The sequence below is a fragment of the Prauserella sp. PE36 genome, from assembly GCF_003311655.1.
In the GTDB taxonomy this organism is placed as follows: Bacteria; Actinomycetota; Actinomycetes; order Mycobacteriales; family Pseudonocardiaceae; genus Prauserella_A; species Prauserella_A endophytica.
This window is the reverse complement of the sequence record NZ_QEQT01000100.1, coordinates 109,970-165,525: the sequence shown is the minus strand read 5'-3', so window position 1 is coordinate 165,525 and position 55,556 is coordinate 109,970. Positions and strand designations below refer to the sequence as shown.

The window sequence follows — 55,556 nt, the reverse complement described above, 5'->3', positions numbered from 1 at the left end:
TCGTTCGAAGCCGAAGCGCTCGGCGAGCCTGGCGGCGGCGGGGTGGTCGCCGTGCGCCCACACGCGCAGCTTCTCCGGTACCTCGGCGGCGAGTTCGCGCACGAGCGCGGCACCGTGGCCCCTGCCGCGGTGCGCGGGGTGGACCACCAGCTCGGCGACGAGCCTGCCGAAGGCGTCGCCCGCCGTGTTCAGGTGCACCACGCCCACGAGCTCGTCGCCGTCATGGGCCACCAGGTAGCGGCCTCCGGTGAAGTCGCCTGGCAGCGGCCCTTCCGGCTCGATCTCGGGGCGTCCGTCCGATTCCCGCGCCGCAAGCAACAGCGCGCGCACCGCAGAGGTACGCGCGCTGTCGAGTTCGTTCACCCAGGCCACGTTCTGCATGGGTCCACGCTACTTCAGCGGTTGGAGAACTCCGTCACCTCGAAGGACTCCGGCACCACCGGGATGCCGCCCTTCACCGGGCCGGTGCCCTTGGCGGGCCGCTCGAACTTGTAGCCGACGTTGCGGACGGTGCCGATCATCTGCTCGTGCTCGGGGCCGAGCTTCGCGCGAAGCCGCCGGACGTGCACGTCGACAGTGCGGGTGCCGCCGAAGAAGTCGTAACCCCACACCTCCTGCAGCAGCTGGGCGCGGGTGAACACCCGGCCCGCGTGCTGGGCGAGGTACTTGAGCAGCTCGAACTCCTTGTAGGTGAGCTCCAGCGTGCGCTTGCGCAGACGCGCGGTGTATGTCGCCTCGTCGATCACGAGATCGCCGACCCGCAGCTCGGCGTCGACCTGCGTGGTGGCGCCGTCCTTGGTGGTGGCCAGCCGCAGCCGGGCGTCCACCTCGGCCGGGCCCGCCGTCGGCAGGAGGATGTCGTCGGTGCGCCACTCCGCGCTCAGCGCGACGAGGCCGCCCTCCCCGACCACAGCGATCACCGGGGTCACGGCGTCCTCGTCACCGGCGCCCTTGAGCAAGCGGCACAGGCTCTTCGCCGACGCCAGGTCGCTGCGCGCGTCGAGCAGGATCACGTCGCGGTGTCCGGCGTCCAGGAGCGCGGTGACCTCGGGAGCGCGGACGCGTACGGTGTGCGGGAGAAGATCGAGAGCGGGCAGCACCGAGGTGGCATCGGATTCCGCAGTGAGTACAAGAAGATCCAGGCTCATCGCCACCGCCTCATAATGTTTGATCGCCTCGAGAACCACTCGGGCAGGTCTTCGATGAGAATAGCGGGTGATAACTACGGTGTCGCTACTCGTGAAATCGGCATCACACGAGGTCGCAGGCCCGAAACGCCCGTGTAACACGGTGCGAAACCCAGGTGTAACAACAGATCGGAACAGATTGTGAGCAGTGCTGTGACCGAGCGAGCCCAGCCGTCCCGGAAACGCGGAGGCCGGAGGGCGAAACGGCTCGTCGTGGTGCTCGTCGTACTGGCGGGACTGCTCGTGGCCGCCGACTTCGGCGTCGCCGCGTTCGCCGAGCACACCGTGTCGCAGAAGGCCCGCGAGCAGCTGGGCCTCACCGAGGACCCCTCGGTGACCATCCACGGGTTCCCGTTCACCACGCAGGCGATTTCCGGCGAGTACGACCACATCACGGTCTCGGCGCAGGGCGTGCCGGCTGGCGACGTGCTGCGTGACCTCGCGATCCGGGCCGAGTTGCGCAACGTGACGGCACCGCTGTCGGACCTGACCTCCGGCAACACCGACAACATCAACATCGGTGACCTCGAGGGACAGATCACGCTCAAGGCCAGCGACATCGCGCAGGTCTCACCGCTGAACAACATCCAGGACCTGCGGATCGACCCGTCCACCGAGTCCTACGTCCGCAACGGCGAGGGCAACGACGACTCCCAGAGCGGCTCAGGCGGCTCCGGCGACGACGGCGCCACCGAATCCCAGCAGGAGGACGAGGACGACTCCACCGCAGGCGTGCGGCTCTCCGGCAAGGTCCAGATCGCGGGCGAGGAGGTGGAGATCTTCGCGTTCGCCATGATCGAGCTCGACGGCACCACGATCCGGATCACGCCACACCGGCTCCAGTTCGGGAATGACCGGGAGACCACCGTCGTTCCGCAGGAGGTGCAGCAGGCGCTGCTGCCGAACTTCGAGGCGGACATCAACGCGGGTGACCTGCCGTTCACGGTGACGCCGACGGCGATCAGAGTCGATCCGGGCTCGCTCACCATCAGCGGCGAGGCGAGGAACGTGACGTTCGCGGGGGTGTCCTCGGGACAGTGAGGACTGGGACGTGACGGGCTCGACGGGGCTGTGGGTACTGGCCGGCACACTCGTGGCCGGGCTGGTCGTCGGTGTGCTGCTCCACCGCCGCAACGGGCGCATCCGCACCACCACTCCCGAGGCGCCCAGTGGCCTGCCGGAGCCGGTCGTGGAGGCGCTCGTCCCGGGGACGGCCGTGACGCTGGTGCAGATCTCCACCACGTTCTGCGCCCCGTGCAGGCACACGCGAGCCGTTCTGTCCCACTTGGCGGAACGCACCGAGGGGCTCACGCACGTCGACCTGGACGTCACCGACCGGCCGCACGTCGCGCGGGACCTCGGCGTGCTGCGGACGCCCACCACGCTGGCGCTGACGTCGTCGGGCCGGGAGTTGCTGCGGGTCAGCGGCGTGCCGAAGGCGCAGGAGCTGCTGACGGCGCTCGAGCCGCACCTCGTCCCACGGGTTGAACGCGGTTCCCACTCACAGGGAGGGTAGGTACTGTGAGCGCCGTGGACAGGCTGCCTACCCACCTCCTGACGCAACGCCGCACGGTCGATCTGTGCCGCGTCCGCAGCAGCCTGTGTTCGTCGAGCGGTTCGGTCCGGTTCGACGATCCAGCTGTGCACAGGAGGTGACATGTCCGCAGGCCCCGCAGTAGACCCCCGAGGCCCCCGGTTCGCCGCCGTCGTGACGACGGTCGTACTTGCCGTCGTCCTGGTCACGGGCTGGTGGCCGCTGCTCGCGGCCCAGACCGTGGTGTTCGCCATCGGCGCGTTCGCCGGGCTGCGGCTCGCGCCGTACTCGGTGCTCTACCGCGTGCTGGTGGCGCCGCGGCTGAAGCCGACGAGCGAGCGGGAGGACGCGGCCCCGCTGCGGTTCGCTCAGGCCGTCGGCTTCTTGTTCGCGCTGGTGGGCACCATCGGGTACGCCAGCGGGGTGACCGCGCTCGGCATCGTCGCGACGGCCTTCGCGCTGTTCGCCGCGTTCCTCAACGCGGCGTTCGACTTCTGCCTCGGCTGCGAGATGTACCTGCTCGTCCGGCGGTTCACCCCCCGTACCGAACAAACGTCCTGAGTAATCCTTCGCCAACCACGAGTACAAGAAAGTGAGTGCCGCTCCCATGAGCCGTGAAGACGTCCTGGTCACTACCCAGTGGGCAGAGGAGAATCTGGACACGCCCGGCGTCGTGTTCGCCGAGGTCGACGAGGACACCACCGCCTACGACGGCGGGCACATCCGCGGCGCCGTGAAGATCGACTGGAAGAACGACCTGCAGGACCCGGTCCGGCGCGACTTCGTCGACAAGGCCAGCTTCGAGGCCCTGCTGTCGGCGAAGGGCATCGGCAACGACGACCTGGTGATCCTCTACGGCGGCAACAACAACTGGTTCGCCGCGTACGCGTACTGGTACTTCAAGCTCTACGGCCACGACAAGGTCAAGCTGCTCGACGGCGGCCGCAAGAAGTGGGAGCTCGACGGCCGCGAGCTGACCACCGAGGAGACCAAGCGCGAGCGCACGAGCTACACCGCCAAGGAGCAGGACGCCAAGCTGCGGGCCTTCCGCGACGAGGTGGTCGACGCCATCAACACCAAGAACCTGGTGGACGTGCGCTCCCCGGACGAGTTCTCCGGCAAGCTTCTCGCGCCCGCCCACCTGCCGCAGGAGTCCGCGCAGCGTGCCGGGCACATCCCGAGCGCGGTGAACGTCCCGTGGTCCAAGGCGGCCAACGAGGACGGCACCTTCAAGTCGGCCGAGGAGCTCGCCGAGCTGTACAAGGAGGCCGGCCTCGACACCTCGAAGCCGACCATCGCGTACTGCCGCATCGGTGAGCGGTCCAGCCACACGTGGTTCGCGCTGCACGAGCTCATCGGGCTCGAGGACGTGAAGAACTACGACGGATCGTGGACGGAGTACGGCTCGCTGGTCGGCGTGCCGATCGAGACGGGAGCGAAGTGATGACGGACGGATGCGGCGCGCCTCAGCAGACCGCTGTCGCGGCTGACGAGGACACGAACGGCCAGGTGGTCGTGGCGGGCAAGGTGACGGGCGGCGACGGTCCGCTCGGCGGCGCCTACGTGCGGCTGCTCAACGCCGACGGCGAGTTCGCGGGCGAGGTGCAGGCGTCGCCGGAGGGTGACTTCCGGTTCTACGCCGCGCCGGGCAGCTGGACCGTGCGTGCCCTGCACCGCACCGGCAACGGCGAGGCCTCCGTGAGCGCGGAAGGCCCCGGCGTCCACCAGGTAGCCATCGCCGTCGCCTGACCCCACTGTTCCCCAAGGCCACCTTTGTTGCGCTCAACGCAACAAAGGTGGCCTTGGGTGCTTTTAGGGGCCTTCCGGTGACAGTGCTCACCGAGGGTGCCCTGCGCTCCTGCTGACGGGCGCGCGCGGGTTATCCTTCGGCTCGTGGAGATTCTGTTTACGACGCTGCTCGTGCTGGCCATCGTCGCGTCGACCTGGTTCGGCGGGTACGTCGTCTACCGGCTGTACTCGGACCACCGCGAAGCCTGATGTCCAGCGGCGACGACGCCATCAGGATCGCGGCCGAGCGCGCTGAGTCGACGGCCAAACGCAACATCCCCCAGCTCGACGACCTGCCGATTCCCGGCGACACGGCCAACCTGCGCGAGGGGCCGAACCTCAACGACGCCTGCCTCGCGTTGCTGCCGCTCGTCGGCGTGTGGCGGGGCGAAGGCGAGATCAACTACCCGACGATCGACGGCCCGTTCCGCTTCGCGCAGCAGCTCACCCTCGCCCACGACGGTCGCCCGTTCCTGTACCACGAGGCCCGCTCGTGGCTGCTGGACGAGGACGGCAACGTGATCCGCCCCGCGGCCCGCGAGACCGGCTGGTGGCGTCCCCAGGAGGACGACACCATCGAGCTGCTGCTGGCCCACTCCAGCGGCATCACGGAACTCTTCTACGGCAAGCCCAAGAGCCAGTCCGCCTGGCAGCTGGCCACCGACGCCGTCGTGCGCACGTCGACGGCAAAGGAGGTCACCGCGGCGCAGCGCCTCTACGGCATCGTGGCCGGCGGCGATCTCGGCTACGTCGAGGAGCGCGCCATGGTCGGCCAGCCGATGACGCCCCACGCCTCGGCCCTGCTGCACCGCGTCGTCGGCTGACCCCTACTGCCCCCGCTTGCAGTGAAGGCCACCATGCCTGCGCCCACCCGTCTCCCCCCATCACCCAAACGGAGACGCTGCGCGCCGCTGTGTTGATTCAACGCAGTGAGGGTGGCCTTCACTGCAGACGGGTCAGGCGTACTGGGCCTCGTAGGTCCTCGCCAGTTCGGCGTGCACCTCCGTGGAGTCGGGCAGCGCCTCGCCGTCCAGGGTGTGCACGCGCGTGAGCTTCCGGACCGACGACGCGAGGAAGACCCCGTCGGCCGAGGCCAGCTCCGCCACCCGCAGCGGCTCCACCTTCGTCGTCCAGCCAGCCCGCTCCGCCGCACGGAAGACGTCACCCTGCGTCGTGCCCGGCAGGATGCCGATCGTGGGCGGCGGCGTGTAGAGGGTGCGGCCACGCGCAACGATCACCGTGGACGTCGGCCCCTCCAGCACCGAGCCGTCGGTCGCCGTGAAGATCACGTCGGCGGCGCCGCGCCTGGCCGCCTCGCGCACGGCGGCCATGTTGATCGCGTACGACAGCGACTTGGCGCCGAGCAGCAGCCACGGGGCGCGCTCGGCGACGTCGGTGCCGATCCCGCGGTCGAGCGTGATCGCGGCGATGCCCTCGGCCCGCGCCCTCTTGACCTTCTCGTCGATCTCCATGCCCAGCGCGAACGCCGTCGGCGTCGACGAGGGGCCACCCTCGATGCCGCGTGTGAGCACCAGCTTGAGCGCGATCTCCGAGGACCCTGACCAGTTGTCGATAACCAGCTGGACGACGCGCTCCCACGCCGCGCGGTCCGGTTCGGGCAGATCCATCATCGCCGCGGACCGCGCGAGCCTGTCGAGGTGCGGACCCAGCTCGCGGGGTTTGCCGTCGGTGACGAGGATCGTCTCGAAGATGCCGTCGCCCCTCAACACGCCGAGGTCGTCGACGCGGAGGTGGGCCTGGTCGGGGTCGGCGAGAGTGCCGTCGAGGAAAGCGAGCACGCGCATGTCCTCACCGTACTCACCTACGATCGGTCGTATGGCCTACCAGTCACCGCTGCTCTCCCGGCCCGGCGCGGTCGGGGCACCCGAAGGTCACCCCGATGCCGGGGTGCCCTGGCACTGGGGGGATCCGTTCGCCGAGCAACGCACCGCCGTCCGTGGCGTGGCCGTCGTCGACCGGTCCCATCGAGAGGTCATCACGGTGGCGGGCGAGGAGCGGCTGTCATGGCTGCACCTCGTGATCTCGCAGCACGTCTCCGGGCTGCCCGCCGACACCGGCACCGAGGCGCTCGTGCTGGACAGTCAGGGCCGCGTCGACGCCCACATGGTGCTCGGCTACACCGGCGACACCGTGTACCTCGACACCGACCCCGGCGCGCAGGCCACGAGCGCGCTGCCGAAGGGGGGCAAGCAGACCCTGCTGGGCTACCTCGAGGCGATGAAGTTCTGGTCCAAGGTGGACATCCAGGACGCGACCGGCGACCTGGCCGTGCTCACCCTGCTGGGGCCCGACATCCCCAGCGTCCTCGACGTCGAACTCGGCCGGCAGCCCTACGCCGTTGCGCCGCTGCCGGGTGGCGGGCTCGCGCGGCGGATGCCGTGGCCGGGCAGGCACGCCGTGGACCTGCTGGTGCCGCGGGCCGAGCTGGCGACGTGGTGGGAGCGGCTGACCGACGCGGGCGCCCGGCCAGCGGGCAGCTGGGCCTTCGAAGCCCTGCGCGTGGAGTCGCTGCGCCCGCGCCTCGGCGTCGACACCGACGAGCGCACCATCCCGCACGAGGTGAACTGGATCGGCTCGGCGGCCCACGTCGCGAAGGGCTGCTACCGGGGCCAGGAGACGGTGTCCAAGGTGCACAACGTCGGCAGGCCGCCGAGGAACCTGGTGCTCCTGCACCTCGACGGATCACCGGAGATCTATCCCGAAACGGGTGATCCCGTGCTGCTCGGCGAACGCCAGGTCGGCCGCCTCGGCACCGTCGCGCAGCACCACGAGCTCGGCCCGATCGCGCTCGCGCTGGTCAAGCGGTCGACCTCGGCAGAAGCGGAACTCATGGCAGGCGCGGAGGACCGTGCCGTGCAGGCCGCCATCGACCCCGACTCGGTCCCCGCGGAGAGTGCGGCGCCGGGGCGGGAGGCGGTACAACAGTTCCGGGGATGAGATGATCATGTCTCTCTCCCTGGTGTGCCCGACCGATCTAGAGCAGGATGGCCCCCGTGATCGAAGTCCGGCCCGGCGGGCGACGTCGCATCGACCGTGTCCTAGCCGCCGACTACGTCCGTGACCTGGACGCGCTCCAGCTGACCACGCTGCGCGAACGACGGGACGAGGCCGCCCAGGAGGAGACGGACCTCTCCTACCTGCGCAGGCTGCTGCACGCCAGGATCGACATCGTGAAGGCCGAGCAGCAGCGCCGCTTGTCCGGCGGGGACGCCAGCATCGTCGACCAGCTGGCCACGATCCTCGCCGACAACGCCCTCGGTCCCGCGACGGGCTCGGGCAGGCACCAGTCGCTCGAACCGTCCAGGGCGGGCGAGTACCGGAGGCGGGCCGAGGCGCTGGTCGGCAACGCGGATCTCTCGGACGTCTCCTCCCTCTCGGAGGAGCAGCTCACCCAGACACTGGACAGCTTCCGCGAGCAGGAACAGTCCGTGTCGCAGCGGCGGCGCGAGGTGCAGGCCGTCGTCGACGCCTTCAACGCCGAGATCGCCCGCCGCTACGCCTCCGGCACGGCCTCGGTCGACGAACTGCTCGCGAGTGAGCGGCGGAGGGACGAGTCCGAGGGTGAGTGACCCGGCCCTTGTCGAGCTCGTCCGCTCCGGGTTCGTCGAGAGCGTGCACCACGGCGCGCTGGTGATCGTCCGGCCGGACGGGTCGGTGCGCACCGCGCTCGGTGACGTGGAGCGGCCGTTCTACCCCCGCTCGGCCAACAAGCCGCTGCAGGCCGTGGGCATGCTGGAGTGCGGGCTGGAGGCCGGCGCCGAGGAGCTCGCGCTGATCTGTGCCTCGCACAACGGCGAGCCGGGGCACGTCGAGCTGGCGCTGGCGATGCTCGCCGCCGCCGGGCTCTCCGAGGACGACCTGCGCTGCCCCGCCGACTACCCGCTGTACGAGCCCGCGCGGATCGAGGCGATCCGCGCGTGGCCGGGCAGGCGGCGCGCGGCGATGAACTGCTCGGGCAAGCACGCCGGGATGCTGGCCACGTGTGTGCGCAGGGGCTGGCCGACCAGCGGTTACCACGAGCCGGGGCACGAGCTGCAGCAGGCGATCGCCGACACGGTGGTGAAGCTGACGGGCGAGCCGATCGCGGCGACCGGGGTCGACGGCTGCGGTGCGCCTCTCCTCGCGTTCTCGCTGGCCGGACTCGCGCGGGCCTTCTCCCAGCTGGTGACCGCCGAGCACGGGCCGCGCCGGCGGGTGGCCGACGCGATGCGGGCGAGGCCGTGGCTCGTTGCTGGTACCGGGCGCGACGACACGTTGCTGATGCGCGCCGTGCCGGGGCTGCTGGCGAAGGTGGGCGCCGAGGGCGTGCACGCCATCGCGCTGCCCGACGGCACGGCGGTGGCGCTCAAGCTCGCCGACGGCGCCACGAGGGGCCGCGCTCCGCTGCTGGTCGCGGCTCTGCGTGCGCTCGGGGCGGTGCCGGAGAACCCGGCCGCGACCTCGGTCCTCGACGGCCTCGGGAAGGGCGCGGGCGTGGTGCTCGGCGGCGGCCGCGAGGTCGGTGAGCTGCGCGTGACCGACGAGGCGCTGAAGGCCCTCGCTAGTGCCCCCCGCCGGAAGTTCGCCAGCGGAAACCTGGATCCACCGACTTAAGCAACAGACCTCCGGCGGAGGGCACTAGTTGAACCGCTCCCGCGCGGCCAGGTCGCCCCAGTAGTCCCGCAGCGTCTGGAACAGCTCGGCGATCTCCTCGACGGCACCGCCGCGCAGCGCCTCCAGGATCGAGTGCACCTCCTCGGCGGAGGTGTCCGACTCGAGGATCGGGTCCTCGATCAGCTGGACGAGCCCGCCGTAGTCGAGCTCGACCGCCGAGGCGGGGTGGAAGTTCGAGAGCCAGCGCCCGGTCTCGGCCAGGATCCGGGTGGGGCCCGAGTCGCCGAGCGTGTCCTGCACCAGCTCCTCCGCCTCGGCCACCCTGCGCAGCGCGTCGGTCATGGCCGTGCGCCAGGACAGCTCGCGCCTGGGGTCGTGCTGGCCGTCGCCGAGCACGAGCCTGCGCTCGTCGGGCTCGATGAGCGAGAACCACGGCAGCGGCACCGTCCAGGTCGTCGACAGCACGTGCATGGTGCCGGTGCGCACGTCGCGCAGCGCGGCGTTGGCCCTGGACCTCACCGCCTCGGCCGACTCGCCGGCGGCGTCGAGCACCGTCGAGCGCAGCGCCGGGTGCGCCTCGCCGAGGAAGCCGATCAGCGCGGCGGCCGAACGCACCCGCACCTCCAGCGGGCACACGAGCGGGCCGGGACCCACCACGGCGCTGCCGGCGGCGGGCACGTCGGCGGGGTCGAGCACGAGCACGTCGGTTTTCCCGCTGGGCGCGGGAGCGCCCCCTGGGAGCTCGGCGGGGAGCAGGCGAGGCGGTATTGAAATCTGTGACTTCAGCCACAGCAGGTGCTCCCGCTCGCCGGCGGTGGCACGGGTCAGCTTGGCCGCCTCGGCGGCACGCACCAGCTGGTCGTCAGGGGGTTCACCGAAGGCCGACAGCGGTTCGTACACCCGGAGATAGGCCACGAACGGACGGAGCACCCCGAAATCCTGGCACGCCCTCGCACGCACGCGAGCACCGGCTGGTCCGTTCTGGTGGCGGGGAGCAATACTGTCACCGTTCGCACACCGTGCCACGTCGCATGAGACCCCGTCGACACGGTACGGTGTCTTCAGGAAATAGTTGTCGAGACGACGCGGGGCCGCCGATTCCCCCGGCCGCCCCGCCCCTGTGCAAGGGGGTCGAGCCATGGGGCGCGGCCGAGCTAAGGCCAAGCAGACGAAGGTGGCCCGGGAGCTCAAGTACAGCGTTCCCACCACGGATTTCGATGCTTTGCAGCGCGAGCTGTCGGGCAGTTCCTCTGACGAGGACAACCACCGCGGTGAGGACGAGGAGCGGTACGAGGACCCGTACGACGGGTACGACGACTACCGTCGTTGAAGCACTGCGTGACGCGAGGGTGGGAGCCGGTCCGCCGGTACCCACCCTCGCGTTCCGCGTGCTCACCTTTTCGCTGGCGAGCAGACGTGAGGAGCAACGGTGCCTGACATTCAGCGCGTCGGAGTGGTCGGAGCGGGCCTGATGGGCTCGGGCATCGCGGAGGTGCACGCGCGAGCCGGCGTCGACGTGGCGGTGACCGAGGTGAGCAAGCCCGCGCTCGACGCGGGCAGGGCGCGCATCGAGAAGTCGCTGCAGCGTGGTGTCCGCAGCGGCAAGCTCGCGGCGGAGGAAGCCGACGCCGCACTCGCGCGGATCACGTTCACCACCGACCTCGACGCGTTCGCCGACCGCGATCTCGTCGTGGAGGCCGTGCTCGAGCAGGAGCAGGCCAAGGTCGAGGTGTTCCGCTCGCTGGACAAGGTCGTCGAGCGCGAGGACGCCATCCTCGCGTCCAACACGTCCTCCATCCCGATCATGAAGCTGGGCATGGCCACGGACCGGCCGCAGCAGGTGATCGGCATCCACTTCTTCAACCCGGTGCCGGTGCTGCCGCTCGTGGAGCTGGTGCCGTCCCTGCTCACGGGTGACAAGACCGCGGAGCGGGCCGACGCGCACGTCGCGGGCGCGCTCGGCAAGACGGTGATCCGCTCGCAGGACCGCGCGGGCTTCATCGTCAACGCGCTGCTCGTGCCGTATCTGCTCTCGGCGATCCGGATGTTCGAGTCGGGCTTCGCGTCCGCCGAGGACATCGACCACGGCATGGAGAAGGGCACCGCACACCCGATGGGTCCGCTGCGGCTGGCCGACCTCATCGGGCTGGACACCATCAAGGCCATCGCGGACTCGATGTACGCCGAGTTCAAGGAGCCGCTGTACTCGTCGCCGCCGTTGCTGCTGCGCATGGTGGACGCCGGCCTCCTGGGCAAGAAGACCGGCCGGGGCTTCTACAGCTACGAGTGAGGCGGCCGCCGTCGAGCAGATCGTGGGCGGTCAACGCGTTCCCGGCACGACGCCTAGAGTGCGGGCGTGGAAACTCAGCTTCGGGTCGGCCTCGTCGGCGCAGGACCGTGGGCGCGGACCGTGCACGCGCCCGGCATCTCCGATCATCCCGGCACGTCGCTGAGCGCGGTGTGGACGCGGCGGCCGGAGGTGGCCGAGGCCCTCGCCGAGGAGCACGGCACCTACGCGTGCGCGAGCTTCGAGGAGCTGCTCGGCGAGGTGGACGCCGTCGCGTTCGCCGTGCCGCCCGCCGTGCAGGCCGAGTACGCCGTGCCCGCCGCGAAGGCGGGTAAGCACCTGATCCTGGAGAAGCCGCTCGCGCACGACGTCTCCGCGGCCGAGCGGATCGCGGACGCCGTGTCCGAGGTGGGCGTGGTGGCGCTGCTGATGCTGACCATGCGCTACACGCTGCAGACCCGCGAGTGGCTGGCGGGCCTCGCCGAGGCCGGCGGCTGGAAGGGCGGCAACGCCCGGTGGCTGTCCGGCGCGCTGCTCGGCGAGAAGTACGGCGGCTCACCGTGGCGGCAGGCCGAGGGCGCGCTCGGCGACATCGGACCGCACGCGTTCGACCTCATGGACGCCGCGCTTGGCGAGATCACCGGGGTGCTCGCGGCGCACCGGACCGACGCCGACCTGTGGCACGTGCTGCTGGAGCACGAGGGGAGCGCGACGAGCACGGTCGCGCTGTCGACGCGGCTGCCGATGCGGCCGACCGTCACCGAGTTCGCGGTGTACGGCGACGCGGGGTTCCGCTCGATGCGCCGCAAGCCGGGCCAGGAGGGCGAGTCGTTCACGGCCCTGCTCGACGACTTCGCCGCCCTGATCGCCAGCGGGGTCCGCGAGCACGACTGCGACGTCCACCGCGGCCTGCACCTACAGCGCGTGCTGGCCGAATGCCTCCGAGTCGCCTCCTGAACATGACTGCCCCCAAGGCCACCTTTGTTGCGTTGAACGCAACAAAGGTGGCCTTGGGGGCGGTTGGGGTCAGGCGTCGACCTTCTCCTTGGGGGTTTTCTCTTGCCCGCGCTTGGTCAGCTTCCGGATGAGGGGCCACGCGAGGATCAGGGCGATCACCACGTAGACCGTCACCGCCATCGGGGAGTTGACCAGCCCCGACAGGTTGCCGTCGCTGATCTGCAGGGCTCGCCGCATCTGCAGCTCCGCCGCCGGGCCGAGGATCACACCGATGATCGCCGGGAGCACCGGCAGCCCGAACCGCCGCATCGCGAAGCCCAGCACTCCGATCGCGAAGAGCAGCAGCAGGTCGAGCACCTCGCTGCCCACCGAGTACGCACCCACGCTGGCGAAGAACAGGATGCCCGCGTACAGGTACGGCCTGGGGATGCGCAGCAGCTTCGCCCACACCGGCGCCATCGGCAGGTTGATCACCAGCAGCAGCACCAGGCCGACGAACAGGCTCGCGATGAGACCCCACACCAGCGCCGACTCCCGCTCGAACAGCAGCGGGCCCGGCTGGATGCCGTACTGCTGGAACGCTGCGAGCATCACCGCGGCCACCGCGGTGGTGGGCAGGCCAAGGGTCAGCATCGTCACGAGCGTGCCCGCCGCGGACGCGCTGGCCGTCGACTCCGGCCCCGCGACGCCCTCGATGGCGCCCTTGCCCCACTCGTCCTTGTGCCGCGAGAACCGCTTCTCGGTCACGTAGGAGAGGAACGTCGGGATCTCGGCGCCACCGGCCGGGATCGCCCCGAACGGGAACCCGATGAACGGACCGCGCAGCCACGGCTTCCACGTGCGCCGCACGTCGCCCCTGCCGAGCCACGGCCTGCCGACCGGAATGGGCTGCGCGAGCTTGTGCCGCAGGTGCGCGGCGACCCACAGCGACTCGCCGACCGCGAACAGGCCGACCGCCACGATCACCACGTCCACGCCGTCGGCGAGGTGCAGCGAGCCGAACGTCAGCCGGGCCTGGCCGGTGAGCTGGTCGAGGCCGATGAGCCCGATCGTGAGCCCGACCAGCAGCGACGCGAACCCGCGCAGCCGCGACTTGCCGAGCACCGACGTCACCGCGACGAACGCGAGCACCATGATCGCGAAGTAGTCGGGGGCGCCGATGTCGACGGCCAGCGACGCGACCGCGGGTGCCAGGAGCACCAGCAGGATCGTGCCGACGATGCCGCCGATGAAGTGCCCGATCGCCGCGGCGGCCAGCGCCTGTGGGCCGCGGCCGCGTTTGGCCATCGGGTGGCCTTCCATCGCGGTGACCACCGCCGCCGTCTCACCGGGCGTGTTCAGCAGGATCGACGTCGTCGAGCCGCCGAACATGCCGCCGTAGTAGATGCCGGCGAACATGATCAGCGCCGCCGTCGGGTCGAGCCCGTAGGTCACCGGCAGCAGCAGGGCCACCGCCATGGCGGGGCCGATGCCCGGCAGCACGCCGATCGCGGTGCCGAGCACCACGCCGATGGCGGCGACGAGGAGGTTCGACGGGGTCAGCGCCGTGCCGAAGCCGTCGAGCAGCGAGGAAACGGCGTCCATCAGAACACCCCCATCAGCGGGCCGCCAGGCAGCGCAACCCCGAGCAGCTCGTTGAAGGCCACCCACGTCACCACCGACAGCACGGCGGCGATCAGCGGGTCGCGCACGAAGTTCCGGCTGCCCAGCGCGTAGGCCGCGCCCCAGAACATGACCGCCGACGACACCGGGAACCCGGCCACGTCGATCAGGGCCGCGTTGGCGAGGAACGCGCCCGCCAGCATCAGCACCGTGCGCCAGTCGGCGGCGGTGGACAGGTCGATGTCCTCGCCGCCCTCGGCCTCGCCCTTTCCGCCGCGCAGCACCTCGCGCGCAAGCAACAGCGAGATCAACACCAGTAGCGAGCCGACGGCCACCGGCACCGCCTGCGGCCCCAGCGGGCCGCGCGTGGTGAAGTCGGTGGGCAGGGTCAGCCCTTCGGTGAGCACCAGCACGCCCAGCAGCAGCAGGAACGCGCACATGCCCAGCTCGGAGTGCTCACGCCACCAGCTCTTGTGCTCCGGTGTGCCGGTGGACTCCTCCACCGTGGACGTCTCGACGCTCATGCCAGCCCCAGCTCCTTCAGCACCGACTCGACGCGCTCGGTCTCCGAGGCCAGGAAGTCACCGAACTCCTCGCCCGTCTGGAAGGCGTCGTCCCACGCGTTGAGCCGCAGGGCCTCCTTCCACTGCTGCGTGCCGTGCAGCTTCGTGAACATCGTGATGAGCTTGTCGCGATCGGACTCCGACAGCCCCGGTGGCGCGACGATGCCTCGCCAGTTGGTGAAGTTCACGTCCACACCGGACTCGATGAGCGTCGGCGCGTCGATGCCGTCGACCCGCTCTGGGCCGGTGACCGCGAGCGCGCGCAGTTCTCCCGCCTCGATCTGGTCGCGGGCCTCGCCGATGCCGGTGACGCCGAAGGCGACCTTGCCGCCGAGCACCGAGGCCATCAGCTCGCCACCGCCGTCGAACGACACGTACCTGACGTCCTTCGGCGCCAGCCCGATGGCCTTCGCGGTGAGCATCGGCGCCAGGTGGTCGGGCCCGCCGGGCGACGAGCCGCCGCCCACGGGCAGCGCGGCAGGGTCGGCCTTCCACGCGTCGAGCAGCTGACGGATGTTCTGGTAGGGCGAGTCCTCGCCGACCACGATGATGTCGGCTTCCTCGGTCAGTTTCGCGATCGGCGTCGTGTCCGCGAGCGACGACGGCGACGAGTTCGTGTAGACCGAGCCGACCACGCCGAGGCCCATCGACATCGCGAGCTTGCCGTTGCCACGTTCGCCGACGAGCCTGCCGAGCCCGACCGTGCCGCCGGCACCGGGCAGGTTGAACACCTCGGTCGTGCCGTTGAGGCCGTTGTCCTCGATCGCCTTGACCGCGGTTCGCGCGGTGATGTCGTAGCCGCCGCCCGGCGTGTTCGGCACCATGACGCGAAGGCCGCGGATCTGCGACCCGGCCTCGTCACCGCCGGAGCTCACGAGCGGAGGCACGAGCAGGACCAGCAGCGCCGCACCGAGCACCGCCAGCCATGTCTTCGGATTCCTCATTCCCACCTCACTGTGATCGCAGGACATGGTGCAACGGCGGGCAGGTGAAGTCTCGGTTACGGGCTTATCGGTACTTGTGTTCGTTCTGCTCACGAAGGGGGGCCGTGCGAGGTGTCATAGTTGGTCCGATGGGCGCTAAGGGATCACTGGCGCGGCAGCTGCTCGGCTGGCTGCTGGCGATCGTGTTCGCCCTGCTCGGCTGCGTGCTCGTGTTCTCGGTGATCCAGTCCAACAGCAACTTCGCCGACATCGAGGGCCGCAGGCTGCTGTCCGTCGCGGAGAACGTCGCCGCGACGCCCGGCGTGCGCGTGAGCCTCGCCGACCCGGTGAACCGCGACCCGCTGCCGATCTTCGCCGAGAGCGCTCGCAGCCTGTCCGGCGCCGACTACGTGAGCATCGCCGATCCGGCGCGCCGCGTGCTGGCCTCGCAGGACCCCGACCAGCTGCGCACCACACTCCCGCTCGGCGACAGCACGGTGGCTCGGGGTCGCGCGTGGGTCGGCGTCGTCGGCGACTCGCTCGTCGCGCACGTGCCCGTGATCGGCGACGACGGCTCGATGGTGGGCATCGTCGCCGCGGGCAAGGCCACCCCCGGCTTCTTCGAGGGCATCGCCAACCGGCCGAGCGACGCGCTCGTGCTGCTCGGCATCGCGACCGTGCTCGGCATCGCCGGGTCGCTGTTCCTCGCCTGGCGGGTCAAGAGGCAGACGCTGGGGCTGGAGCCGCGCGAGATCACCGGACTCGTCGAGCACCGGGAGGCACTGCTGCACGGCATCAAGGAGGGAGTGATCGGCCTCGACCAGCAGAACCGGATCACGCTGGTCAACGACCACGCGCGGGAACTGCTGGCGCTCCCGGACGACTGCGTGGGCATGCGGATCGACGACCTCGACGCCGGCGACCGCCTGCGGGACGTGCTCACCGGCCGGGCCAGCGGTACGGAGGCGATCGTGCTGCGGGCCGGCAGGGCGCTGGTGATGAACCGGCTGCCGGTTTCCCGGGACGGCCGCGAGCTGGGTGCCGTGGCGACCCTGCGCGACCGCACCGAGCTGATCGAGCTGCGGGAGGAGCTGGCCGCCAGCTCTCGCGCTGGCGACACGCTGCGGGCGCAGGCCCACGAGTTCACCAACCGGCTGCACACCATCGCCGGGCTGATCGAGCTTGGCGAGTACGACGAGGCCCGCAACTACGTGAACCTGGTCAGCCGCGCCCACGACGAGTGGCACGACCAGGTCAGCGCGCGGATCGGTGACGCCGCGGTGGCCGCGCTGCTGATCGCGAAGGCGAGCCTCGCGGCGGAGCAGGGTGTGGGCATGCGGCTCACCGACGACAGCAGGCTCGGCGAGGTCGACGAGCAGCTCTCCGCCGACCTGGTGACCGTGGTCGGCAACCTCGTCGACAACGCGCTCGACGCGCTGCGCGGGGCGGACGGGGACGACTGGGTCGAGGTGGGCATCACGTCCGACGCCACAGCGGTGTCGGTGGTGGTCCGCGACTCCGGCCCCGGTGTCGCGCCCGAGATCGCCACCGAGGTCTTCACGCACGGCTTCACCACCAAGGCCGCCGAGCACGGCGGCCCGCGCGGGCTCGGGCTCGCGTTGACGCGGCAGACGTGCAGGCGGCGGGGTGGTTCGGTGGAGGTGCACAACGCGGGCGGCGCCGTGTTCACCGCGGTCTTGCCGTTCGAGGGCTGGCGCGCGAAGGTGTCCCGATGATCCGAGTGCTCGTGGTCGACGACGACTTCATGGTCGCGAAGGTCCACAGTGGCTACGTCGAGCGCACGCCGGGCTTCACCGTCGTCGGTGCCGTCCACACGGGGGCCGACGCGCTGCGCGCGGTGCGCGACCTCGCCCCCGACCTCGTACTGCTCGACATCTACCTGCCCGACCTCGACGGCCTCACGGTGCTGCGCGAGCTGCGCGCGGACCCCTCCACTGTGGACACCGACGTCATCGTGATCACGGCGGCCCGCGACGTCGACACCATCAGGGGCGCGATGCGCGGTGGCGCGCTGCACTACCTCATCAAACCGTTCTCCTACGCGGCGCTGCGAGACCAGCTGGACCACGTCGGTTCGCTGCATGCCAAGCTCGCCCGGCTCTCCGCGCGCCCGACCGCGGGGCAGCAGGACGTCGACGACGTGTTCGGCACCCGCGCGCGCAGCACGAGCGCGCTCCCGAAGGGGCTCACCACCCAGACCGCGCAGCTGGTGCGGCAGGCGCTCGTCGACCACCCCGACGGGCTGTCGGCGAGCGAATGCGCGAAGGCGACGGAACTGTCGCGGCCGAGCGCCCGCCGTTATCTCGAGCATTTCGTGGAGACGGGTCGCGCGGAGGTGCGGCTCCGCTATGGCGGAACGGGCAGGCCGGAGCGCCAGTACCACTGGCGTAGTTGAACAGGCAATCACCAAATTGTGCGTCCGCTTTCCCCGTGCGATTTCGCGCCCGTGATGTAAAGGTGATCTTGGGAGTCGCGAGAAGTCGGGGGAGGCAGATCGCGTGGAATTTCTGCTGCGCAGTTTCGGAGTACTGGTCCCCATAGCGGTACTGACACTGCCGTTCGCTCTGCTCGCCTGGCGGCAGCTGGCAATACGGCGAAGCCGAGGACAGTCCGGCGGACAGGCCATGTTCACCGCCGGGCTCGACGTGGCGATCACGCTGCTCGGCGCGCTCGTGATCGCGCTCGTTTTCCTGCCGATTCCCGGCCCGGGAGGGGTGAACCTCATACCGGGAACGGACCTGGAGATCGCGCTCACGGACAACGACTCGTTCTGGCAGGTCACCGCCAACGTCGCGATGATGTTCCCGCTCGGGATCCTGCTGCCGCTGCGCTGGCGGTGGTGGCGCTCGGTGCGCAGGGTGACGCTGGCGGCGCTGCTCGCCTCGATCGGGATCGAGGCACTCCAGTACCTGATCGACGCGGGCAGGGTCACGTCCACCGACGACGTGCTGCTCAACACCGTCGGCGCCACGGTGGGCGCGAGCCTCGTCAGCCGCACGCCCGCCCCCGCGGTCAGCGTTCCACGTGGATACCCATCCCCGGCCCCAGCGGCAGATCGGCGAAGTAGAACACCGACAGAATGGTTGCCCACGCAGTCCAAAATGGAACCACGAACGGCAGCATCTTCGCGATCACCGTTCCCAGTCCAGCGTTCGGGTCATATCTCCGAACGAACGTCAGCAGCACGATCATGTACGGGTTGAGCGGTGTGATCACCTGTGTCGCCGAGTCGCCGACCCGGAACGCGGCCTGGCTGAACCCGGGTTCGAAGCCCAGCAACAGGAACATCGGCACGAACACCGCGGCCATCAGGGTCCACAGGCTGGAGCCGGAGATGATGAACAGGTTCAGCACCGAGGCGAGCACGATGAAGCCGAGGAACGCCGCGTACCCGGTGAGCCCGATGCTCTCCAGGAAGTTCGCGCCGGTGACCGCGAGCCACGCGCCGATGTTGGTCCACGAGAACAGGGCGATGAACTGGCCGAGCACGAACGCGAGCACGATGAACCCGGAGAGATCCTTGAGCGCCTTGCCCATGAGCAGCGGCACGTCGGCGGAGCGGCGGATGGCTCCGGCCGAGATGCCGTAGGCGAGGCCGGGCACGAAGAACGCGACGAACACGAGCGTGGTCACCGAGTCGAGCAGCGGCGACTCCGGCAGGAACCCGCCGTTCTCGTTGCGCAGGGGCGAGGACGGCAGCAGCACGAGCACCAGCACGGCCGCCGTGGTGACGAGCAGGGCGAGCCCCGCCGTCAGCAGCGCCCTGCGCTCGCGCGGTTCGAGGTCGGCGGTGAGCGTGGTGTCGGCGGCGGGCTCCACCTCGTCGCGGGGGAAGCGGCTCCGTTCCAGCGCGGGCTCCACCACCTTGGCGATGATCAGTCCGGCGAGCAGACTCAGCGTGACGGCGGCGACGACGTTGAAGAAGTAGTTCGAGATCGGGGTGACCGTGGTGCCCGAGTCCGGCAGCGTGGCGGCCACCGAGTTGCTGATGCCGGCGAACAGCGCGTCGAGGCTGGTCACGAACATCGACGTCGAGTAGCCGGCGCCCGCTGCCGCGAACCCGCCGATGAGCCCGGCGACCGGATGCCTGCCCGCCGCCTTGAACACCATCGCCGCGAGCGGCGGGATGATGATGAACGCCGAGTCGGCCATGATGCTGCCCGAGACGCCGACGAACCCGAGCGCGTAGGGCAGCAGCCAGCGCGGCGCCCGCCGGAAGGCGAGCCGGATCAGCGCCGACAGCAGCCCGGTCCGCTCGGCGAGGCCGACGCCGAGCATGATCGTCACCACCGTCTGCAGCGGCGGGAACTCGATGAAGTTCGTCGCCAGCCCGGTGAACAGGAACTGCAGGCCGGCGCCCGTGAACGCGCCCTGGATCGGCGTGGCCTCGTCCTCGCCCGGGATGCTGACGGTGACCCCGGCCGCGGCCATGATCGTGGAGACCACGCCGACCAGCAGGGTCAGCAGGACGAACAGGATGAACGGCTCCGGCAGCCGGTTGCCGACGCGTTCGATCCAGTTCAGGATCCGGTCGAGCCGGTGCTGCCGCGCGGGTGCCTCGGTTTCGGACATCGCCCACCTTCCGTCGCTCCTCGAGTGGAAGGCAGGGTAGTTCGTGAATGTTTCACACAGGTCGCGTCTGCTGATCTTCTGACCGCACGGTGGCCGCAGTGAAGGCCACCTTCACTGCGTTGAACCAACACAGCGGCGCGCAGCGTCTCCGTTTGGGTGGTGGGGGGGAGACGGGTGGGCGCAGGCATGGTGGCCTTCACTGCATGGGGCACGCCTTACTGCGGCCGGGGATCGGCGTCGGCGAAGAAGTTCGGGACGTCCAGGGGTCCGCCCGCTGCGGCGAACTCCTCGTGCACGGCGGTGCGCAGGTGCTCGTCGGCGAGGTAGTCGACGGCGGTCAGCGCGAGCCCGAGTGCGCCGTCGGCCACCGCGCGCTCACCCGCCTCGGAACCGGCGGCCTCGGCGAACTGCACCGTGTGCAGCGCGACGATCGGCTCCGAGATCGCGATCATCGGGTGGATCGCGGGCATCCGGTACGACAGATTGCCGAGGTCGGTGGAGCCGGTGAGGAAGTCGGGGACGACGCCGGGCGGCAACGGCGTGCGTCCGCACTGCTGCTGGTTCACGGCCCACCGCCGCGAGAGCGCCTGGTTGAACCGGATCGGCAGGTACGGCGGCTGCGGGTCCCAGCGCAGCTCCACCCCGCAGCCGGTGATCTTCGCGGCACCGTGTGCGATCGCGGCCAGCCGGCCGGCCAGGTCCCGCAGCGTCTCCGGCCGCATCGAGCGCAGGTAGAACAGCACCGCGGCCCGGTCGGGAACGACGTTGGGCCTGCTGCCGCCGTCGGTGAACACCCCGTGCACGCGGTCGCCGGGCGGCAGATGCTGGCGCAGCGCGGCGACGCCCTGGTACGCGCTCACCGCGGCATCCAGCGCGTTGCGGCCCATGAACGGCTGCGCGGACGCGTGCGCGCTCACCCCGTGGAACACCATCTCCAGCTGCCGGCGGCCGAGGAACGGGTGCATCGCGATGTCGTGGCTGAACGGGTGCAGCATCACGACGGCGTCCACGTCGTCGAACACCCCGGCCCGCGCGAGCGTCTCCTTGCCGCCGCCGCCCTCCTCGGCAGGCGTGCCGACGAGCGAGACCCTGCCACCGGTCTCGGGCAGCGCGGCCGCCGCGCCGAGGAATCCGCCGGCGCCTGCCGCGCAGATGATGTTGTGCCCGCACGCGTGACCGATGCCGGGCAGCGCGTCGTACTCGGCGAGCACCGCGACGTGCGGACCGGACTCCCCGGCGGTGGCGGCGAGCGCCGTGTCGAGCCCGCCGACGCCGAGCCGCACGTCGTGACCGTGCCGCTCCAGCAGTGTGGCGACCGCGCGGGCGGACCGGTGCTCGGTGAACGCGGTCTCCGGGTTGGCGTGCAGGTCCCGGCTGAGCGCGACGAGCTCGGGCGTCCGCACGGCGACGGCCGCGGTCACGGCGTCGCGGGCACCCGGGGGTGCGCCGTCGTGGTCGGAGGTGAGCGGTTCGGCCCTGCGCACGGCCTCGGCGGTCTGCTCGATCAGCGCACGCAGGTAGCCGTCGTCGGGGTGGTGGGGTTCGGTCACGCGCGCACCCTACTCGTCGTACCGGCCGCCCCTGCCGCGCTTGACGTCACCACGACGTTTCTTCGCGGCGATCCTGCGTTCCTGCGAGCCCCGCGTCGGCTTGGTCGGGCGGCGCTTGCGCGGCGGCGGCGCCGACGCCTCCCGCAACACGGCCGCGAGGCGTGCTCGCGCGGCCTCGCGGTTGCGCAACTGCTCGCGGTGCTCGCTCGCCACGATCGTCAGCACGCCGTCGACGAGCCTGCGGTCGAGCCGGGCGAGCAGCCGGGTGCGCAGATCATCCGGCACGGCGGGCGAGCGGGCGACGTCGAAGGACAGCTCGACCCGCGACGACGTGGTGTTCACTCCCTGCCCACCTGGGCCGGAGGAGCGAGAGAACCGTTCGGCCAGCTCGGCGTCCGGGATCACCAGACGCCGGGTGACGGGAAGGTCAGAACCGGGGGTGGTCACCGGTCAGCACGGCGCGAGGCCCGTCGGCGTCGTCGGAGGGCCGCACGTCGCCGAGCACCCACGCGGGCACGTGCCGCGCGGTGAGCACCGCCAGCGCGCGGTCGACGTCCTCGGGCGACACGACGGCCACCATGCCGACGCCCATGTTGAAGGTTCGCTCCAGCTCGGCGCGCTCGATGCGGCCGCGCTGGCCGATCAGCGCGAACACCGGCGCCGGCGTCCACGTGCCCCGATCGAGCTGCGCGGTCAGCCCGCGCGGCATCACGCGCTCCAGGTTCGCCGCGAGCCCGCCGCCGGTGACGTGCGCGAACGTCCGCACGTCGGCCTCCGCGGCCAGTGCGAGGCAGTCCTTCGCGTAGATCCGGGTCGGCTCCAGCAGCTCCTCTCCGAGCGTGCGGCCGAACTCCTCGACGTGCCCGCCGAGCGGCATCCGCGCGATGTCGAGCAGCACGTGTCGCGCGAGCGAGTAGCCGTTGGAGTGCAGGCCCGTGGAACCCATGGCGATCACGACGTCACCCGGACGGACCAGGTCGGGGCCGAGGACGTCGGCTGCCTCGACCACGCCGATGCCGGTCGCGGAGATGTCGTAGTCGTGCTCGCCCATCATGCCCGGGTGCTCGGCGGTCTCCCCGCCGAGCAGCGCGCAGCCCGCCTGCACGCAGCCCTCGGCGATGCCGGAGACGATCGAGGCGACCTTCTCGGGCACGACCTTGCCGACCGCGATATAGTCCTGCAGGAACAGCGGCTCCGCACCGGTCACCACCAGGTCGTCGACGACCATCGCCACGAGGTCGATGCCGACGGTGTCGTGCTTGTCCAGCGCCTGCGCGACCGCGATCTTGGTGCCGACGCCGTCGGTGGACGACGCGAGCAGCGGCTCCTTCCAGCGGCCCGGCTTCAACGAGAACAGGCCGGCGAACCCACCGACACCGCCCACCACCTCGGGCCTCGTGGCGCGGGCAGCGTGCGGCTTGAGCAACTCGACGGCGTGGTCACCGGCGTCGATGTCGACCCCGGCGGCGGCGTACGTAGCGCTCGTGGACTCGCTCACGGAAGCGGACTCCATCCCTGATCCTGAAAGCTCGAAACGACTAGGGCAGCGCCCTAGGGACGCCGAACGGCATCCTCGGCACCGTACCCCGCCGGACTGACGGTCAGGGAGGAAGCGGTGGTTCCAGGAGCAGCACCGTTTCCGGAGAGGCCCTCCAGGAGGTGCTTGCCGATGAGCGCGTCGTCGGGCAGCTCGATGGGGTACTCGCCGTCGAAGCACGCGGCGCACAGTCGCGACCTGGGCTGTTCCGACGCGGCGACGAGCCCGTCGAGCGACACGTAGCCGAGCGAGTCGGCGCCGATGGAGCGCCGGATGCCGTCGAGGTCGGCTCCGTTGGCGACGAGCTCGGCCCTCGACGCGAAGTCGATGCCGTAGAAGCACGGCCAGCGCACCGGCGGCGAGGCGATGCGCACGTGGACCTCCAGCGCGCCGGACTCTCGCAGCATCCGCACCAGCGCGCGCTGGGTGTTTCCGCGCACGATGGAGTCGTCCACGACCACGAGCCGCTTGCCGCGGATCACCTCGCGCAGGGGGTTCAGCTTGAGGCGGATGCCGAGCTGGCGGATCGTCTGCGACGGCTGGATGAAGGTGCGGCCGACGTAGCCGTTCTTCACCAGGCCCGAGCCGTACGGGATGCCGGAGGCCTGCGCGTAGCCGATCGCGGCGGGCGTGCCGGACTCGGGGACCGGGATCACCAGGTCGGCGTCCGCGGGGTGCTCCTCCGCGAGCCGCCTGCCGATCTCCACGCGGGTGGCGTGCACGCTGCGGCCCGCGATCGTGGTGTCGGGCCTTGCCAGGTAGACGTACTCGAAGACGCAGCCCTTCGGCTCCGGGTTGGCGAAGCGCGAGGACCGCAGTCCGCCGGCGTCGATGGCGATCAGCTCGCCCGGCTCGACCTCCCGGACGAACGACGCGCCGACGATGTCGAGCGCCGCGGTCTCGCTCGCGACCACCCAGCCGCGCTCGAGCCTGCCGAGCACGAGTGGGCGCACCCCGTGCGGGTCGCGCGCCGCGTAGAGCGTGTTCTCGTCGGCGAACGTGAGGCAGAAGGCGCCGCGCAGCGTGGGCAGCAGTTCTATCGCGGCCGCCTCGATGCCCTTGTCGGCGGCCGCCTCGGCGAGCAGGCCGCTCACCAGGTCGGAGTCGGTGGTGGCGCCGTTCTTGCCGACGACGCCGAGCTCACGGGCGCGCTCGAGCAGCTCGTGGGTGTTGACGAGGTTGCCGTTGTGCCCGAGCGCGAGCCCGGAACCGGTCGGCGTGGTGCGGAACGTTGGCTGGGCGTTCTCCCAGCTACCGCCGCCGGTGGTGGAGTAGCGGCAGTGTCCGACGGCGATGTGCCCCTGCAGCGAGGAGAGCACCTGCTCGTCGAAGACCTGGCTCACCAGGCCGAGGTCCTTGAACACGACTATCTGGTTGCCGTCCGAGACGGAGATCCCGGCGGCCTCCTGCCCGCGGTGCTGCAGTGCGTACAGGCCGTAGTAGGTCAGCTTCGCGACGTCCTCACCTGGCGCCCAGACACCGAACACGCCGCATTCCTCGCGCGGTTCGGTTTCGAGCTGATCGCCGGTGGCTTCCCCAGTGGACGACTGGTCGGTGTGCACCGAAAGGCTCCCTGCGTACGAGAACGGGCCGCCTCCAGTGTAGGTCGCCGGAGGCGGCCCGACTCGGTGATGTAGCGCTCAACGAGCGAGCGTCACGCGGTGGCCACGAGCCACTTCGCGCGACCTTCGCGGCCGCTGGGCACCCAGCAGCCACGGGTCTCGGGCTTGGCTCGCGGCGCGAAGTCGTCGTCCGCGAGGCACAGCAGGTCGGCGACCACGGTGTGCATGGCGCCCGACCGCTTCCATAGAACGGTCTCGGGGGCGAGGATGTTCTGCTCGTCACCGGGCATGCGCATGGCGAGGACGTCGTCCTCGGCGTCGAGCCGGACGATGTCGATCACTGTGCCGTGCGCGCGGACGCCGACGACGGTGATGATCTCGCCGCGCTCATCACGCGGGTGCACGAACCGGTAGCCCCGCTCGATCAGCTCGCCGAGGACGTCCTCGACCGTCGTCTCACGCGACCATGTCATCGAACTCGCCGTCCTTGGCTCCCGCGAGGAACGCCTCGATCTCGGCGCGCGTGTAGATCAGCGCAGGGCCGTGGGGGTCCCGGGAGTTGCGCATCGCGACCTGCCCGTTGCCCAGCGGCGCCACCTCGACGCAGTTGCCCATGGCACCGCTGTACTTGCTCTTTCGCCAAGCCGCCTCGGTCAGCAGCTCCGAAGAGATCCCGTTCCGGATCGCCTCCGCCATGATCCTCACCTTCCCGACTTACACCTGGAGGATGCATCTGCACGTGCATTCACTTGTGCACCGACCGTAGCACGCGCCGATGCAGGTGTGAATGCACGTGCATCGGCAAGTTCGCCGATTGAACGATGCCCCGCTTTCGGGTGAATTCGGAGGGAGGGAACTACGCCGCTGCGTGTGCCTTGAGCAGCATCTGCCGTGACCGATCGGGTGTCTCGGCGTCGACCGCGAGCCGGTCCAGTGACCGGCCGATGAGCTCGATCTCGTCAGGGCGGTCCAGATAGAGGCCGCCCGCGATGTGCTCGATGTAGGCGATGTTCGGCAGCTCCGGCTCGGAGAACCGCAGGAGCGTGAACGCACCCTCGGCCGCATAACCACTGCGCTCGTACGGCACGACCTGGAGCGTGATGTGCGGCATCTTGGTCAGTTCGAGGAGCTGGTCGAGCTGTCTGCGCAGCACGTCGCGGCCGCCGATGGGCCGGTGCAGCACCGACTCGTCGATGACCGCCCACAGCCGCGGAGCGTTCGGCCGGAACAGCAGCCGCTGGCGGCGCATGCGCAACGCGAGTCTGCCCTCGGCGGCGGCGTTCGCCGTCTCGGGGAGGCCGTGGGTGACGATCGCCCGCGCGTAGTCCTCTGTCTGGAGCAGACCCGGCACGAACTGCAGCTCGTAGGTCTGGATCCGGCTGGCGGCCTCCTCGAGTCCGACATAGTCGTCGAACCACTTCGGCATGTACTCGTTGAACTTCTGCCACCAGCCGGGACTGTTGGACTGCTTGACCATGGTGAGGAAGCTGGAGCGCTCCTCGGGGTCGCCGATGCCGTACATGGTCAGCAGGTCGGTGACGTCGCGTTCCTTGAAGCCGACCCGGCCGAGCTCGAGCCTGGAGATCTTCGATTCGGACGCGCGGATGTGGTAGCCGGCTTCGGCCCTGCTGATGCCGGCCTGCTCGCGCAGCCTGCGCAGCTGGGCGCCCAGGATCATGCGACGAGCGGTAGGACCGGCGGATTGCTCGCCGGCGGCACCCTCAATCGCAGCCATCACCCGGACCCAATCCTCTCATCGCCGCCCCTGCTCAAGACCCGCCATCGTACCGGAGGAAGTCGCCCGACCATTCAAAGTACCGCTCACCGCCGGTCAGTCAAGACACCCCCGTTTACCGCGGGGGCACGAGCCCCTACTCTACGTTCAGCCCCCGCGACCACCCAACCCTGCGCTGTGAGGTTCCCCATGGCAGGCCCAGTGCCCCAGTCCGAGCGTGCCCCTGTCGGCGTCGACCCCACGAGGGCGAGCATCGCGCGCGTCTACGACGCGTTCCTCGGCGGCAAGGACAACTACGAGATCGACCGGGAGGTCTTCCGCGGGGTGCAGAAGGCCGCGCCCGAAGCGCAGGACCTCGCCGTCGAGAACCGGAACTTCCTGATCCGCTGCTGCCGGTTCCTGGCGCTGCAGACCGACATCCAGCAGTTCCTCGACTGCGGGTCGGGGCTGCCCACCGCGGAGAACATCCACCAGGTCGTCCAGCGCATCAAGCCCGACGCCAGGGTCGTCTACATCGACAACGACCCGGTGGTGCTCGCGCACGGCAGGGCGCTGCTGGAGGAGAACGACAACACCCACTTCGCCGCGGCCGACATCTTCCAGCCGAAGGAGATCCTCTCCAACGAGACGGTGCGCAAGCACATCGACTTCTCGGAGCCTGTGGCGTTCCTCCAGCTCGGCACCCTGCACCACTACGAGGGTCCAGCGGAGAAGCCCGCCGAGATCATGAAGGAGTACATCGACGCGCTGCCGTCCGGCTCCTACGTCGCGATCAGCCATTTCCTCGATCCGGAGGACGAGCACAGCGCCGTCGCAAGGAAGATGGAGGGCGTCTTCCGGCACAGCCCGATGGGCTCCGGCACCTTCCGCACCCTTGCCGAGATCGAGCAGCTGTTCGACGGGCTCGAGATGATGACCCCGGGCGTGATCCGCTGTGCCGACTGGTACCCGGATGGTCCGCGGCTCAAGCCGCTGAACCAGGTGCAGCACTGCATCGCGGGCGGTGTCGGCCGCAAGCCCTAGCGCCCGCGCCTGCCTGCGTTCAACGCAGTGAAGGCCACCTTCACTGCGTTGAACGCAGGCAGGGTGGCCTTCACTGCAGAGGGGGTCGGGCTAGAGGCGGGCGATCGGGAGCCAGTGCGACAGGTCGGCGCGCGTGCCGGAGGCGGTGACCCTGCCGTCGGCGAGCGCGTCGCTCCACTGTAGACGCCCGGTGGCGAGCTCCAGCCAGGTTCGCGGGTCCGTCTCGACCACGTTCGGCGGCGTGCCGCGCGTGTGCCGGGGACCCTCGACGCACTGCACCGCCGCGAACGGCGGCACCCGCACCTCGACGCTGCGGCCCGGGGCCACGGAGGCGAGCGTGCGCAGGCTCAGCCGCACCGCGGCGGCCAGTTTCGGCCTCGCCGGTTCGGCGCCGGATCGGGTCAGCCAATCCGCGATCTCCGCGAGCGCGGCTCGTAACTCAGCGGGGTCGACCGTACGCGAACTGGACATGCATCAACAGTAGAGTGAACGCCGAGAACGAAACACGGCACGGCAGGAACGTGGGGATCGCACATGACGCAGCGGGATGAGGCAGACCGGCTGGTACCCAACGAATCCGCGCTGAAGAAGAAGCCCAAGATCACCAGGGAGATGCGCGCCAACGCCAGGGCCAACCCGAACAGCTGGCTCTACGTGATCGACGAGGCCTTCGACCCCAACGGAAGCGTGCCGTCCTGGGCGGTCGTCGGTGCCTACCCGGTGAACGCGTCCGGCGAGATCGTCGAGGACTTCCACCCCAACGACCGGTACCGGCCCTCGCCGAAGGCGCTCGGCTACCCGGAGCCGGCCAACGAGCTCGAACGGCTGCTGCAGCTCGTACGGACCAAGCACCGGCCCGCGGAGGACCTGCCGCCGCTGGTGCTCGACTCGACGTTGTTCGTCTACGCCATCTCACCGGTGCAGCGCACCGTGATCGGTTTCCACAACACCGACGGCCGTGTGATGGTGCCCGCCTACACCACGAAGTCGCTCGTGCCCTCGGAATGGCCGCACGCCCGCGCCGTGCTCGGCAGGGACATCGTCGAGCTGCTCGGCGGCCACGCACTGGTGATCAATCCGCACGACGTCGTCACCGCCGTCGTGCCTGCTGAGCACCTCGAGCACGCACTTTCGCAGGAGCGCTGAGTCCCACTCTGGCGGGTGACACCGGTTCGCGCACACCGCCTTGTCAGGGCAAGGTGACGCCTGAACGGGGAGTCGCACGAAGGGGCGGGGTGTCGGTGTGAAGCGTCGCAGTACTCACAGGTGCCGCAATACGCTGGCGGGTTCGGTCGTCGCGGTGCTCGCGGCGAGCACGTTGACTTTCGGGAGCCCTGCCGTCCCCGCGGAGGAGAAGGCCGACTACCGCGGCGCCGAGCAGCGCCACGCCGGCTCGCAGATCGCGAAGCACGAGGGAGTGCACGGCGCCCCTTCCCCCGACGCCTACACGTCGGGGACCAATGTGCTGGGCCACGACGTGAGCGGTTGGCAGGGCGACGTCGACTGGCCCGCGGCGACCAAGGCCGGGGCCAAGTTCGTCTACGTCAAGGCCACCGAGGGCACCGGGTTCACGAGCGACCACTTCAAGCAGCAGTACAACGGCTCCTACGCGGCGGGCATGATTCGTGGTGCATACCATTTCGCCAGGCCGGACATCTCAACGGGAGCGAAGCAGGCGCACTACTTCGTCGACCACGGCGGCGGCTGGACCAGGGACGGCCGGACGCTGCCCGGCGCGCTCGACATGGAATACAACCCCTACGGCGAGGCGTGCTACAACCGCTCGCCCAAGGTGATCGTCGCCTGGATCAGGGACTTCTCCAACGCCTACAAGGCCCGCACCGGCCGCACGCCGGTGATCTACACGTCGACGAGCTGGTGGAAGAAGTGCACGGGCAACAGCCCCGCGTTCGGCAGGACCAACCCGCTGTGGCTCGCCCGCTACGCGCCCCAGATCGGCGAGCTGCCCGCGGGCTGGGACTTCCAGAGCATCTGGCAGTTCTCCGACTCGGGCAAGCTGCCGGGCGACCAGAACTTCTTCAACGGCGGGCCCGGACAGCTCACGGCGCTGGCCACCGGGTGACCCACCGCAAGGCAGCGAACGGGGCATTCAACATCACCCAGGGCCCGCAATTTCACCCGTAAATCACCCACTTGTAGCGGGTATTTCATGCCAACTAGTGACAAAGCAGGCATCCTGCGATAACAATCAACGCCCGGGCGGCTACCTGCAGTGAGCCGTCCGGCAGCGAGGGCAATTGTTAATCGTGAAGGGATGCTTCTCATGTCCACTGCACGAAGAATCTGGCGGCGGGCCGTCACCGCCGCCGCCGTCGGTTCGGCCGGCGCGCTCCTGCTCGGCGCGCTGACCCCGGCCGGCGCCGCTCCGTCCAAGAGCGACGCCGTGCCCAGCCGGATCGACGGAATGCCGGTCGCGGAGTACGTCGAGAAGTACGACCACCCGATGGGCTCCCAGATCGCCAAGGCGGAAGGAGATCGGTCGACGGAGGCGAGCAAGCGGGCGGCCCTGCGGCCGCAGGGCCTCAACTCCGACGGCGCGGAGGCGCAGGCGACGGTGCCCGGCATCGACGTCAGCGGGCACCAGCAGAACGTCGACTGGAACTACTGGTGGGGGCAGGGCAAGCGGTTCGCCTTCGTGAAGGCGACCGAGGGGACGGGCTACAAGAACCCCTACTTCGCGCAGCAGTACAACGGCTCGTACAACGTCGGCATGATCCGCGGCGCGTACCACTTCGCGCTGCCGGACCGTTCCTCCGGCGCGGCACAGGCCAACTACTTCGTGGACAACGGCGGCGGCTGGTCGGCCGACGGCAAGACCCTGCCCGGCGCGCTGGACATGGAGTACAACCCCTACGGCTCCACGTGCTACGGCAAGAGCCAGTCGGCCATGGCGGCGTGGATCCGCGACTTCCACGACACCTACCACGCCCGCACCGGGCGCTGGCCCGTGATCTACACGTCCACGAGCTGGTGGAACCAGTGCGTCGGGACCGCGCAGAGCTTCGGCGACACCGTTCCGCTCTGGGTGGCGCGGTACGCCTCGTCGGTCGGAACACTGCCCAATGGCTGGGGATTCCACACGTTCTGGCAGTACACGTCGAGCCCGATCGACCAGAACTCGTTCAACGGCGCCTACGACCGCCTGAAGGTGCTGGCGACCGGCTGAGCGGGGCTCGGTGACACCGGTGAGGCTCCCGATCCCGCGACGGATCGGGAGCCTCCTGGTGCGCGGAGAAGGATCACCAGGCACAATGCGCTCTGATCGAACGCATGACCTGGGGGAACCACACCTTCCGGCAGCGCGTCCGAGAACCGGAGCGCACCACTGGGGGCGCCGCAGCGACGGAAGGTTTGGCCCATGACGTATCCACCTCAGCCCGGGCAGCCCTATGGCCAGCAGCCCGATCCGTACGGGCAGGGCGGCTACCAGCAGCAGGGCGGTTACCCACAGAGCGGCGGCTACCCCCAGCAAGGCGGCTATCCGCAGTCGGGCTCGTTCCCGCAGCAGGGCTACCCGCAGCAGGGTGGGTACCAGCAGCAGGGCTACCCCCAGCAGGGATACGGCTACCCGGGTGGCGGCGGCTACGGCCCGCAGCCGCCGAAGAAGAAGACCGGCCTGATCGTCGGGCTCTCCGCGGCGGCCGTGGTGGTGATCGCGTTCGTGATCACGGCGTTCGTCGCGCCGGGCTTCCTGCTGAGTGACGACGAGGAGGGCGGCAACACCAACGCCTCCGGCAACAGCCAGCAGGAAGACGGCGGCGCCCGCGCGTTCGCGCAGCAGATCATCGACGGCCTGAACAACCAGGACAGCGCGGCGCTCTCCGGCATGAAGTGCGCCGACGCCGAGGCCGACATCGACGAGGTCATCAGCTACGTCAGCCAGGTGGAGAGCGCCAAGCTGGGCGACGTGACCGAGAACGGCAACTCGGCGACGGCGACGGCGACGATCACCGCGGCCGGGTCGACCTACCCCGCGAGCGCCGAGCTCACCAAGAACGGCGACAAGTGGTGCTGGGCGAGCGTCTCGATGGACGAGGGCGGCTCGTCGTCGGACTCCACCGGCTCCACTGACTCCACCGACTCGACCGGCATCGCGAGCGGGGACAGCGCGGTCGCCGACGCCGACCCCGTGATCGGCGAGTTCGTCGACGCGCTCAACAACGGTGACAAGGCCGGCGCCGAGGCCGTGATGTGCGCCGACTCGATGAGCCTCAACGAGTACGACATCGAGAGGGCCACCCAGGGCGACACCAACCTGAGCGCGGGCCCGGCCGAGGGGTCGCAGTACTACGTCGAGTCCAAGCTCACCGGCACGATCGACGGGGAGACGATCGACGGCTCGATCAACGCAGACAACTTCGACGGCACCGGCTGGTGCGTCAGCCTGATCTTCCTCTGACGAACGGCTCCGAAGAGGCCGGTCCCCGCGCGGGGACCGGCCTCTTTCACGTCGTGAAGCGGGTGCCGGCGTCACGCGGGCGCATGATCAGGGCGGCGACGTAGTAGGTGCACGGTTCGGCGGAGCGATTCGCGTACTCGAGTGTCACGTCGGCGGCCAGGTAGATCGAGTCGCCCTCGCTGAGTGCGACCGTGCGCTCGCCGTCGATCGTCAGTTCGACGGAGCCCGACTCCACGAAGATGAACTCGTGCGAGCCCGGCGCGTAGGCCGGGTAGCTCCCGGGTGTGCAGCCCGGCGGCAGCGTGGATCGGATCCACTCGAAGTTCACACCGGGCACCACCGGGGTGAGGATGGTGCGCTGCCATCCGCCCGGCTCGTCGACCACGTCCTGCTCGGCGACCCTGCGCACGATCACGCGCTCGGCCTCGGGTTCGGAGACGAGCACCGAGAGCCGCACGCCGAGCCCGCCCGCGATGCGGTCGAGCACCACCACGGTGGGCGCCTTGTCACCCCGCTCGACCGCGGACAGCATGCTGACGCTGACACCGGAGTGCTCGGCGAGTTCCTGCAGCGTCATGCTCCGCTCGCGGCGAAGCCCTTGAATGCGCTGGCCAAGTGCGCCCAAATCCACCTACACTATAGTAGTGACCAATTCTTCTATAGTGCAATCCAGGGTGGTCCGGGACGCGGTCACAACCGATCTGGCCGCGATCGCCGAGATCTACGCCCACTACGTCACCGGCAGCGTCGCCACCTTCGAGCTCGAGGCGCCGGACGCCGAGGAGTGGCAGCGGCGCTTCACCTCGGTCACCACCGCGGGCCTGCCGTTCCTGGTCGCCGAGCACGAGGGCGCGGTCGCCGGGTACGCGTACTGCACGCCGTGGAAGACCCGGCCCGCCTACCGGCAGACCGTGGAGGACTCGATCTATCTCGCGCCGTGGGCCCACGGCCGCGGCATCGGCGGCGCACTGCTGGACGAGCTGCTGGCCCGCTGCGCGGCGGCGGACATCCGCGAGGTCATCGCCGTGGTCGCCGACTCTGGCGAGGAGGCATCGCTCGCCCTGCACGGCAAACGCGGCTTCACCGAGGCGGGCAGGCTGCGGCGCGTCGGCCACAAGCACGGGAAGTGGCTGGACACCGTGCTGCTGCAACGAAGCCTTGGCCCCCTCTGATGGATCTTTCCGTCGCGAGCGGGGATCGGCGCGGTGTCTGACAAGGCGGAGCGCGGGCGTCGTGGCGGGCGCAGGCCGTTCTACGGGTGGGTCCAGGTCGGTGGGCTGAGTGCCACCGAGCTGGTGTCGTGGGGCGTGCTCGTGTACGCGTTCTCGGTGTTCGTGGTTCCGATGCGCGAGGAGCTGGGCTGGTCGGTGGGCTGGCTCAACGCGGTCTACGCGACGGGCGTGGTGGTGTCGGGCCTGCTCGCGATGCCGGTGGGGCGGGTGCTGCAGACGCGGGGGCCGAGGGGCGTGATGACCGTGGGCAGCGCGGGCGCGGTGCTCATGCTCCTCGGCTGGTCGCAGGTGGACTCTCTGCCGATGTTCTTCGTCGTCTTCGTGCTCGGCGGATTCGCGATGGCGACGACCCTGTACGAACCCGCGTTCGCGGTGACGGCGGTGTGGTTCGCGCGAGATCGTGCCCGCGCGGTGCTGGTGCTCACGATCTTCGGCGGGCTCGCCAGCGCCGTGTTCGTTCCGCTCACGGGCGTGCTCGTCTCGTGGCTCGGCTGGCGCGACGCCCTGCTGGCGCTCGCGGTGATCACCGCCGTGGTGACGCTGCCGGTCCACGGCCTCCTGCTGCGCAGGCATCCCGCCGACCTCGGCCTGCACCCCGACGGCTCCGACGAACCGCCGCCGCCGAGGGAGGCCGCGCCGGCACCGCCCCGGCAAGCGGTGCTGCGCAGCGCGTCGTTCCGCAGGCTGACCGTGTGCTTCGTGTGCGGCACCGCGGCGAAGCTGGCCGTGACAGTGGTGCTGGTCGCCTACCTGACCGAGCGCGGCTACCCGCTGGGACTCGCGACGCTCGCGGCCGGTGGCGTGGGGCTGTTCCAGGTGACCGGCCGGGTGCTGGTGACCGCGCTACGGCGCTGGGTTCCCGAGCACAGGGCGGGAGCGGCGCTCTTCGCCGCGCAGGGCGTCGCCATCGCGCTGCCGCTGACCACCTCCGGGCACGGAACCGCGGCGACCGTGTCGATCATCGTGTTCGTGGTGCTCTTCGGGCTCGGTTACGGGCTGGCCGAGCTGTTGCGCGGCACGCTCGTCGCCGACTACTACGGGCCAGGAGAGTACGCCCGGATCAACGGCGTGCTGGCCGCCTTCGTCGTCGGTGCGCGGGCGGCGGGACCCGCGCTGGCCGGGGTCGCGGTCGCCGGCTTCGGCTACACCCCGGTGTTCGTGGGCTCGGCGCTGCTCGCCGCGGTGAGCGCCGGTGCGTTGCTGTTGGCCCATCGTGCCCACGGCGAGGAGCTTGATCGCCTAGATTCCTTGCCATGAAACGGCTGCGCTCGGCGTTCCGGTCTCCCTTGTTCGGCACCATCGCGATCGCGGTCGCGCTGCTGCTCGGCATCAGCCTGTGGCTGCTCACCGACAGCAGGACGTCCCGCAGCGACGCGCTCCGCACCGGCGGGCTGGCCGGTGCGTCGGTGGTGGCGCTCTATGCGCTGTGGCTCAACGACCGGCGCCGCCGCGTCGAGGAGGCACGCCAGGACATCGAACGACGCCGTCACGACCTGGAGACCAACCGCATCTCCGACGAGCGCTTCGCCCGCTCCGTCGAGCTGCTCGGCAACGAGGCCGACCAAGTCAGGGTGGGTGCGATGCACGCGCTCGCGGGGCTCGCGCGCAGCCGGGCAGGCTACACGCAGACGGTGCTCGACGTGCTGTGCGCCTACCTGCGCAGGCCGTTCACGCACCCACGCTTCGGCAAGACTCCGAACCCCGAGGATCCCGAGGCCGAGCGCGAGCTGCAGGTCCGGCTCACCGCGCAACGGCTGATCCACGACCTCCTGCCGGTGCGCGACGACACCGAGCGCCCCAGCTACGACCTCGACCTCACCGGTGCCGCGCTGGAGTACCTCGACCTCTCCGGCCGCCGCATGGGCAGCGTGATCCTGCGCTACACGTACCTGCACAGCAGCACGAACCTCAGCGACTGCGTGTTCACCGGGCCCGTGTGGTTCACCGCCGCGGCCACGGGCACCGGCAGGCTCTCCGGCCGCTTCCGCTGCGCGGGCACGACGTTCCGCGACCGGGCGTGGTTCAGCGGCACGACCTTCAACTCGCTGGCCGACTTCACCGGCACCGTGTTCGACGGCGAGGCGAACTTCAAGGACGCCGCCTTCCGAGGCGAGGCGCGGTTCCGCGACGCCACGTTCGGCGACGCGTTCACGCTGCGCGGCACCACGTTCCACGACGACGTCGAGCCGCCGGAGGGCTGGGTCGCCGAGGAGCAGCGCGACGACACCACGAAGCTGCGCCCAGTGGGCTAGTCGAACAGGGCGGGCAGCGTGCCTTCCCAGGCGGTGCTCAGCTCGTCGAGGCCGAACGTCGCGACGTCCTGGATCTCCAGCGCACCCGCCTCGGGGTCCACGACACCGGCCCGGCGCCACGGCAGCCCGCGCGCGTCGCACATCTCCGTGAACCGCAGCTCCTCGCTGCGCGGCACGGCCACCAGCACGCGGCCCGCCGACTCGGAGAACAGCTGCACGAACGGGTCCTGGTCGTCGGCCAGGATCGCCCTGGCGCCGCACTGTCCGATGAGGACCATCTCGACGAGCGCCTGCGCGAGCCCGCCGTCGGAGAGGTCGTGCGCCGCGGAGATCATGCCGTCGCGAGAGCCCGCGACCAGGATCTCGGCCAGCAACCGCTCCCGCTCGAGGTCGACCTTCGGCGGCAGCCCGCCGAGGTGCCCGTGGATGACGTGTGCCCACGCGGAACCGCCGAACTCGTCGTGGGTGTCGCCGAGCAGCAGGAGCGTCTCGCCCGCCTCGTTGCCGATGCCGGTGGGGATGCGCCGCGTCACGTCGTCGATCACGCCGAGGACGCCGACCACCGGCGTCGGCAGGATCGCCGTGTCACCGGTCTGGTTGTAGAAGCTCACGTTGCCGCCGGTCACCGGCACACCGAGCTGCGCGCAGCCGTCGGCGAGGCCGTGCACGGCGCGCTCGAACTGCCACATCACACCGGGATCGCGGGGGGAGCCGAAGTTGAGGCAGTTGGTGACCGCCACCGGCATGGCACCGCTCGTGGCGACGTTGCGGTACGCCTCGGCGAGCGCGAGCTGCGTGCCCGCGTACGGGTCGAGGTAGACGAAGCGGCTGTTGCAGTCGGTCGCGACGGCGACGCCGCGTCCGGTCGACTCGTCGATCCGGATCACGCCGGAGTCGGAGGGCTGCGCGAGCACGGTGTTGCCACGCACGTACCGGTCGTACTGCTGGGTGACCCATTCCTTCGAGGCCAAGTTCGGCGAGGAGACGAGCTTCAGCAGCGTGTCGCGCAGCTCGTCCGGAGTGGACGGACGCGCGAGCGAGTCGGTGGTGTTCGCCTGCACGGTGTCCTGCCCGGCGGGGCGCGCGTACGGTCGGTCGTACACCGGGCCCTGGTGGGCGACGGTGCGCGGCGGCACGTCGACCACGGTCTCGCCACGCCACGTGATGACGAGGTGGTCGCCGTCGGTGACCTCGCCGATCTCCGTGGCGATCACGTCCCACTTCTCGCACACCGCCATGAAGGCGTCCACATCGGACGGAGCGACCACCGCGCACATCCGCTCCTGCGACTCGCTGGAGAGGATCTCGGCGGGGGTCATGTTCTTGGCCCGCAGCGGAACGCGGTCGAGGTCGATGTACATGCCGCCGTCACCGGCGGCGGCGAGCTCGGACGTGGCGCAGGACAGCCCGGCGCCGCCGAGGTCCTGGATGCCGACGACGAGCTTCTTCGCGAACAGCTCGAGGCAGCACTCGATGAGCACCTTCTCGGTGAACGGGTCACCCACCTGCACGCTCGGCAGCTTCTTGCGACCCCCGGCCGTCTCGTCACCGGAGAACGTGTCGCTCGCCAGCACGGACACGCCGCCGATGCCGTCGAGCCCGGTGCGCGCGCCGAACAGGATGATCTTGTTGCCCTTGCCGGAGGCGTGCGCCAGGTGCAGGTCCTCGACCCGCATCGCGCCGACGCACAGCGCGTTCACCAGCGGGTTGCCCGCGTAGCTCTCGTCGAACACCACCTCGCCGCCGATGTTCGGCAGGCCGAGGCAGTTGCCGTACCCGGCGATCCCGGCCACGACGCCCGGCAGCACGCGGCGGGTGTCGGGCGCGTCGGCGGGGCCGAAACGCAGTGGGTCCGCGACCGCGAGCGGGCGCGCGCCCATCGCGAGGATGTCGCGCACGATGCCGCCGACGCCCGTCGCCGCGCCCTGGTAGGGCTCCACATAGGACGGGTGGTTGTGGCTCTCGACCTTGAACGTGACCGCCCAGCCGTCGCCGACGTCGACCACACCGGCGTTCTCGCCGATGCCGGCGAGCATCTTCTCGCGCATCTCGGGCGTGGTGGTCTTGCCGAAGTAGGACAGGTGCTTCTTCGACGACTTGTACGAGCAGTGCTCGCTCCACATCACCGAGTACATGGCCAGCTCGGCCTCGGTGGGCCTGCGACCGAGGATCTCCTTGATCCGCGCGTACTCGTCGTCGGCGAGGCCGAGTTCGACGTACGGCTGCGGAAGGTCCGGGGTCTCGACGGCGCGGGCGGTGGTGTCGATGACGGGCGTGTCGACGTTTGGTGAGGCCACGACGTCAAGAGTAACCGCGGCGCGGAGCGCCTCCGTCTGGGTGGTGGTGGGAGACGGGTGGGCGTAACCGCGGCGCGAAGCGCCTCCGTCTGGGTGGTGGTGGTGGTGGGCGTGCGTGGCGAAACTGCGTGGCGAAATTCGGTCGCCATCGCCGCAGGTCGTTCGTAACGTTGAGCGACGTGTCCGAAACGCCGTATCCGGCACCGCCCATCCGGCTCCCCTCGCGGTTGACGCCGGGCAGGCTGCTGCGCGCGATGCTGCGCAGCCGCCCGTGGCTGGCCGTCGGGGCCATGGTGTTCGGTGCGCTGTGGCTGGTGCCCGGCGCGCTGCTGCCGCTCGCGGTCGGAGCGGCGATCGACGACGGCATCGCGGGCGGTGACACCGCCACACTGGTCTGGCTCGCGGTGCTCGTGGTCGGCATCGGCGTGGCACAGGCCGTCTTCGGCGGCACGCTGGACTTCCTCGGCGCCGGAATGTGGATGCACGGCGCCTCGGCGACACAGCGGCTGGTGTCCACGCACGCGACCCGGCTCGGCTCCTCGCTGCGCGAGCAGGCGAGCTCTGGTGAGGTGCTGGCCATCACGTCCGCCGACATCGACAAGATCGGTTACGGCTTCGAGGTCGTCGGCCGCGTCGTCGGCTCGATCGTGGCGTTCCTCACGGTCGGCATCGTGCTGCTGACGTACTCGCCGCTGCTCGGCGGTGTCGCGCTCGTCGGCGTGCCGCTGGCGGTGGCGGGGATCGGGCCGTTGATCGCGCCGTTGCAGCGCAAGCTCGAAACGCAGCGCGAGGAGCTGTCGGCGGTCAACGCGCTCGGCTCCGACATCGTCTCCGGCCTGCGGATCCTGCGTGGCATCGGCGGCGAGCGGCAGTTCCTCGGCCGCTTCCGCGCGGCGAGCCAGCGCGTGCGCAGGGCGGGCGTCGACGTGGCGCGCAGCGAGTCGTGGCTCACCGGGGCGGAGGTCCTGCTGCCCGGGCTGGTCACCGTGGTGATCACCTGGCTCGGCGCTCGGCTGGCCGTCGCGGGAACGATCAGCGTCGGCGAGCTCGTGGCGTTCTACGGGGCCTCGGCGTTCCTGGTGATCCCGGTCAGCACCACCACCGAGAGCACGGGCGTATGGGCCTCGGCCTACGTCTCCGCGCGCAAGGCGTGCCGGATCCTGAGCCTGCGCCCGCTGCTGGCCGAGCCGTCGGCGCCGCTGCGGTTGCCGGAGGGCCCGCTCGAACCGCACGACGCCGAGAGCGGGTTCACGGCGGTCGCGGGCAAGCTCACCGTTGTCGACGTCGGAGCGGAGGCCGAGGGCCTCGCGGCGCGGCTGGCGCGGTTCACCGACGCCCGGCAGCCCGTGCTGCTGTCCGGCGTGCCCGTCGAGCGCGTCGCGCTGGCCGAGCTGCGCGGGCGCGTGGTGTACGCGCACAACCAGGACCTGTGGTTCTCCGGCGTACTCGCCGACGAGGTCGCCCCGGACACCCCGAGCGCCGTCTCCGTCGAGACGGCGCTGTGGGCGGCGGACGCGGACGACATCGTGGCCGCGCTGCCGGACGGCCTCGCGGAACGCATCGGCGAGCGGGGCCGGGAGGTCTCCGGAGGGCAGCGGCAGCGGCTCAGCCTCGCGCGGGCGCTCGCGACCGACGCCGACGTGCTGATCCTCGACGAGCCGACGTCGGCCGTCGACGCGCACACCGAGGCGCGGATCAGCGAGCGCGTCGCGACGCTGCGGCGGGGCAGGACGACCGTGGTGTTCAGCCAGAGCCCGCTCTGGGCCGCGGTCGCGGACGAGGTGGTGACGAGGTGCAGCTGAGGCTTCCCCTCGCGTCGAGGGCGGACGCGAGGAGCTGGGCGCGGACGACGTTCCGCGAGAACAGGGCCGACTTCCTGTGGGCGATCGGCCTGTTCGGCCTGGCCACGATGGCCGGGCTCACGGGGCCGCAGCTGCTCGGCTACCTCGTGGACGAGGTCGCGCGCGGCTCGGACACGATCGGTATCGACCTGCTGGCGCTCGCGTTCCTGGCGGTGCTGCTGGTGCAGGCCGTGCTCAAGCGGGCGGCGCGTGTGCGCACCGGGGTGCTGGGCGAGCGGGTGCTGGCCTCGACGCGGGAGGAGTTCGTCGCCGCGTCGCTGCGCCTGCCGCTCGGCACCGTCGAGGCCGCCGGCACTGGCGACCTGCTGAGCCGGGCCACCTCGGATATCGAGCGCATCGACAACGCCACCCGCAATGCGATCCCCGAGATCACGATCGCGGCGATCACCGTGGTGCTCACGGTGACGGCGATGATCGTCACCTCGCCGCTGCTGGCGCTTGGCCTGCTGGTGTCGGTGCCCGTGCTGTTCTTCCCGACGCGGTGGTACTGGCGCCGCTCACCGAAGGCGATCGAACGGATGCTGGAGGCGTGGTCAGTTGTGCAGTCGGGCACGCACGAGTCCGTCGAGGGCGCGCGCACGGCCGAGGCGCTCGGGCTGATCGGGCGCAGGGTCCGGCTCGGAGAGCGGGCGCTGCAGGGCGCGCTGAGCGGTGAGCGCGAGCTGCGAAGGCTCCAACTGCGGTGGGTGCCGTTCCTTGAGCTGTCGCACGCGCTGCCCGTCGCGGCGATGCTGCTGCTGGGCGGCTGGGCGTACTCGCAGGACCTGGTCGCGCTGGGCACGATCACCACGATGGTGCTCTACGTGCAGGCGCTGGCGTCCCCTTTGGACGAGCTGCTTTGGTGGGTCGAGGACTTCGCCGTCGCGGGCACCGCGCTGCGGCGGGTGCTCGGCGTGCGTACGCGGCCGGAGCCGAAGCAGGGGACGCCGCCGCGCGGCAGGGACATCGAGCTGCGCGGCGTGCGGTTCGCCTACGGGACGGGTCGCGAGGTGCTGCACGGCATCGACCTGCGCATCCCGCGTGGACAACGGCTCGCGGTGGTGGGCCCTTCCGGCGCGGGCAAGTCGACGCTGGGCAGGCTTCTCGCCGGTGTCGCGGCGCCGACGGCCGGCTCGGTGACGATCGGCGGCGTCGAGGTGTCGACCCTGCCGGACGACGTGCTGCGCGGCGAGGTGCTGTTGCTGACGCAGGAGCAGCACGTGTTCAGCGGGACCCTGCGGGAGAACCTGGCGCTGCCCGGCGACGGCGGAAGGCACAGCGGCGCGAAGCGCCTCGATGGGGGGTGGCGGCCGGGCGACGGGTGGGCCGACGAGGAGCTGCTCGACGCGCTCGCCTCGGTTGGTGCGCGGGAGTGGGCGGCGGCGTTGCCGGACGGGCTGGACACGAAGCTCGGCACGGGAGCGCACGCGGTGCCCCCTGGGATGGCGCAGCAGCTCGCGCTGGCGCGCGTGGTGCTGGCCGACCCGCACACACTGGTGCTCGACGAGGCGACGTCGCTGCTGGACACGTCGTCGGCCAGGGAGCTGGAGCGGACACTCGCGAACGTGCTGGCGGGGCGGACCGTGATCGCGATCGCCCACCGCCTCCACACGGCCGCCGCTGCCGACCGGGTGGCCGTGGTGGAGGACGGCCGCGTCACCGAGCTCGGCAGCCATGCCGAACTGCTCGCCGCCGAAGGCCCCTACGCCCGCCTGGTCCACGCCGCCCACGCGGAGTGACCAACTGCACCCAAGGCCACCTTTGGTGCGCTCAACGCAACAAAGGTGGCCTTGGGGAGCGTCGGTCAGGCTCCGATGCGGCGGCGGATCAGGGCTGAGAGCTGGTCCACCACGATCACGAGGACGAGCACCACCAGGATGTGGGTCACCATCTCGTCGAAGCGGAACAGCTTGATCGACTGGTTGATCAGGAAGCCGATGCCGCCCGCGCCGACGAGGCCCAGCACGAGCGACGAGCGCACGTTCACGTCGAAGCGGTAGAGCAGCAGCCCGACCAGCTGCGGCAACGCCGTCGGCAACACGGCGTGCGCGGCGACCTGCACGCGGCTCGCGCCGTGCACCCGCAACGCGTCGCGCGGGCCGAGGTCGGTCTCCTCCATGGCCTCGGCCCACAGCTTGCCCAGCACGCCGGTGTTGTGGAACACGAGGGCGAGCACCCCGGCGAACGGCCCGAGGCCAACGGCCGTCACGAAGATCAACGCGAACACCACGTCCGGCACCGACCGCAGGAACGACAGCACGGAGCGCGCCACCTGGTACGCGGCCGGGCCGCTCGTGGTCGCGCGCGCGGCGAGCAGCGCGAGCACCAGCGCGAATGGCACCGAGAACGTCGTGCCCAGCAGCCCGATCCCGAGCGTGACCAGCGCGGCCTCCAGGCTCGGCCGCAGCACCGTGTCCCACGTGAGGTCCGGCGGCAGCGCCTCGGCGAAGAAGCCCACGATGCCGTCGGCGCCCTGCACGAGCGCGGCCGGGGAGAAGCCCGTGGCGTTCCACGCGAACACGTGCAGGGCGACCACGGCGGCCACGATCCCGAGCGCGAGCGGCGACGGCCAGCGCCGCCGAGGCGGAGCGGGGGTCGTTACTGTCATGCGGCCGCCCTCTCCGGGAGGTAGAGCGCGTCGACGTCCGAACCGGACACGATCTCGGGCGGCCCGTCGACCGCCACGCGCCCGCCGAGCAAACCGACGATCCGGTCGGCCGAGCGCGCGAGCTGCGGCTGGTGCAGCACCGCCGCCACGGCAAGGCCCTCGTTCGCGAGGTCGGCGAGCAGCGTGATCACCTGGTCGGCCGCGCTCGGGTCCAATGCGGACACGGGCTCGTCGGCCAGCAGCACCCGGGGCCGCTGGCACAGCGCTCTGGCGATCGCGACGCGCTGCTGCTGCCCGCCGGAAAGGCGCGCCGCCCGCTCACCGGCGCGGTCGGCGAGGCCGACGCGGTCGAGGCAGCGCATCGCCTCCTCCCGCAGCTCGCGCGGGAACAACAGCGGCGACGCAGACCTGTGCAGCGGCAGCCTGCCCAGCGCGCCCGCGCATACGTTGTCGAGTGCGGTGCGCCTGCCGACCAGGTGGATCCTCTGGAACACCATGGCGGGTCTGCCGTCCGTGTGGATCTCGCCCGCGTCCGGTGTCTCCAGGCCGACCACGCAGCGCAGCGCCGTGGACTTGCCAGACCCGTTCGCGCCGAGCACCGCCACGAATTCGCCCGCTCGCACATCGAGGTCGAAACCGGTGAGCACGGGCCGTCCCGCGAACGACTTCGTGAGGCTTCTGATCTCCAGCGCCGCCATGGCTCAGACGTCCCCTTCGGACAGGCCGAGCGTGGAGGCCAGCTCGAACAGCGGCTGGTAGGTCTGCTCGTCGACCCGCGCGAGCGGACCGGGCGGGTCGACGTCGAGAAACGCGCCGACCTTCGCGACGTCGGCAGGGCTCAGCTCCAGCAGCGCCTTGCGCACCCGCTCCTTGAACGCCGGGTCGAGGTTGCCGCGCACGGTGATCGGGTCGTTCGGGATCGGCTCGGACCTCCAGACCTGCCGGAACTCCGACTCGTCGAACGAGCCCTCCGCCTTGGCGGTCGCCAGCTGCTGGCTGTTGATCTGCGCCGCCTCCACCTTGCCGTTGGTGAGCGCGAGCAGCGCCTCGGGATGCCCGCCGGCGTAGTCGATCTTGACGTCGGAGTCCTTCAGGCCCGCTTCGCGCAGGGCGTAGCGCGGCAGCGCGTCACCCGAGGTGGAGCCGACACCGCCGAGCGCGAGGGAGCGGCCGCGCAGGTCGGCGACGGTCCTGATCGGCGAGTCCTTCGGTACCCAGATGCCCGCGGTGTAGGTGGTGAGCTTCCCGTTCGCGTCGGCGAAGGACACCATCGGCTCGGCGCCGGCCTGCTGGCTCGCGAAGACGTACCCGAGCGGACCGAACTGCGCGATCTCCAGCTGGTCGTTGCGCATCGCCAGCACCTCGGCGGAGTAGTCGTCGACCACCTTCAGCTCCACCGGGCAGTCCAAAGTGGTCTGCAACGCTCGCGCCAGCACCTGGTATGCGGGGGTGAGCTTGGCCGGGTCCTCGTAGGGCTCGACGCCGAACCGGATCGTGCCGCCGGGGCACGTCGCGGCGTCGGCGGACTCGGAGTCCGAACCGCAGGCCGTGAGCGACAGGGTGAGCAGGGCCGCCGCGCCGAGCGCGACGAAGCGGGAACGGGAGGACATGGGAATTCTCCTTGGGGATCAGGAAACGAGGTCGTCCAGCACCGTGGGCGCGAGGCCGAGTGCCGTGGTCATGCCGATGCCGGAGGTGACCGCGACGACGCGCACACCCTCGGCCGGGCTATCGACGAGGAAGGGTTCGGGCGCCGAGGCGTAAACGCCGCGCCAGCGCTCGCGCACGGTCAGGGCGCCGACGCCGAGCAGGCGCGCCGTCTCGGCGAGCACGCGATCGTCGAGTTCCTCGCGCCGGTAGGGGTCGACGGTCCGCTGGTAGCTGTGGGTGTCGCCGATGGTCAGGTCACCGCCGGGTAGCTGCGTGAGCATGAGGTTCATGCCGATGGCGAGCAGGTCGGGGTGCTCGGCCTCGAAGCGCGCGCGGACGGCGGCGAGGCTCGGGCACGCCTCGAACCCGGAGTAGCGAAGCAGCGAGAGCCCCGTGAGCACCGCGTGCTCGATCTCGCGGCCGTGCGGGTCGGCCACCCGCAGCATCCGCAGCGAGCAGCGCTGGACCTCGCTGCGCTCGGTCAGCTCCGGGAAGTGCCGGTCGACGTCGTGCCCGACGGCGACCACGACGTGCCCGGCCCGTACGCGACCCCTGCTCGTGGCGACCTCTCCTGGCTCGATGACGTGGGCCGTGGTGCCCCAGTGGAAGCGCACGCCCCGCTCGGCGAGCAGCCTCGCGATCGCGTGCACGGCCTCGCGCGGGTCGACGCGGAGGTCAAGCGGCAGGACGGCGCCCCCGACCACTCCGTCGCCGACCGGCACCCGGCTCGCCACGCCCGCCGGGTCGAGCAGCTTCACCTGCCCGCCCCGCAGCCCGGCGAACTCGTTCAGCACCGCGTACTCGTCGTCGGCGCGGGCGACCACCACCGTGCCGCTCTCGCAGAGCCAGAACCCGGCGTCCTTGGCCAGGCGCAGCCAGTGCTCGCGGGCGGAGAGCGCGTAGCCGAGCGCGGGGCCGTCCTGCGCGGTGACGCAGCCGTGCCCGAAGTTGCGCACCGACGCGCCGGTCGCCCGCTCGTCGCGCTCGAGCACCACCACCGAGAGCCCGCGTTCCGAGGCCGCGTAGGCGTGCGCGAGGCCGACGATCCCGGCCCCGATCACGACGACGTCGGCGGAGCCGAGCAAGCGAGCAGAACTTGTCATGACAAGAACGCTCGAACAAGCCGCCATCGTCCGTCAATACGAGCAGGGAGAACGTCTGTGGCTGTTCATCTAGGCTTAACGGTTGACGTTAGCTGTATAGTCAAGTCTCGTGGATGTTCCCCTGCACGAGCAGATCGCCGCCGACCTGCGTCGCCGCATCTCCTCCGGTGAGCTCCCAGTGGGAGCCGCAGTGCCCTCCGAATCGCAGTTGTGCGCGCAGTGGAACGCCTCGCGCGGGCCGATCCGGCAGGCGCTCACGGCGCTGCGAGCCGAGGGCATGATCGGCGGCGGGAGGGGCAAGCCACCGGTGGTGCGCAGGCAGGCGCTGAGCCAGCCGTTCGAGACTTTTCTGTCGTTCTCGCGCTGGGTCCACGGGCTCGGCCGCACGCCGGGGCAGCGGACGCTGGAGGTCGCGCGCAGGCCGGCGACGGTCGAGCTCGCCGACGAGCTCGACCTCGGCGAGGGCGACCCGGTGGTGCAGGTGCTGCGCCTGCGGCTGATCGACGAGACGCCGACGATGATCGAACGCACGACGTTCGTCGAACCCGTCGGGCGCCTGCTGTTCGACTACGACTGCGACTCCGGCTCCATCTACGCCTACCTCGGCGAGCACGGCGTCGACATGAGCAACGCCCGCCACCTCATGGACGCGGTCGCCGCGGACGCCACCGACAGCGAGCTGCTCGGCATCGACGTCGGCGCGCCACTGCTGCGGGAGCGGCGCAGGGCCAGCGGGCTCGACGGCAGGCCCGTCGAGTACTCCGACGACCGCTACCGGCCCGACCTGGTCAGCTTCGCCATCGAGAACTCACAGCGCGCGCAGCCCGCGTTCGCCAGGAACTGGAGGTCAGCCTCGTGATCGAACTCGCCGTCTTCGACATCGCCGGCACCACCGTCGAGGAACGCAACGCGGTGTACACCGCGCTAGAAGAGGCCGTGGTCGCGGCGGGCGGAGCGCCGTCGAAGGACGACATCCAGCGGTGGATGGGCGCCGGCAAGCGCGAGGCCATCACCGCGATGCTCACCGAGTCCACGGGCCGCGTGCCGTCGGCGGACGTGGTGGACCAGGGCCTCGCCGACTTCCGCGCGCGGCTGGCCGCAGCCTACTCGGAGACGCCGCCCGTGCCGCTGCCCGGCGTACCCGAGGCGATCGCCTCGCTGCGGGCCGCCGGAGTGAAGGTGGCGTTGACGACGGGGTTTGAACGCGAGGTGGTGGACGCCCTGCTCAAGACGGTGGGCTGGGACGAAACGGTGATCGACGCGGTGGTGTGCGTTGACGATGTGCCCGCGGGACGCCCGGCGCCGTACATGATCTTCCGGGCCATGGAACGCACCGGCGTGCGGGACGTGCGCAAGGTGCTGGCCGCGGGCGACACGGCGCGTGACCTCGAGGCGGGCACCAACGCCGGGGCGGCGTACGTGGTGGGCGTGCTGACGGGCGGCTACACCGCCGCCGACCTGGGCCGGGTCAACCACACGCACCTACTGCCGAGCGTCGCCGAAGTCCCCACCCTCCTGGGCCTCTGACCAACTGCAGTGAAGGCCACCATGCCTGCGTTGAACGCAGTGATGGTGGCCTTCACTGCAGACGGGTCAGGCTGTGGTGGCGAGGGGCTTCAGGGCGTCGAGGGCCGAGAAGACGACGCCGAGGCCGTCGTCGGAGGGGCCGGTGAGCGCGTCGATGGCGTGCTCCGGGTGCGGCATGAGGCCGACGACACGGCCGTTCTCGCTGGTGATGCCCGCGATGTCGTTGCGGGAGCCGTTGGGGTTGCCGCCGACGTAGCGGAACACCACGCGGCCGTCGCCCTCCAGCCGGTCGAGGGTCTCCTGGCTCGCCATGTACCCGCCCTCACCGGACTTGAGCGGGATGAGCACCTCGGCGCCCTGGTCGTACCTGGTGCTCCACGCCGTCGCGTTGTTCTCCACGCGCAGCCACTGGTCCCGGCACACGAAGTGCAGCTTCTCGTTGCGCACGAGCGCGCCGGGCAGCAGACCGGCCTCGCACAGGATCTGGAAGCCGTTGCAGATGCCCAGCACCGGCATGCCCTTCGCGGCGGCCTCGACCACGGACGCCATCACCGGCGCGAACCGGGCGATGGCGCCGCAGCGCAGGTAGTCGCCGTAGGAGAACCCGCCCGGCACGATCACCGCGTCGACGCCCTTGAGGTCGGCGTCGGCGTGCCACAGCGACACGGCCTCGCCGTCGGCGTAGCGCACCGCGCGCGCGGCGTCGACGTCGTCGAGGGTTCCGGGGAAGGTGATGACGCCGATGCGGGGGCTCACGCCTCCAACCTCCGCACGGTCCAGTCCTCGATCACCGGGTTGGCGAGGAAACCCTCCGCGATCTTCGCGAGGGTCTCGTCGTCGACGGAGTCGTCGACCTCCAGCTCGAAGTGCTTACCCTGGCGAACCTCGGTGACGCCCTGGAAGCCGAGGCGCGGCAGCGCTCCGGCCACCGCCTGGCCTTGCGGGTCGAGGATCTCGGGTTTGGGCATGACGTCGACGACTACTCGGGCCACGACAGGATGCTCCTAGATTTTCGCAGGTCGATGCCCATTCAGCGTAGCTCAGGGGCCGAGAGGCCCCCGACACCCCTCGGCCCCGTGCCGACATACCGCTACTTCACCTGGGTAATACATACGTAGGACGTACAACTATTCCCCGGCGTTGCGTCCCGAAGACCGATTCGCCGGTTTGGCCCAGTGCCGGTCAGCTCCAGTGACCGTGCGCGACCGGCGGGCCCTGCCGCGCGCCGCGCATGGCCCGGCCTGTCACGGGCAGCACGGCCCCGACGAGCGGGATCACCCACAGCAGCAACGCCACGATCGGCATGCCGACGTAGTCGCCGCCGTCGTTGCTGAGCAGGTCGATGATCGCGTAGATGTAGTACAGCACGGCGATGCCGGTGAGCACAGCGACTACCCAGCGCACGAAACCGAGCCGGAAGCACAGCAGCACGGCGAACAAGGCCATGGTCGACGCGAAGCTGATGCTGAACGAGATCGCGAAGTCGACGTTGCCGGTGATGTCGTCGGAGAAGGCCACGCCGAGGGTCGCGACGAGCGCGTCGACGTTGTCCTCGCTGGGCCCGCTCCACGACAGCGCGGCGACGATGTAGGTGAACGCGATCGCGGGAACGCAGAACGCGGCCGCCACGTACGCCATCGCGGTGCTCGGCCGCTGGGGACCGTAGCCGGGTGGGTAGCCGTAGCCGGGCGGAGGCTGCTGGGGGTAGCCGTACGGCTGCTGTGGATAAGGCTGTTGTTGCTGGTACGGCTGCTGCTGGTACCACCCGGGATTCGGTTGGTTCATCGGGCTCCCCCCTGCTGAGCGACGCGGACGCGCGCCGCGTCGTTCATAGCACGGGAGCCTCGCCGGCGGGCAGTGATTCGCGCGAACGGCCGTGGTGTCGCGGTCCGTGCTCGCCCCTGGTCTGCTCGTAGACCTTCTCCAGCAGCGTCTGGAGTGTGGCCTGCTCCGCCTCGGTGAGGCAGGCGAAGAGGTCCTCGGCGGCGCCGGCCCGGGCTTGGTGGAGCCGGGTGCGCATGCGCTTGCCCGAGCCGGTGAGCACGAGCAGGGTGGCGCGCCGGTTGCCGGGGTCGACCTGGCGCGTGACGAGCCCGGCCTCCTCGAGCGCGTCGACGATCGGCGTCACCGCGCGGGGCACGACGCCGAGCAGCTCGGCCAGCTCGGCCATCCTCGGCGGTTGCTCGAAGCGCCCGATCGCCCCGAGCGCACGGGCCTGCGCCGGGGTGAGACCCAGCGGCGCGAGGCGGCCAACCTGCCGCACCCTTGCCCGTTTGGCCAGCCGCAGCAGAAGCTCACCGAGGCGGTTCTCGCCGTCGTCCACATGCACGCGCCCAGGATAACAGAGTCTCGGTAACTGTGAACTTAGGTAATTAAGAGCTATGCTCGGTATATGCCGTCTACCGAGGAAGAGCACGCGCCGGTGCGCCGGATACTGAACCTGTTCCGGCCGTACCGGGGCAGGCTCGCCGTCGTCGGCCTGCTCGTCGCACTCTCGTCGCTGGTGTCCGTGGCGTCGCCGTTCCTGCTCCGCGAGGTGCTCGACGTCGCCATCCCGCAGCAGCGCGTCGACCTGCTGACCCTGCTCGTGGCGGGCATGCTCGGCGTCGCCGTCGCGACCAGCGTCTTCAACGTGCTGCAGACCTACCTCTCCACCACGGTCGGCCAGCAGGTGATGCACGGCCTGCGCTCGCAGGTCTACGCCCGTCTGCAGCGCATGTCGCTCGCGTTCTTCACCCGCACCCGCACCGGCGAGGTCCAGTCCCGGATCGCCAACGACATCGGCGGCATGCAGGCGACGGTCACCTCCACCGCCACGTCGCTGGTCTCCAACGTCGCGACCGTGGTGGCCACCGTGGTCGCGATGCTCGCGCTCGACTGGCGGCTCACGGTGTTCTCGCTCGCGCTAATGCCCGCGTTCGTCTGGATCAGCCGGCGCGTCGGCTCCGAACGCAAGAAGATCACCGCGCGCAGGCAGCAGCAGCTCGCGGCGATGTCGTCGAGCGTGCAGGAGTCGCTGTCGGTGAGCGGCATCCTGCTCGGCCGCACGATGGGCCGCTCGGCGTCGCTGACCGACGAGTTCGCCGACGAGTCGCGGCGGCTCGCGAGGCTGGAGGTCGAGTCGAGCATGGCGGGCCGCTGGCGGATGTCGACCATCCAGATCGTGATGGCGGCGCTGCCCGCGCTGCTCTACTGGGCCGCGGGGCTGAGCACCGCGTTCGGCGCGCCGATGGCGTCACTGGGCACCCTCGTCGCTTTCGTGACGCTCCAGCAGGCCCTGTTCCGGCCCACCATGTCGCTGCTGCAGACGGGCGTGGAGCTGCAGAGCTCGCTCGCGCTCTTCCAGCGGATCTTCGAGTACCTCGACCTGCCCGTCGACGTCGCCGAGCCGGAGCGCCCCGTCGCACTCGGCCAGGTGCGTGGCGAGGTCGCGTTCCACGACGCCGGGTTCTCCTACGACGGCACGCACGCGGCCCTCGCCGGTGTCGACCTCGCCGTTCCCCCCGGCGGCAGCCTCGCGATCGTCGGCGAGACGGGCTCCGGCAAGACGACGCTGAGCTACCTCGTGCCACGGCTCTACGCCGTCACCCAGGGCAGCGTGACGATCGACGGCGTCGACGTGCGGGAACTGAGCTTCGAAACGCTCGCCAGCGCGGTGGGTGTGGTGTCGCAGGAGACCTACCTGCTGCACGCCTCCGTCGCCGACAACCTCCGCTTCGCCAAACCGGACGCGACCGACGAGGAGCTGCACGAGGCGGCGAGGGCCGCGCAGATCCACGACCACATCGCGGCGCTGCCCGACGGCTACGACACCCTCGTCGGCGAGCGCGGCTACCGGTTCTCCGGCGGCGAGAAACAGCGCCTCGCGATCGCCCGCACGATCCTGCGTGACCCACCGATCCTCGTGCTCGACGAGGCCACCAGCGCGCTCGACACCCACACCGAGCAGGCCGTGCAGGCGGCCATCACCGCGCTGTCGGCGGGCCGCACGACGATCACGATCGCGCACCGGCTCTCGACCATCCGCGACGCAGGCCAGATCGTGGTGCTCGACGGCGGCCGGGTGGCCGAGCAGGGCACCCACGACGAACTGCTGGCCGAGGACGGGCGCTACGCCGCCCTCGTTCGGCGCGACGGCTCGCTGGTGGAGGCCGCCGTGTGAGCGTCAGCGCCTGCCGTGCAGCCTGCCGATGAGCTTGCCCACCAGCGCCTCGGTCTTGGCGGACCGGGCGAACGTCGTGAGCGCGATCGGAGCCGTGAAGCGCTGCCGCGCGATCGCCTTCGGCCGCGCGAACTCGCGCAGGCCCTCGGGACCGTGGATGCGCCCGAAACCGGAGTCGCCGAGCCCGCCGAACGGCAGCGACGCGATGCCGGCGAACGACAGCGGCGCGTTGATCGCCGTCTGCCCCGTGCGCAGCCGCCGCGCCAGCTCAAGGCCCCTTCGCTTGGAGAACACGGTGGAGCCGAGGCCGTATACCGAGTCGTTGGCCTTCTCGATCGCCTCGTCCATGTCGCGGACCTTGGCGATGGTCACCGTGGGCCCGAACGTCTCCTCGCGCACGGCGGCGGAATCCTCGGGCACGTCCACGAGCACGGTCGGCTTCACGAAACGGTCGCCGACGGCGTCCTTGCCGCCGACCAGCGCCCTCCCGCCGCGCGCGAGCGCGTCGGCGATGTGCCTGCGCACCACGTCGAGCTGCGACGGCATGGTCATCGGGCCGTAGTGCGTGCCGGCGTCGACCTTCTTCGCCTTGTCGACCACCTTGGCCACGAACTCGTCGTAGACCCGCTCGTGCACGTAGACGCGCTCGACCCCGGCGCAGGTCTGGCCGGCGTTGGAGAAGGCGCCCCACACCGTCGCGTCGGCGGCGGCCTCGAGGTCGGCGTCGGCGTCGACGATCAGCGGGTCCTTGCCTCCCGCCTCGATCACGACCGGGGTGAGCGTCTCGGCCGCGGCGGCCATCACCTTCTTGCCGGTTGCCGCGGAGCCGGTGAAGGCGATCTTGTCGACGCCGGAGTTCGCGAGCGCGGCCCCGGTGGCCCCGAAGCCGGTGACGAGCTGCAACACCGGGTGCTCGGGCACGGCCTCGGCGAACGTGTCGACGAGCCACTTGCCGACGCCGGGCGTGTATTCGCTCGGCTTGAACACCACCGTGTTGCCCGCCGCGAGCGCGTAGCTGACGGAGCCGAGCGGCGTGTACACCGGGTAGTTCCACGGGCCGATCACGCCGACCACGCCGAGCGGTTGGTACTCGACGGTCGCCGCCTGGTTGGAGAGCAGGAGGCCGGGCGCGCGGCGCTGCGAGCCGAGCACCTTGCGCGCGTTCTTGGCCGCCCACGCGAGGTGCTCGATCGCGAGCACGATCTCCAGCTGGGCGTCACCGGCCGGCTTGCCGGTCTCCTTGCTGACCACGTCGCACAGCTCGCCCATCCTGCGCGCCATGCTGCCGCGCCACCTGGCGAGGCGCTCGGCACGGCCGGAGAAGCCGAGCGTGTTCCACCAGAGGGCGGCGCCCCGCGCCTTCGCGACCGCCGCCTCGACCTGCTCGGCGGTGTGCACCGGGTAGGTCCCCAGTACCTCGTCCGTTGCCGGGTTGAGCGAGTCGAACGTTTCGACTGCCTGCGCTGTGGTCATGGCCACAGCGTACGACGCACCACCCTTACTGGCAATCTGCCAACTAGACCGCCGCGTAGTGTGAGAGCCAACTGGAGGGAGAACCATGCGAATCGTCCACTTCGGACACTCCTGCGTATTGCTGGAGACCGACGGCGCCCGCATCCTCATCGACCCCGGCGCCTTCTCCTCCGGCTTCGAGAACGAGCGGGAGCTGGACGCCGTGCTGATCACGCACCAGCACTTCGACCACATCGACACCGAAAAACTGCCCGCGCTGCTGGAGGCGAACCCGGACGCGAAGCTGATCACCGATCCCGGCTCGCGGGAGACCGTCGAGAAGCTCGGCCTGCCGGCCAGGACGGCGCAGCCCGGCGACGCCTTCGAGCTCGGCGGCGCGGCCGTGCACGTGGTCGGCGGGCAGCACGCGACGATCCACGCCGACATCCCGGTGATCCCGAACGTCGGCTTCATCGTCGACCACGGCGCCTTCTACCACCCCGGCGACTCGTTCTTCGTGCCCGAGCAGAAGATCGACGTGCTCGGCCTGCCGACCGCCGCGCCATGGCTCAAGGCAGGCGAGGCCGTCGACTACCTGCGGGCGGTCGCACCGCGCCTCGCCGTGCCGATCCACGAGGCCGTGCTCGCCAACCCGGCCATGCACTACGGCCTGTTCACCAACCTCGCGCCGGACGGCACCGAGGTCAGGGTGCTGCCGCGAGCCGAGCGGGCAACGCTGTGACATAGGTGCGGCTCGCCGCACCGTTCTCCAGCGCCACGTCCACGGCGTCGAGGAACGCCTGCCGCCTGCCCGGCCTGCGCAGGTCCCTCGCGTCGACGCCGAGCCGCACCAGCCCGCCGCGCCGGGCCGCCCTGGCCGCACTCAGCACCAGCGCGAAGCAACGCACGGTCTCGGTGCGCTGGTGCTGGCTGCCGAAGCCCTGCACCCGCGCGCGGGCCACCTCTCCGGTCGTCAGGTCACGCACGGTGGAGAGGTCCGCGCACAGCCGGAAACCGTGGTTGCGGAGTGCCTCCAGCGTGCCGCGGGAGACCCGCCAGCGCGGTGGGGCGAATGCCGTGGTGCGCAGCCCGGCCCTGTCGAGCGCCGCGCCTGCCGCGATCAGCCGCAGCCGCGCCTCGTGCGCGGGCAGCGACGCGAACTCGGCCCTGATCCGGTGGTCGTAGCCGTGCAGCAGCACGGCGTCGCCCCCGCGGACGCGCTCGCGCATCCACTCGGCGACCCTGGGAGACCCATCCTCGGCGCTTGGGGTGAACAGCATCGAAAGGGCCACCCCGCGCGCATCCAGTTGCTCGGCCAGCTCGGCACAGCGCTGCAGCGTCCGCGGTCCGGCACCGGACAGCGACACCAGAAGGGTTGCGTCCACGCACCTCATTAGGCATGACGGGCATGAAGACCCGTTGGCTGAGAGGTGAGATGCGGATGAAGCCGCCACCAAGAGCGGCTCAGCGGTTGGCGGTCTCGCGGATGTCGTCCTCGCCTGCCAGCGCGTTGATGCGCTTCTCCTCCCGCATCGACCGCACGGCGTTGACCAGCGCGGCGACGATCAGTGCGACCAGGCCCAGGTAGACGACCACGATCGCGGCGGGCGAGGCGCCGAGCGTGGAGAGCAGCAGCCAGCCGTTGGTGAGAATGATGAGCCCGCCCGCCGCGGTCCCGAGCACCCTCGGCGGCAGGTGGCGGGCGAGCCAGGCGCCCAGCGGCGCTGCGATCACGCCGCCGACCAGCAGCCCACCGACGACCACCCAGTTCATCTCCTCGTGGGAGAGGGCGATGAGGAACGCAGCGCACGCCGACACCGTCACGGCGAACTCGGCGGCCCCGACCGAGCCGACGACCTTGCGCGGCTCGAGCCTGCCGCTGGAGAGCAGCGTCGTGGTGGCGACCGGACCCCAGCCGCCACCGCCGGTGGAGTCGATGAAACCGGCGATCAGACCCAGCGGCGCGAGGAACTTCGCGCCGGGCCGCTTGTCGGTGATGAGCTTGCCGAGCTTGAGGAACGCGAACCTGATCAGCACGTAGAGGCCAAGCGCGAAGAGGATCGTGCTGATCCACGCGCTCGCGAAGTCCGTGGACAGCGACACCAGCACGAACGCGCCGACCGCTGCGCCGATCGCACCGGGCACGGCGAGGATGCCGACCGTGCGCCAGTCGATGTTGCGGAACTTCCAGTGCGAGACACCCGACGCCAGCGACGTGCCGACCTGGGCGAAATGGGCGGAGGCCGACGCGACCGCGGGTGCGGTGCCGAACGCGACCAGGGCCGTCGTGGAGGTCATGCCGTAGCCCATGCCGAGCATGCCGGACACCAGTTGAGCCAGGAATCCGGCGACTCCGAACACCATGAGGGCGAGCATGCTGACCTCAGCTTCGCGTGCGGCCGGGCGCGCGGAGCGCGGCCACGGCAGGGGCAGGGACGGGTGTCAGCGGAGCCGGCAGAGCGCGGAGTCGACGCGCACCAGATCGACGTGCCTGCGCTGAATCAGCGCGATCGATCGCTTGCCCATGGCCTCGATCCTGACAGACGCCCACGATGTGGTCCACGTCTCCCAGATCACAGGATTGGCTGTGGCCGGTAGTCGGCGGCCTCGGGGAACCGCTTCGCGATCTCCTCGACGCGGCCGACGATCGCCTCGACCTGGGCACCCGCCGTGCCGGTGAAGGAGAGCCGGTCGGCGAGCAGCGCGTCGAGCGCGGCGCGGTCCAGCGGGAGGCGCTTGTCGGCGGCGAGCCGGTCGAGCAGGTCGTTCCCGGCCTGGCCCTCCCGCATGGCGAGCGCGACGGCCACCGCGTTCTCCTTGATCGCCTCGTGCGCGGTCTCCCTGCCGACCCCGGCGCGCACCGCCGCCATGAGCACCTTCGTCGTCGCGAGGAAAGGCAGGTACCGGTCGAGCTCGCGGTCGACGACAGCGGGGAAGGCGCCGAACTCGCCGAGCACCGTGAGAAACGTCTCCAGCAGCCCGTCGAGCGCGAAGAAGGCGTCCGGCAGAGCGACCCGGCGCACCACCGAGTCGGAGACGTCGCCCTCGTTCCACTGGTCACCCGCCAGCTCGCCGATCATCGACAGATACCCGCGCAGCACCACGGCGAGGCCGTTGACCCGCTCGCACGAACGCGTGTTCATCTTGTGCGGCATGGCCGACGAGCCGACCTGACCGGGCTGGAAGCCCTCCGTGACCAGCTCGTGCCCTGCCATGAGCCGGATGGTCTTCGCCAGGCTCGACGGCGCCGCCGCCACCTGCACCAGCGTGGAGAGCACGTCGAAGTCGAGCGAGCGCGGGTAGACCTGCCCAACGCTCGTGAACGCCCGCGAGAAGCCGAGGTGGGCCGCTACGCGCGACTCCAGCTCGGCGAGCTTCCCCTCGTCGCCGAGCAGGTCCAGCATGTCCTGTGCGGTGCCGACCGGGCCCTTGATGCCGCGCAGCGGGTAGCGGGCGATCAGCTCGTCCAGCCGCTCGAAGGCTACGAGCAGCTCGTCGGCGGCAGTGGCGAACCGCTTGCCCAGCGTGGTGGCCTGCGCGGCGACATTGTGCGAACG

General features: G+C 70.6%; 58 protein-coding genes and 1 pseudogene (2 of these 59 running past the window's edge). 29 read left to right on the top strand and 30 right to left on the bottom strand.

From position 1 onward, the window contains the following. A protein-coding gene (gene mshD, locus DI005_RS31840) for a mycothiol synthase (RefSeq protein WP_113644560.1) crosses the window boundary here: on the bottom strand, positions 1–381 show its 5' end (the start). It extends 528 nt beyond the left edge of the window; only the first 381 of its 909 coding nucleotides appear in the window; the start codon lies at positions 379–381; its stop codon lies off the left edge, out of view. Positions 382–395: 14 nt separating this feature from the next. Beyond that, complete coding sequence (locus DI005_RS31835) at positions 396–1,148, bottom strand: response regulator transcription factor (protein WP_112266665.1); 753 nt, start codon at positions 1,146–1,148, stop codon at positions 396–398. 192 nt (positions 1,149–1,340) lie between these two features. Between DI005_RS31835 and DI005_RS31830 the strand changes: the two genes are divergently transcribed. The 6 genes from DI005_RS31830 (at position 1,341) to DI005_RS31805 (ending at position 5,333) form a co-directional block, all read left to right on the top strand. Continuing rightward, positions 1,341–2,228, top strand: coding sequence for a DUF2993 domain-containing protein (locus DI005_RS31830; protein ID WP_112265344.1), 888 nt, complete (start codon positions 1,341–1,343; stop codon positions 2,226–2,228). A gap of 10 nt (positions 2,229–2,238) precedes the next feature. Beyond that, positions 2,239–2,703 (top strand): thioredoxin family protein, encoded by a 465-nt coding sequence (locus DI005_RS31825; RefSeq protein ID WP_233520387.1) that lies wholly within the window; start codon positions 2,239–2,241, stop codon positions 2,701–2,703. Between the two features lie 141 nt (positions 2,704–2,844). Further along, the gene (locus DI005_RS31820; RefSeq protein WP_112265346.1) at positions 2,845–3,282 is read left to right on the top strand and encodes a DUF4395 domain-containing protein; all 438 of its coding nucleotides are present in this window, start codon (positions 2,845–2,847) and stop codon (positions 3,280–3,282) included. Positions 3,283–3,328: 46 nt separating this feature from the next. Next, a complete protein-coding gene (locus DI005_RS31815) occupies positions 3,329–4,165 on the top strand; it encodes a sulfurtransferase (RefSeq protein ID WP_113644559.1) in 837 nt (278 codons plus the stop codon). Further along, positions 4,165–4,470, top strand: a complete 306-nt coding sequence (locus DI005_RS31810; protein ID WP_110334009.1) for a DUF1416 domain-containing protein — start codon at positions 4,165–4,167, stop codon at positions 4,468–4,470. The genes DI005_RS31815 and DI005_RS31810 overlap by 1 nt, the downstream gene beginning before the upstream one ends. Before the next feature lie 248 nt (positions 4,471–4,718). Next, a complete protein-coding gene (locus DI005_RS31805) occupies positions 4,719–5,333 on the top strand; it encodes an FABP family protein (protein WP_113644558.1) in 615 nt (204 codons plus the stop codon). A gap of 132 nt (positions 5,334–5,465) precedes the next feature. Here DI005_RS31805 and DI005_RS31800 read toward each other — a convergent pair whose 3' ends face one another. After that, entirely contained in the window at positions 5,466–6,314 is an 849-nt protein-coding gene (locus DI005_RS31800) for an aminodeoxychorismate lyase (RefSeq protein WP_113644557.1), read from the bottom strand. A gap of 31 nt (positions 6,315–6,345) precedes the next feature. Between DI005_RS31800 and DI005_RS31795 the strand changes: the two genes are divergently transcribed. The 3 genes from DI005_RS31795 to DI005_RS31785 are packed head-to-tail and all read left to right on the top strand — an operon-like array spanning position 6,346 to position 9,123. Beyond that, a complete protein-coding gene (locus DI005_RS31795) occupies positions 6,346–7,467 on the top strand; it encodes a folate-binding protein YgfZ (RefSeq protein ID WP_113644556.1) in 1,122 nt (373 codons plus the stop codon). 56 nt (positions 7,468–7,523) lie between these two features. Further along, positions 7,524–8,099 carry an aerial mycelium formation protein gene (locus DI005_RS31790; protein ID WP_112265356.1) on the top strand — a complete coding sequence of 192 codons (576 nt, stop codon included), beginning with the start codon at positions 7,524–7,526 and terminating at the stop codon, positions 8,097–8,099. Next, on the top strand, positions 8,092–9,123 hold the full coding sequence (locus tag DI005_RS31785; RefSeq protein ID WP_113644555.1) for an asparaginase: 1,032 nt from the start codon (positions 8,092–8,094) through the stop codon (positions 9,121–9,123). The genes DI005_RS31790 and DI005_RS31785 overlap by 8 nt, the downstream gene beginning before the upstream one ends. A 24-nt stretch (positions 9,124–9,147) precedes the next feature. Here the strand turns inward: DI005_RS31785 and DI005_RS31780 are convergent, their stop codons facing one another. Further along, entirely contained in the window at positions 9,148–10,053 is a 906-nt protein-coding gene (locus tag DI005_RS31780) for a hypothetical protein (protein WP_112265360.1), read from the bottom strand. A 208-nt stretch (positions 10,054–10,261) separates the two neighbouring features. On the opposite strand from DI005_RS31780, the gene DI005_RS31775 reads away from it, so the two are divergent. The 3 genes from DI005_RS31775 to DI005_RS31765 all read left to right on the top strand — a co-directional run bounded on the left by DI005_RS31775 (position 10,262) and on the right by DI005_RS31765 (position 12,367). After that, positions 10,262–10,453: a DUF3073 domain-containing protein gene (locus DI005_RS31775; RefSeq protein WP_110334016.1), complete on the top strand. Its 192-nt coding sequence runs from the start codon at positions 10,262–10,264 to the stop codon at positions 10,451–10,453. Between the two features lie 99 nt (positions 10,454–10,552). Then, a complete protein-coding gene (locus DI005_RS31770) occupies positions 10,553–11,413 on the top strand; it encodes a 3-hydroxybutyryl-CoA dehydrogenase (protein ID WP_113644554.1) in 861 nt (286 codons plus the stop codon). Between the two features lie 66 nt (positions 11,414–11,479). After that, entirely contained in the window at positions 11,480–12,367 is an 888-nt protein-coding gene (locus tag DI005_RS31765) for a Gfo/Idh/MocA family protein (RefSeq protein ID WP_112265364.1), read from the top strand. A gap of 69 nt (positions 12,368–12,436) precedes the next feature. Here DI005_RS31765 and DI005_RS31760 read toward each other — a convergent pair whose 3' ends face one another. Genes DI005_RS31760 through DI005_RS31750 form a run of 3 tightly spaced genes read right to left on the bottom strand, consistent with a single transcriptional unit; the run spans position 12,437 to position 15,476 of the window. After that, positions 12,437–13,951 carry a tripartite tricarboxylate transporter permease gene (locus tag DI005_RS31760; RefSeq protein ID WP_113644553.1) on the bottom strand — a complete coding sequence of 505 codons (1,515 nt, stop codon included), beginning with the start codon at positions 13,949–13,951 and terminating at the stop codon, positions 12,437–12,439. Continuing rightward, positions 13,951–14,493, bottom strand: coding sequence for a tripartite tricarboxylate transporter TctB family protein (locus tag DI005_RS31755; protein WP_112265368.1), 543 nt, complete (start codon positions 14,491–14,493; stop codon positions 13,951–13,953). The genes DI005_RS31760 and DI005_RS31755 overlap by 1 nt, the downstream gene beginning before the upstream one ends. Next, positions 14,490–15,476, bottom strand: coding sequence for a tripartite tricarboxylate transporter substrate binding protein (locus DI005_RS31750; RefSeq protein ID WP_112265370.1), 987 nt, complete (start codon positions 15,474–15,476; stop codon positions 14,490–14,492). The genes DI005_RS31755 and DI005_RS31750 overlap by 4 nt, the downstream gene beginning before the upstream one ends. 128 nt (positions 15,477–15,604) lie before the next feature. Here DI005_RS31750 and DI005_RS31745 point away from each other — a divergent pair, with 128 nt between their 5' ends. The 3 genes and pseudogenes from DI005_RS31745 to DI005_RS39800 all read left to right on the top strand — a co-directional run. Next, a complete protein-coding gene (locus DI005_RS31745; protein WP_113644552.1) occupies positions 15,605–17,191 on the top strand; it encodes a sensor histidine kinase in 1,587 nt (528 codons plus the stop codon). Beyond that, the gene (locus tag DI005_RS31740; protein ID WP_113644551.1) at positions 17,188–17,871 is read left to right on the top strand and encodes a response regulator; all 684 of its coding nucleotides are present in this window, start codon (positions 17,188–17,190) and stop codon (positions 17,869–17,871) included. Before DI005_RS31745 ends, DI005_RS31740 begins: the two co-directional genes overlap by 4 nt. A gap of 229 nt (positions 17,872–18,100) precedes the next feature. Then, a pseudogene (locus DI005_RS39800) lies at positions 18,101–18,454 on the top strand (VanZ family protein); the annotation flags it as partial. Between the two features lie 34 nt (positions 18,455–18,488). Here the strand turns inward: DI005_RS39800 and DI005_RS31730 are convergent. From DI005_RS31730 to DI005_RS31695, 8 genes are all read right to left on the bottom strand, one after another. Further along, entirely contained in the window at positions 18,489–20,048 is a 1,560-nt protein-coding gene (locus tag DI005_RS31730) for an AbgT family transporter (RefSeq protein WP_112265378.1), read from the bottom strand. Between the two features lie 215 nt (positions 20,049–20,263). Then, on the bottom strand, positions 20,264–21,598 hold the full coding sequence (locus DI005_RS31725; RefSeq protein ID WP_113644549.1) for a M20 family metallopeptidase: 1,335 nt from the start codon (positions 21,596–21,598) through the stop codon (positions 20,264–20,266). A gap of 9 nt (positions 21,599–21,607) precedes the next feature. Continuing rightward, positions 21,608–22,045 carry an alternative ribosome rescue aminoacyl-tRNA hydrolase ArfB gene (gene arfB / locus DI005_RS31720; protein ID WP_112265382.1) on the bottom strand — a complete coding sequence of 146 codons (438 nt, stop codon included), beginning with the start codon at positions 22,043–22,045 and terminating at the stop codon, positions 21,608–21,610. Beyond that, positions 22,026–23,096 (bottom strand): phosphoribosylformylglycinamidine cyclo-ligase, encoded by a 1,071-nt coding sequence (gene purM, locus DI005_RS31715; RefSeq protein WP_112266669.1) that lies wholly within the window; start codon positions 23,094–23,096, stop codon positions 22,026–22,028. The genes arfB and purM overlap by 20 nt, the downstream gene beginning before the upstream one ends. A 53-nt stretch (positions 23,097–23,149) precedes the next feature. Next, positions 23,150–24,697 (bottom strand): amidophosphoribosyltransferase, encoded by a 1,548-nt coding sequence (gene purF / locus DI005_RS31710; protein ID WP_113644548.1) that lies wholly within the window; start codon positions 24,695–24,697, stop codon positions 23,150–23,152. A 92-nt stretch (positions 24,698–24,789) separates the two neighbouring features. Continuing rightward, positions 24,790–25,170, bottom strand: coding sequence for a hypothetical protein (locus DI005_RS31705; protein WP_112265385.1), 381 nt, complete (start codon positions 25,168–25,170; stop codon positions 24,790–24,792). Beyond that, positions 25,154–25,393 carry a DUF397 domain-containing protein gene (locus DI005_RS31700; RefSeq protein WP_112265387.1) on the bottom strand — a complete coding sequence of 80 codons (240 nt, stop codon included), beginning with the start codon at positions 25,391–25,393 and terminating at the stop codon, positions 25,154–25,156. The genes DI005_RS31705 and DI005_RS31700 overlap by 17 nt, the downstream gene beginning before the upstream one ends. Before the next feature lie 160 nt (positions 25,394–25,553). Then, positions 25,554–26,432, bottom strand: a complete 879-nt coding sequence (locus DI005_RS31695) for a helix-turn-helix transcriptional regulator (protein WP_112265389.1) — start codon at positions 26,430–26,432, stop codon at positions 25,554–25,556. Between the two features lie 189 nt (positions 26,433–26,621). Between DI005_RS31695 and DI005_RS31690 the strand changes: the two genes are divergently transcribed. Beyond that, a complete protein-coding gene (locus DI005_RS31690; RefSeq protein WP_113644547.1) occupies positions 26,622–27,455 on the top strand; it encodes an SAM-dependent methyltransferase in 834 nt (277 codons plus the stop codon). Positions 27,456–27,545: 90 nt separating this feature from the next. Here DI005_RS31690 and DI005_RS31685 read toward each other — a convergent pair whose 3' ends face one another. Further along, the gene (locus DI005_RS31685; protein ID WP_112265393.1) at positions 27,546–27,926 is read right to left on the bottom strand and encodes a sterol carrier family protein; all 381 of its coding nucleotides are present in this window, start codon (positions 27,924–27,926) and stop codon (positions 27,546–27,548) included. A gap of 63 nt (positions 27,927–27,989) precedes the next feature. On the opposite strand from DI005_RS31685, the gene DI005_RS31680 reads away from it, so the two are divergent. The 4 genes from DI005_RS31680 (at position 27,990) to DI005_RS38755 (ending at position 31,875) form a co-directional block, all read left to right on the top strand. Beyond that, positions 27,990–28,601 carry a type VII secretion system-associated protein gene (locus tag DI005_RS31680; RefSeq protein ID WP_112265395.1) on the top strand — a complete coding sequence of 204 codons (612 nt, stop codon included), beginning with the start codon at positions 27,990–27,992 and terminating at the stop codon, positions 28,599–28,601. A 154-nt stretch (positions 28,602–28,755) separates the two neighbouring features. Further along, a complete protein-coding gene (locus tag DI005_RS31675; RefSeq protein ID WP_369973638.1) occupies positions 28,756–29,538 on the top strand; it encodes a lysozyme in 783 nt (260 codons plus the stop codon). Positions 29,539–29,739: 201 nt separating this feature from the next. Next, positions 29,740–30,642, top strand: coding sequence for a lysozyme (locus DI005_RS31670; RefSeq protein WP_112265397.1), 903 nt, complete (start codon positions 29,740–29,742; stop codon positions 30,640–30,642). 192 nt (positions 30,643–30,834) lie between these two features. Then, complete coding sequence (locus DI005_RS38755) at positions 30,835–31,875, top strand: hypothetical protein (protein WP_170200487.1); 1,041 nt, start codon at positions 30,835–30,837, stop codon at positions 31,873–31,875. 46 nt (positions 31,876–31,921) lie between these two features. On the opposite strand, the gene DI005_RS31660 is transcribed toward DI005_RS38755, so the two are convergent. Next, positions 31,922–32,506, bottom strand: a complete 585-nt coding sequence (locus DI005_RS31660) for a helix-turn-helix domain-containing protein (RefSeq protein ID WP_113644546.1) — start codon at positions 32,504–32,506, stop codon at positions 31,922–31,924. A 43-nt stretch (positions 32,507–32,549) separates the two neighbouring features. Between DI005_RS31660 and DI005_RS31655 the strand changes: the two genes are divergently transcribed. From DI005_RS31655 to DI005_RS31645, 3 genes are read left to right on the top strand one after another with little or no spacing between them, the layout of a single operon-like run. Next, positions 32,550–33,047: a GNAT family N-acetyltransferase gene (locus DI005_RS31655; protein ID WP_228713531.1), complete on the top strand. Its 498-nt coding sequence runs from the start codon at positions 32,550–32,552 to the stop codon at positions 33,045–33,047. A gap of 33 nt (positions 33,048–33,080) precedes the next feature. Further along, positions 33,081–34,364, top strand: a complete 1,284-nt coding sequence (locus DI005_RS31650; RefSeq protein WP_113644545.1) for an MFS transporter — start codon at positions 33,081–33,083, stop codon at positions 34,362–34,364. Then, complete coding sequence (locus DI005_RS31645) at positions 34,361–35,359, top strand: pentapeptide repeat-containing protein (protein WP_112265404.1); 999 nt, start codon at positions 34,361–34,363, stop codon at positions 35,357–35,359. The genes DI005_RS31650 and DI005_RS31645 overlap by 4 nt, the downstream gene beginning before the upstream one ends. Here the strand turns inward: DI005_RS31645 and purL are convergent. Next, positions 35,356–37,656, bottom strand: coding sequence for a phosphoribosylformylglycinamidine synthase subunit PurL (gene purL, locus DI005_RS31640; RefSeq protein WP_113644544.1), 2,301 nt, complete (start codon positions 37,654–37,656; stop codon positions 35,356–35,358). The two genes, DI005_RS31645 and purL, sit on opposite strands and share 4 nt — an antisense overlap. A 254-nt stretch (positions 37,657–37,910) precedes the next feature. Between purL and DI005_RS31635 the strand changes: the two genes are divergently transcribed. After that, the gene (locus DI005_RS31635; RefSeq protein WP_113644608.1) at positions 37,911–39,458 is read left to right on the top strand and encodes an ABC transporter ATP-binding protein; all 1,548 of its coding nucleotides are present in this window, start codon (positions 37,911–37,913) and stop codon (positions 39,456–39,458) included. Continuing rightward, on the top strand, positions 39,449–41,236 hold the full coding sequence (locus tag DI005_RS31630) for an ABC transporter ATP-binding protein (RefSeq protein WP_113644543.1): 1,788 nt from the start codon (positions 39,449–39,451) through the stop codon (positions 41,234–41,236). Before DI005_RS31635 ends, DI005_RS31630 begins: the two co-directional genes overlap by 10 nt. Before the next feature lie 65 nt (positions 41,237–41,301). On the opposite strand, the gene phnE is transcribed toward DI005_RS31630, so the two are convergent. Genes phnE through DI005_RS31610 form a run of 4 tightly spaced genes read right to left on the bottom strand, consistent with a single transcriptional unit; the run spans position 41,302 to position 44,858 of the window. Then, positions 41,302–42,105, bottom strand: a complete 804-nt coding sequence (gene phnE / locus DI005_RS31625) for a phosphonate ABC transporter, permease protein PhnE (protein WP_113644542.1) — start codon at positions 42,103–42,105, stop codon at positions 41,302–41,304. After that, on the bottom strand, positions 42,102–42,803 hold the full coding sequence (locus tag DI005_RS31620) for a phosphonate ABC transporter ATP-binding protein (protein WP_112265412.1): 702 nt from the start codon (positions 42,801–42,803) through the stop codon (positions 42,102–42,104). Before DI005_RS31620 ends, phnE begins: the two co-directional genes overlap by 4 nt. Positions 42,804–42,806: 3 nt before the next feature. Next, complete coding sequence (locus DI005_RS31615) at positions 42,807–43,715, bottom strand: phosphate/phosphite/phosphonate ABC transporter substrate-binding protein (protein WP_113644541.1); 909 nt, start codon at positions 43,713–43,715, stop codon at positions 42,807–42,809. Between the two features lie 18 nt (positions 43,716–43,733). Then, positions 43,734–44,858 carry a TIGR03364 family FAD-dependent oxidoreductase gene (locus tag DI005_RS31610; RefSeq protein ID WP_113644540.1) on the bottom strand — a complete coding sequence of 375 codons (1,125 nt, stop codon included), beginning with the start codon at positions 44,856–44,858 and terminating at the stop codon, positions 43,734–43,736. A 109-nt stretch (positions 44,859–44,967) separates the two neighbouring features. Between DI005_RS31610 and DI005_RS31605 the strand changes: the two genes are divergently transcribed. Both DI005_RS31605 and DI005_RS31600 read left to right on the top strand, forming a co-directional pair. Further along, positions 44,968–45,717 (top strand): GntR family transcriptional regulator, encoded by a 750-nt coding sequence (locus DI005_RS31605; protein WP_113644539.1) that lies wholly within the window; start codon positions 44,968–44,970, stop codon positions 45,715–45,717. Next, a complete protein-coding gene (locus DI005_RS31600; protein ID WP_112265419.1) occupies positions 45,714–46,385 on the top strand; it encodes a phosphonatase-like hydrolase in 672 nt (223 codons plus the stop codon). Before DI005_RS31605 ends, DI005_RS31600 begins: the two co-directional genes overlap by 4 nt. Before the next feature lie 66 nt (positions 46,386–46,451). Here DI005_RS31600 and purQ read toward each other — a convergent pair whose 3' ends face one another. From purQ to DI005_RS31580, 4 genes are all read right to left on the bottom strand, one after another. After that, positions 46,452–47,141: a phosphoribosylformylglycinamidine synthase subunit PurQ gene (gene purQ, locus DI005_RS31595; protein WP_113644538.1), complete on the bottom strand. Its 690-nt coding sequence runs from the start codon at positions 47,139–47,141 to the stop codon at positions 46,452–46,454. Further along, the gene (purS, locus tag DI005_RS31590; protein ID WP_112265422.1) at positions 47,138–47,377 is read right to left on the bottom strand and encodes a phosphoribosylformylglycinamidine synthase subunit PurS; all 240 of its coding nucleotides are present in this window, start codon (positions 47,375–47,377) and stop codon (positions 47,138–47,140) included. The genes purQ and purS overlap by 4 nt, the downstream gene beginning before the upstream one ends. Positions 47,378–47,567: 190 nt before the next feature. Further along, positions 47,568–48,170, bottom strand: coding sequence for a hypothetical protein (locus tag DI005_RS31585; RefSeq protein ID WP_112265424.1), 603 nt, complete (start codon positions 48,168–48,170; stop codon positions 47,568–47,570). A gap of 43 nt (positions 48,171–48,213) precedes the next feature. Then, positions 48,214–48,714 carry a MarR family winged helix-turn-helix transcriptional regulator gene (locus tag DI005_RS31580; RefSeq protein WP_228713533.1) on the bottom strand — a complete coding sequence of 167 codons (501 nt, stop codon included), beginning with the start codon at positions 48,712–48,714 and terminating at the stop codon, positions 48,214–48,216. A 63-nt stretch (positions 48,715–48,777) separates the two neighbouring features. Between DI005_RS31580 and DI005_RS31575 the strand changes: the two genes are divergently transcribed. Continuing rightward, positions 48,778–50,547, top strand: coding sequence for an ABC transporter ATP-binding protein (locus DI005_RS31575; protein WP_113644537.1), 1,770 nt, complete (start codon positions 48,778–48,780; stop codon positions 50,545–50,547). A gap of 3 nt (positions 50,548–50,550) precedes the next feature. On the opposite strand, the gene DI005_RS31570 is transcribed toward DI005_RS31575, so the two are convergent. Beyond that, positions 50,551–52,020 (bottom strand): aldehyde dehydrogenase family protein, encoded by a 1,470-nt coding sequence (locus DI005_RS31570; protein ID WP_113644536.1) that lies wholly within the window; start codon positions 52,018–52,020, stop codon positions 50,551–50,553. A gap of 85 nt (positions 52,021–52,105) precedes the next feature. On the opposite strand from DI005_RS31570, the gene DI005_RS31565 reads away from it, so the two are divergent. Then, positions 52,106–52,741, top strand: coding sequence for an MBL fold metallo-hydrolase (locus tag DI005_RS31565; protein WP_113644535.1), 636 nt, complete (start codon positions 52,106–52,108; stop codon positions 52,739–52,741). On the opposite strand, the gene DI005_RS31560 is transcribed toward DI005_RS31565, so the two are convergent. The 3 genes from DI005_RS31560 to purB form a co-directional block, all read right to left on the bottom strand. Then, positions 52,704–53,393: a DUF2334 domain-containing protein gene (locus tag DI005_RS31560; protein WP_112265434.1), complete on the bottom strand. Its 690-nt coding sequence runs from the start codon at positions 53,391–53,393 to the stop codon at positions 52,704–52,706. The two genes, DI005_RS31565 and DI005_RS31560, sit on opposite strands and share 38 nt — an antisense overlap. Positions 53,394–53,463: 70 nt before the next feature. Continuing rightward, positions 53,464–54,375: a sulfite exporter TauE/SafE family protein gene (locus tag DI005_RS31555; protein ID WP_112265436.1), complete on the bottom strand. Its 912-nt coding sequence runs from the start codon at positions 54,373–54,375 to the stop codon at positions 53,464–53,466. Between the two features lie 197 nt (positions 54,376–54,572). Further along, positions 54,573–55,556: the 3' portion of an adenylosuccinate lyase gene (purB, locus tag DI005_RS31550; protein WP_113644534.1), read on the bottom strand. The gene runs 444 nt beyond the window's last position; the window shows 984 of its 1,428 coding nt (coding positions 445–1,428); its start codon lies beyond the right edge, outside the window; its stop codon occupies positions 54,573–54,575.

Bases quoted from the DNA above. Each gene is read 5' to 3' on its own strand.
- DI005_RS31835 (WP_112266665.1), bottom strand. From the start codon at position 1,148: ATGAGCCTGGATCTTCTTGTACTCACTGCGGAATCCGATGCCACCTCG.
- DI005_RS31820 (WP_112265346.1), top strand. From the start codon at position 2,845: ATGTCCGCAGGCCCCGCAGTAGACCCCCGAGGCCCCCGGTTCGCCGCC.
- DI005_RS31815 (WP_113644559.1), top strand. From the start codon at position 3,329: ATGAGCCGTGAAGACGTCCTGGTCACTACCCAGTGGGCAGAGGAGAAT.
- DI005_RS31810 (WP_110334009.1), top strand. From the start codon at position 4,165: ATGACGGACGGATGCGGCGCGCCTCAGCAGACCGCTGTCGCGGCTGAC.
- DI005_RS31805 (WP_113644558.1), top strand. From the start codon at position 4,719: ATGTCCAGCGGCGACGACGCCATCAGGATCGCGGCCGAGCGCGCTGAG.
- DI005_RS31800 (WP_113644557.1), bottom strand. From the start codon at position 6,314: ATGCGCGTGCTCGCTTTCCTCGACGGCACTCTCGCCGACCCCGACCAG.
- DI005_RS31795 (WP_113644556.1), top strand. From the start codon at position 6,346: ATGGCCTACCAGTCACCGCTGCTCTCCCGGCCCGGCGCGGTCGGGGCA.
- DI005_RS31775 (WP_110334016.1), top strand. From the start codon at position 10,262: ATGGGGCGCGGCCGAGCTAAGGCCAAGCAGACGAAGGTGGCCCGGGAG.
- DI005_RS31760 (WP_113644553.1), bottom strand. From the start codon at position 13,951: ATGGACGCCGTTTCCTCGCTGCTCGACGGCTTCGGCACGGCGCTGACC.
- DI005_RS31755 (WP_112265368.1), bottom strand. From the start codon at position 14,493: ATGAGCGTCGAGACGTCCACGGTGGAGGAGTCCACCGGCACACCGGAG.
- DI005_RS31750 (WP_112265370.1), bottom strand. From the start codon at position 15,476: ATGAGGAATCCGAAGACATGGCTGGCGGTGCTCGGTGCGGCGCTGCTG.
- DI005_RS31745 (WP_113644552.1), top strand. From the start codon at position 15,605: ATGGGCGCTAAGGGATCACTGGCGCGGCAGCTGCTCGGCTGGCTGCTG.
- DI005_RS31740 (WP_113644551.1), top strand. From the start codon at position 17,188: ATGATCCGAGTGCTCGTGGTCGACGACGACTTCATGGTCGCGAAGGTC.
- DI005_RS31730 (WP_112265378.1), bottom strand. From the start codon at position 20,048: ATGTCCGAAACCGAGGCACCCGCGCGGCAGCACCGGCTCGACCGGATC.
- DI005_RS31705 (WP_112265385.1), bottom strand. From the start codon at position 25,170: ATGACATGGTCGCGTGAGACGACGGTCGAGGACGTCCTCGGCGAGCTG.
- DI005_RS31700 (WP_112265387.1), bottom strand. From the start codon at position 25,393: ATGGCGGAGGCGATCCGGAACGGGATCTCTTCGGAGCTGCTGACCGAG.
- DI005_RS31695 (WP_112265389.1), bottom strand. From the start codon at position 26,432: ATGGCTGCGATTGAGGGTGCCGCCGGCGAGCAATCCGCCGGTCCTACC.
- DI005_RS31690 (WP_113644547.1), top strand. From the start codon at position 26,622: ATGGCAGGCCCAGTGCCCCAGTCCGAGCGTGCCCCTGTCGGCGTCGAC.
- DI005_RS31685 (WP_112265393.1), bottom strand. From the start codon at position 27,926: ATGTCCAGTTCGCGTACGGTCGACCCCGCTGAGTTACGAGCCGCGCTC.
- DI005_RS31680 (WP_112265395.1), top strand. From the start codon at position 27,990: ATGACGCAGCGGGATGAGGCAGACCGGCTGGTACCCAACGAATCCGCG.
- DI005_RS31670 (WP_112265397.1), top strand. From the start codon at position 29,740: ATGTCCACTGCACGAAGAATCTGGCGGCGGGCCGTCACCGCCGCCGCC.
- DI005_RS38755 (WP_170200487.1), top strand. From the start codon at position 30,835: ATGACGTATCCACCTCAGCCCGGGCAGCCCTATGGCCAGCAGCCCGAT.
- DI005_RS31645 (WP_112265404.1), top strand. From the start codon at position 34,361: ATGAAACGGCTGCGCTCGGCGTTCCGGTCTCCCTTGTTCGGCACCATC.
- DI005_RS31635 (WP_113644608.1), top strand. From the start codon at position 37,911: ATGCTGCGCAGCCGCCCGTGGCTGGCCGTCGGGGCCATGGTGTTCGGT.
- phnE (WP_113644542.1), bottom strand. From the start codon at position 42,105: ATGACAGTAACGACCCCCGCTCCGCCTCGGCGGCGCTGGCCGTCGCCG.
- DI005_RS31620 (WP_112265412.1), bottom strand. From the start codon at position 42,803: ATGGCGGCGCTGGAGATCAGAAGCCTCACGAAGTCGTTCGCGGGACGG.
- DI005_RS31615 (WP_113644541.1), bottom strand. From the start codon at position 43,715: ATGTCCTCCCGTTCCCGCTTCGTCGCGCTCGGCGCGGCGGCCCTGCTC.
- DI005_RS31610 (WP_113644540.1), bottom strand. From the start codon at position 44,858: ATGACAAGTTCTGCTCGCTTGCTCGGCTCCGCCGACGTCGTCGTGATC.
- DI005_RS31585 (WP_112265424.1), bottom strand. From the start codon at position 48,170: ATGAACCAACCGAATCCCGGGTGGTACCAGCAGCAGCCGTACCAGCAA.
- DI005_RS31575 (WP_113644537.1), top strand. From the start codon at position 48,778: ATGCCGTCTACCGAGGAAGAGCACGCGCCGGTGCGCCGGATACTGAAC.
- DI005_RS31570 (WP_113644536.1), bottom strand. From the start codon at position 52,020: ATGACCACAGCGCAGGCAGTCGAAACGTTCGACTCGCTCAACCCGGCA.
- DI005_RS31565 (WP_113644535.1), top strand. From the start codon at position 52,106: ATGCGAATCGTCCACTTCGGACACTCCTGCGTATTGCTGGAGACCGAC.
- DI005_RS31560 (WP_112265434.1), bottom strand. From the start codon at position 53,393: ATGAGGTGCGTGGACGCAACCCTTCTGGTGTCGCTGTCCGGTGCCGGA.
- DI005_RS31555 (WP_112265436.1), bottom strand. From the start codon at position 54,375: ATGCTCGCCCTCATGGTGTTCGGAGTCGCCGGATTCCTGGCTCAACTG.